The 57,671-nt window shown below is 27.9% G+C and carries 51 protein-coding genes, 4 tRNA genes and 1 pseudogene (2 of these 56 cut by a window edge); 12 read left to right on the top strand and 44 right to left on the bottom strand.

The features are described 5' to 3' along the window. The 18 genes from NMG77_RS01450 to rplM all read right to left on the bottom strand — a co-directional run. Positions 1–7: transfer RNA gene (locus NMG77_RS01450), tRNA-Ala, on the bottom strand; it reaches 69 nt to the left of the window's first position. A gap of 5 nt (positions 8–12) precedes the next feature. Continuing rightward, positions 13–89, bottom strand: a tRNA-Ile gene (locus tag NMG77_RS01445). 32 nt (positions 90–121) lie between these two features. Next, the gene (locus NMG77_RS01440; protein WP_255045996.1) at positions 122–982 is read right to left on the bottom strand and encodes a hypothetical protein; all 861 of its coding nucleotides are present in this window, start codon (positions 980–982) and stop codon (positions 122–124) included. Beyond that, positions 976–1,899 carry a phosphatidylglycerol lysyltransferase domain-containing protein gene (locus NMG77_RS01435; protein ID WP_255045995.1) on the bottom strand — a complete coding sequence of 308 codons (924 nt, stop codon included), beginning with the start codon at positions 1,897–1,899 and terminating at the stop codon, positions 976–978. The genes NMG77_RS01440 and NMG77_RS01435 overlap by 7 nt, the downstream gene beginning before the upstream one ends. Continuing rightward, positions 1,899–2,291 (bottom strand): F0F1 ATP synthase subunit epsilon, encoded by a 393-nt coding sequence (locus NMG77_RS01430; RefSeq protein WP_255045994.1) that lies wholly within the window; start codon positions 2,289–2,291, stop codon positions 1,899–1,901. The genes NMG77_RS01435 and NMG77_RS01430 overlap by 1 nt, the downstream gene beginning before the upstream one ends. After that, on the bottom strand, positions 2,291–3,697 hold the full coding sequence (gene atpD, locus NMG77_RS01425; protein ID WP_255034921.1) for a F0F1 ATP synthase subunit beta: 1,407 nt from the start codon (positions 3,695–3,697) through the stop codon (positions 2,291–2,293). The genes NMG77_RS01430 and atpD overlap by 1 nt, the downstream gene beginning before the upstream one ends. A gap of 3 nt (positions 3,698–3,700) precedes the next feature. After that, positions 3,701–4,576 carry an ATP synthase F1 subunit gamma gene (atpG, locus tag NMG77_RS01420; protein ID WP_255045993.1) on the bottom strand — a complete coding sequence of 292 codons (876 nt, stop codon included), beginning with the start codon at positions 4,574–4,576 and terminating at the stop codon, positions 3,701–3,703. Positions 4,577–4,580: 4 nt separating this feature from the next. Next, on the bottom strand, positions 4,581–6,134 hold the full coding sequence (atpA, locus tag NMG77_RS01415) for a F0F1 ATP synthase subunit alpha (RefSeq protein ID WP_255034919.1): 1,554 nt from the start codon (positions 6,132–6,134) through the stop codon (positions 4,581–4,583). A 3-nt stretch (positions 6,135–6,137) separates the two neighbouring features. Further along, positions 6,138–6,683, bottom strand: a complete 546-nt coding sequence (gene atpH / locus NMG77_RS01410) for an ATP synthase F1 subunit delta (protein ID WP_255034918.1) — start codon at positions 6,681–6,683, stop codon at positions 6,138–6,140. Positions 6,684–6,687: 4 nt separating this feature from the next. Continuing rightward, positions 6,688–7,284, bottom strand: coding sequence for a F0F1 ATP synthase subunit B (locus NMG77_RS01405; RefSeq protein WP_255034917.1), 597 nt, complete (start codon positions 7,282–7,284; stop codon positions 6,688–6,690). Between the two features lie 2 nt (positions 7,285–7,286). Further along, on the bottom strand, positions 7,287–7,574 hold the full coding sequence (locus NMG77_RS01400; RefSeq protein WP_255034916.1) for an ATP synthase subunit c family protein: 288 nt from the start codon (positions 7,572–7,574) through the stop codon (positions 7,287–7,289). Between the two features lie 89 nt (positions 7,575–7,663). Beyond that, on the bottom strand, positions 7,664–8,545 hold the full coding sequence (locus tag NMG77_RS01395; protein ID WP_255034915.1) for a F0F1 ATP synthase subunit A: 882 nt from the start codon (positions 8,543–8,545) through the stop codon (positions 7,664–7,666). Then, positions 8,508–9,017, bottom strand: coding sequence for an MG406 family protein (locus NMG77_RS01390; protein WP_255034914.1), 510 nt, complete (start codon positions 9,015–9,017; stop codon positions 8,508–8,510). The genes NMG77_RS01395 and NMG77_RS01390 overlap by 38 nt, the downstream gene beginning before the upstream one ends. Before the next feature lie 208 nt (positions 9,018–9,225). Beyond that, a complete protein-coding gene (locus tag NMG77_RS01385) occupies positions 9,226–11,397 on the bottom strand; it encodes an MIP family Ig-specific serine endopeptidase (protein ID WP_255045991.1) in 2,172 nt (723 codons plus the stop codon). Between the two features lie 117 nt (positions 11,398–11,514). Next, positions 11,515–12,138: a uracil phosphoribosyltransferase gene (upp, locus tag NMG77_RS01380; protein WP_255034912.1), complete on the bottom strand. Its 624-nt coding sequence runs from the start codon at positions 12,136–12,138 to the stop codon at positions 11,515–11,517. Between the two features lie 22 nt (positions 12,139–12,160). Then, positions 12,161–13,240, bottom strand: a complete 1,080-nt coding sequence (gene ispG / locus NMG77_RS01375) for a flavodoxin-dependent (E)-4-hydroxy-3-methylbut-2-enyl-diphosphate synthase (RefSeq protein WP_255034911.1) — start codon at positions 13,238–13,240, stop codon at positions 12,161–12,163. Between the two features lie 53 nt (positions 13,241–13,293). Further along, positions 13,294–13,686 carry a 30S ribosomal protein S9 gene (gene rpsI / locus NMG77_RS01370; RefSeq protein ID WP_255034910.1) on the bottom strand — a complete coding sequence of 131 codons (393 nt, stop codon included), beginning with the start codon at positions 13,684–13,686 and terminating at the stop codon, positions 13,294–13,296. Beyond that, entirely contained in the window at positions 13,686–14,129 is a 444-nt protein-coding gene (gene rplM, locus NMG77_RS01365) for a 50S ribosomal protein L13 (RefSeq protein WP_255034909.1), read from the bottom strand. Before rplM ends, rpsI begins: the two co-directional genes overlap by 1 nt. Positions 14,130–14,313: 184 nt before the next feature. Between rplM and glyA the strand changes: the two genes are divergently transcribed. From glyA to NMG77_RS01340, 5 genes are all read left to right on the top strand, one after another. Further along, positions 14,314–15,543, top strand: a complete 1,230-nt coding sequence (glyA, locus tag NMG77_RS01360; RefSeq protein WP_255045989.1) for a serine hydroxymethyltransferase — start codon at positions 14,314–14,316, stop codon at positions 15,541–15,543. A gap of 191 nt (positions 15,544–15,734) precedes the next feature. Beyond that, a complete protein-coding gene (gene tyrS, locus NMG77_RS01355) occupies positions 15,735–16,979 on the top strand; it encodes a tyrosine--tRNA ligase (protein ID WP_255045988.1) in 1,245 nt (414 codons plus the stop codon). 21 nt (positions 16,980–17,000) lie between these two features. Then, on the top strand, positions 17,001–18,326 hold the full coding sequence (gene ffh, locus NMG77_RS01350; protein WP_272456824.1) for a signal recognition particle protein: 1,326 nt from the start codon (positions 17,001–17,003) through the stop codon (positions 18,324–18,326). A gap of 77 nt (positions 18,327–18,403) precedes the next feature. Then, the gene (locus NMG77_RS01345; RefSeq protein WP_255045985.1) at positions 18,404–18,841 is read left to right on the top strand and encodes an Ohr family peroxiredoxin; all 438 of its coding nucleotides are present in this window, start codon (positions 18,404–18,406) and stop codon (positions 18,839–18,841) included. Between the two features lie 123 nt (positions 18,842–18,964). Then, the gene (locus tag NMG77_RS01340; RefSeq protein ID WP_255045984.1) at positions 18,965–20,326 is read left to right on the top strand and encodes a Sapep family Mn(2+)-dependent dipeptidase; all 1,362 of its coding nucleotides are present in this window, start codon (positions 18,965–18,967) and stop codon (positions 20,324–20,326) included. An 8-nt stretch (positions 20,327–20,334) separates the two neighbouring features. Here the strand turns inward: NMG77_RS01340 and NMG77_RS01335 are convergent. The 8 genes and pseudogenes from NMG77_RS01335 to sufC all read right to left on the bottom strand — a co-directional run. Then, positions 20,335–20,502: pseudogene (locus tag NMG77_RS01335) on the bottom strand (DnaJ domain-containing protein); the annotation flags it as partial. Between the two features lie 836 nt (positions 20,503–21,338). Further along, complete coding sequence (locus tag NMG77_RS01330) at positions 21,339–22,328, bottom strand: NAD(P)H-dependent glycerol-3-phosphate dehydrogenase (protein ID WP_255045983.1); 990 nt, start codon at positions 22,326–22,328, stop codon at positions 21,339–21,341. A 50-nt stretch (positions 22,329–22,378) separates the two neighbouring features. After that, a complete protein-coding gene (locus NMG77_RS01325) occupies positions 22,379–23,479 on the bottom strand; it encodes a DnaJ domain-containing protein (RefSeq protein ID WP_255045982.1) in 1,101 nt (366 codons plus the stop codon). A 44-nt stretch (positions 23,480–23,523) separates the two neighbouring features. After that, complete coding sequence (gene sufB / locus NMG77_RS01320; RefSeq protein ID WP_255045981.1) at positions 23,524–24,924, bottom strand: Fe-S cluster assembly protein SufB; 1,401 nt, start codon at positions 24,922–24,924, stop codon at positions 23,524–23,526. 4 nt (positions 24,925–24,928) lie between these two features. After that, positions 24,929–25,363, bottom strand: coding sequence for an iron-sulfur cluster assembly scaffold protein (locus NMG77_RS01315; protein WP_255034900.1), 435 nt, complete (start codon positions 25,361–25,363; stop codon positions 24,929–24,931). Continuing rightward, positions 25,350–26,546: an aminotransferase class V-fold PLP-dependent enzyme gene (locus tag NMG77_RS01310; RefSeq protein WP_255045980.1), complete on the bottom strand. Its 1,197-nt coding sequence runs from the start codon at positions 26,544–26,546 to the stop codon at positions 25,350–25,352. The genes NMG77_RS01315 and NMG77_RS01310 overlap by 14 nt, the downstream gene beginning before the upstream one ends. Continuing rightward, positions 26,527–27,165 (bottom strand): SufD family Fe-S cluster assembly protein, encoded by a 639-nt coding sequence (locus NMG77_RS01305; RefSeq protein ID WP_255045979.1) that lies wholly within the window; start codon positions 27,163–27,165, stop codon positions 26,527–26,529. Before NMG77_RS01305 ends, NMG77_RS01310 begins: the two co-directional genes overlap by 20 nt. 6 nt (positions 27,166–27,171) lie before the next feature. Further along, positions 27,172–27,975: a Fe-S cluster assembly ATPase SufC gene (gene sufC / locus NMG77_RS01300; protein WP_255034897.1), complete on the bottom strand. Its 804-nt coding sequence runs from the start codon at positions 27,973–27,975 to the stop codon at positions 27,172–27,174. Between the two features lie 2,069 nt (positions 27,976–30,044). Here sufC and NMG77_RS01295 point away from each other — a divergent pair. After that, complete coding sequence (locus NMG77_RS01295; RefSeq protein WP_255045978.1) at positions 30,045–30,737, top strand: type II toxin-antitoxin system antitoxin SocA domain-containing protein; 693 nt, start codon at positions 30,045–30,047, stop codon at positions 30,735–30,737. A 678-nt stretch (positions 30,738–31,415) separates the two neighbouring features. Here NMG77_RS01295 and NMG77_RS01290 read toward each other — a convergent pair. The 5 genes from NMG77_RS01290 to NMG77_RS01270 all read right to left on the bottom strand — a co-directional run bounded on the left by NMG77_RS01290 (position 31,416) and on the right by NMG77_RS01270 (position 38,974). Next, positions 31,416–36,791, bottom strand: a complete 5,376-nt coding sequence (locus tag NMG77_RS01290) for a hypothetical protein (RefSeq protein ID WP_255045977.1) — start codon at positions 36,789–36,791, stop codon at positions 31,416–31,418. Positions 36,792–36,880: 89 nt separating this feature from the next. After that, positions 36,881–37,204, bottom strand: coding sequence for an InlB B-repeat-containing protein (locus tag NMG77_RS01285; RefSeq protein WP_255045975.1), 324 nt, complete (start codon positions 37,202–37,204; stop codon positions 36,881–36,883). Beyond that, positions 37,176–37,352 (bottom strand): hypothetical protein, encoded by a 177-nt coding sequence (locus tag NMG77_RS01280; protein ID WP_255045973.1) that lies wholly within the window; start codon positions 37,350–37,352, stop codon positions 37,176–37,178. Before NMG77_RS01280 ends, NMG77_RS01285 begins: the two co-directional genes overlap by 29 nt. A gap of 253 nt (positions 37,353–37,605) precedes the next feature. Next, positions 37,606–38,316, bottom strand: a complete 711-nt coding sequence (locus tag NMG77_RS01275; RefSeq protein WP_255045972.1) for a YgjP family zinc-dependent metalloprotease — start codon at positions 38,314–38,316, stop codon at positions 37,606–37,608. Positions 38,317–38,416: 100 nt separating this feature from the next. Continuing rightward, positions 38,417–38,974 carry an inorganic diphosphatase gene (locus tag NMG77_RS01270; protein WP_255034891.1) on the bottom strand — a complete coding sequence of 186 codons (558 nt, stop codon included), beginning with the start codon at positions 38,972–38,974 and terminating at the stop codon, positions 38,417–38,419. 82 nt (positions 38,975–39,056) lie between these two features. Here NMG77_RS01270 and NMG77_RS03890 point away from each other — a divergent pair, with 82 nt between their 5' ends. Next, complete coding sequence (locus NMG77_RS03890) at positions 39,057–39,743, top strand: MPN527 family putative ECF transporter permease subunit (RefSeq protein ID WP_369127947.1); 687 nt, start codon at positions 39,057–39,059, stop codon at positions 39,741–39,743. A gap of 117 nt (positions 39,744–39,860) precedes the next feature. Here NMG77_RS03890 and NMG77_RS01265 read toward each other — a convergent pair. The 3 genes from NMG77_RS01265 to NMG77_RS01255 form a co-directional block, all read right to left on the bottom strand. Beyond that, a tRNA-Leu gene (locus NMG77_RS01265) sits at positions 39,861–39,946 on the bottom strand. Positions 39,947–40,190: 244 nt separating this feature from the next. Beyond that, positions 40,191–40,276 (bottom strand) — tRNA-Leu (locus NMG77_RS01260). Between the two features lie 70 nt (positions 40,277–40,346). Then, on the bottom strand, positions 40,347–43,232 hold the full coding sequence (locus tag NMG77_RS01255) for an arsenic metallochaperone ArsD family protein (protein WP_255045971.1): 2,886 nt from the start codon (positions 43,230–43,232) through the stop codon (positions 40,347–40,349). Between the two features lie 158 nt (positions 43,233–43,390). On the opposite strand from NMG77_RS01255, the gene NMG77_RS01250 reads away from it, so the two are divergent. From NMG77_RS01250 to NMG77_RS01230, 5 genes are read left to right on the top strand one after another with little or no spacing between them, the layout of a single operon-like run. Continuing rightward, positions 43,391–44,287 carry an HAD-IIB family hydrolase gene (locus NMG77_RS01250; protein WP_255034889.1) on the top strand — a complete coding sequence of 299 codons (897 nt, stop codon included), beginning with the start codon at positions 43,391–43,393 and terminating at the stop codon, positions 44,285–44,287. A 7-nt stretch (positions 44,288–44,294) separates the two neighbouring features. Continuing rightward, positions 44,295–44,993 carry a PHP domain-containing protein gene (locus tag NMG77_RS01245; protein ID WP_255034888.1) on the top strand — a complete coding sequence of 233 codons (699 nt, stop codon included), beginning with the start codon at positions 44,295–44,297 and terminating at the stop codon, positions 44,991–44,993. Positions 44,994–45,017: 24 nt separating this feature from the next. Beyond that, positions 45,018–46,694 carry an ATP-binding protein gene (locus tag NMG77_RS01240; RefSeq protein ID WP_255034887.1) on the top strand — a complete coding sequence of 559 codons (1,677 nt, stop codon included), beginning with the start codon at positions 45,018–45,020 and terminating at the stop codon, positions 46,692–46,694. Beyond that, the gene (locus tag NMG77_RS01235; protein WP_255034886.1) at positions 46,687–47,028 is read left to right on the top strand and encodes a hypothetical protein; all 342 of its coding nucleotides are present in this window, start codon (positions 46,687–46,689) and stop codon (positions 47,026–47,028) included. Before NMG77_RS01240 ends, NMG77_RS01235 begins: the two co-directional genes overlap by 8 nt. Continuing rightward, on the top strand, positions 47,021–47,515 hold the full coding sequence (locus NMG77_RS01230; RefSeq protein ID WP_255034885.1) for an NAD(P)H-dependent oxidoreductase: 495 nt from the start codon (positions 47,021–47,023) through the stop codon (positions 47,513–47,515). The genes NMG77_RS01235 and NMG77_RS01230 overlap by 8 nt, the downstream gene beginning before the upstream one ends. Before the next feature lie 119 nt (positions 47,516–47,634). On the opposite strand, the gene NMG77_RS01225 is transcribed toward NMG77_RS01230, so the two are convergent. The 10 genes from NMG77_RS01225 to asnS all read right to left on the bottom strand — a co-directional run. Next, positions 47,635–48,474 (bottom strand): ABC transporter permease subunit, encoded by an 840-nt coding sequence (locus tag NMG77_RS01225; protein ID WP_255045970.1) that lies wholly within the window; start codon positions 48,472–48,474, stop codon positions 47,635–47,637. Then, the gene (locus NMG77_RS01220) at positions 48,461–49,432 is read right to left on the bottom strand and encodes a sugar ABC transporter permease (protein ID WP_255045969.1); all 972 of its coding nucleotides are present in this window, start codon (positions 49,430–49,432) and stop codon (positions 48,461–48,463) included. The genes NMG77_RS01225 and NMG77_RS01220 overlap by 14 nt, the downstream gene beginning before the upstream one ends. Before the next feature lie 2 nt (positions 49,433–49,434). Continuing rightward, positions 49,435–50,583 carry an ABC transporter ATP-binding protein gene (locus NMG77_RS01215; RefSeq protein ID WP_255045968.1) on the bottom strand — a complete coding sequence of 383 codons (1,149 nt, stop codon included), beginning with the start codon at positions 50,581–50,583 and terminating at the stop codon, positions 49,435–49,437. A gap of 30 nt (positions 50,584–50,613) precedes the next feature. Next, positions 50,614–52,431: a P68 family surface lipoprotein gene (locus NMG77_RS01210; protein WP_255045967.1), complete on the bottom strand. Its 1,818-nt coding sequence runs from the start codon at positions 52,429–52,431 to the stop codon at positions 50,614–50,616. 91 nt (positions 52,432–52,522) lie between these two features. Beyond that, the gene (locus tag NMG77_RS01205; protein WP_255045966.1) at positions 52,523–54,079 is read right to left on the bottom strand and encodes an IgG-blocking protein M; all 1,557 of its coding nucleotides are present in this window, start codon (positions 54,077–54,079) and stop codon (positions 52,523–52,525) included. Positions 54,080–54,190: 111 nt separating this feature from the next. Further along, complete coding sequence (locus tag NMG77_RS01200) at positions 54,191–55,258, bottom strand: hypothetical protein (protein WP_255034879.1); 1,068 nt, start codon at positions 55,256–55,258, stop codon at positions 54,191–54,193. Continuing rightward, positions 55,251–55,952, bottom strand: a complete 702-nt coding sequence (locus NMG77_RS01195; RefSeq protein WP_255034878.1) for a 2-C-methyl-D-erythritol 4-phosphate cytidylyltransferase — start codon at positions 55,950–55,952, stop codon at positions 55,251–55,253. Before NMG77_RS01195 ends, NMG77_RS01200 begins: the two co-directional genes overlap by 8 nt. After that, positions 55,936–56,412, bottom strand: coding sequence for a hypothetical protein (locus tag NMG77_RS01190; RefSeq protein WP_255045965.1), 477 nt, complete (start codon positions 56,410–56,412; stop codon positions 55,936–55,938). The genes NMG77_RS01195 and NMG77_RS01190 overlap by 17 nt, the downstream gene beginning before the upstream one ends. Positions 56,413–56,422: 10 nt before the next feature. Beyond that, positions 56,423–57,061, bottom strand: a complete 639-nt coding sequence (pgsA, locus tag NMG77_RS01185) for a CDP-diacylglycerol--glycerol-3-phosphate 3-phosphatidyltransferase (protein ID WP_255034876.1) — start codon at positions 57,059–57,061, stop codon at positions 56,423–56,425. Continuing rightward, positions 57,042–57,671, bottom strand: the final stretch of a protein-coding gene (gene asnS / locus NMG77_RS01180; RefSeq protein ID WP_255045964.1) for an asparagine--tRNA ligase. It continues 741 nt past the right edge of the window; only the last 630 of its 1,371 coding nucleotides appear in the window; the start codon falls outside the window, past its right edge; it ends in the stop codon at positions 57,042–57,044. The genes pgsA and asnS overlap by 20 nt, the downstream gene beginning before the upstream one ends.

Here is a 57,671-nt window from a genome sequence, read left to right as displayed (position 1 = left end):
CGTCCCCAAAAATGGTGGAAGTAAATGGACTTGAACCATCGACCTCACCCTTATCAGGGGTGTGCTCTAACCAGCTGAGCTATACTTCCAGTTCTTGATAACCATATGAATTATAACACATTTAATTTAGCTCGTTAAAAAATATTGCATTTATTTTTAATTTCGACTTATTATATTTTCTTGTTAAGTTGATTTGATTAGTTTTAATAAATGCCTGATTATGTTTAAAATCATTAATTTGATAGTCATTTAAACTTAAGGTAAGAATCGTTGGTATTCTTAAGATAAAATCATTAATTGCATTTTTATCTAAATAAAACGATTGATAAACTTCAAAATCCTTACTTAATTGACAATAACTAGTATCATCATAATAAATAACGTCACCAATTAAAAAATTAAATAATAGGTATTTCTTATATTCTTCTAGTGAATAATCGCTGTAATTATCAATTTTGTTCTTAATAAGATATTGTTTTCTAATCTCATAAAGATCAATAATCTTTTCTTGATTGAGATGATAATTAAATAAATCAATCTTATTAAGATAATCATTCTTTTTAAATTGATTTAATAAAGCAAACTTATGTAAGTTATCCAGTGGATCTAGTTCGAAATTTCGATAAATTTTTCAATTAAAACTTTGAATTAAAACTAAATCATATTTTTGCGCTAATTCATTAAGGAATGGTTCAAAACTTAAATTTAAAACACCCTTACCCCTAAAACGTTCATCACTAACAACACCAAAGACAAGTGCTGCTGTTTTAGTTTCATTATTAATAACAAGTTTTTTATCTAAAACAAAACAGCCATACTTGAAATCTTTTTTGATATCTTTTTCCACATAAATCTTGATTTCTTTACCATAATAAGCATTAATTAAATAGTTCCAAGAAAATTCATTTTCTTCTTTAAATGCTCTTAAATAAAAATATTTATATTGTTCGATTAATTTCTTATCTTTAGTTAGTTCTAGCATAGTTTTACAAGATATCTTTTAATAACAAAAGCTGGTTTATATGAATTTTTTGAAAACGAGATCATTGAATCAATTAAATCGTCTTGACGATCTGTATATTGATCATTAAGATGATGAATTTTAAGAGAATTACTTAAAAGATATTGATATGATCCGCGATAGGTTTCATCACAATGTTCGATAATAATTTCACAACGGTTATTAATCGAATAAGAAACGCTAAAACCAATCATTTCATTTAAATGTGATAATGATGTTAGTTTTAGCGTTTTGTTATTTATTAATTCTTTTATCGCGTAAAAGAATGCTTTTTCTGCATCGTAGTTTCTTTGATTATCTTGTTTGGCTAATCAACTTAAATAAAATTTTTCTAGTTCATTAAAATTAACTTGCTCATTAGTTTTAATGACACAATTTTTAGCGTAGTTTTTAAGAAAGAAGTTTAGGTGATTACGCTTTTTTTGTAAACTATTACCTGCAAAACTAATTAATTTTTTAGTTTCGTATAGGTAATTTGTTGTTGTTTCAAAAACAACTTCTAATTGGTATTTAGTCTTTAATAATTCAAGTTGTTCACTAGTCAGATCATCAATAAAAATCTGTTGATTTTTATCTAGTTGATTAATTTGTTGTTCAATAAGATTTAAAAAATCAAAAGAGCTGCCAATTTTAGTGATTGGTGAGATAATGATCTTTTGAGTGGGATAAAATTTATCTTTTAAGATCTTTCGCATTAAGTTTTTATCTAGATCAACAGTACCAAAAATGATGATCCCATTATCTTTTTTTTGATAATCAAGATCAAGACCATAAAATGATCAAGAATAATAAGTTAAAGCACTATAGAAATGATTAGTATCAAATTGATTAATTTGATCCTGGAAACTATTAATGTTTGATAGATCTAAACGACGCATTATTTTGCTTCTTTTAGTTTTAGTAGTTCGATATCTAAAGCGTGCTGTAAGCGCATTATTTCTTTAGAATCAGTTGTATTTTTCATCTTATTTTCTAATTCTTTTTTGTTCTCAAGAATTTCATCATAAGATAGTTTATCAGCTACAATAAAATCCAAAGCAAAGATTCTAATTAGATCTTTGTTACTATATAGAGTTGCATCATCGATTACAACCGCTTTTTTTGTTTTATCTAAAAAAGTGATGTAGCCAATTGAGTGTTTAATACTAAAGATTGATGGTTCAGTATTTTTCATAAAAGCAGCATAACCATCTGATCCTTTTACAAGGATCATTTCTATATCTTCATCAAATAAAACACCTTTAGGACTTAAAACTTTTAGTTTAACCATTATGATAATGTTTTTGCTTTTTCAATCGCTTCATCAATCGAACCAACATAGAAGAAAGCCTGTTCAGGTAAATCATCATGTTTACCTTCAACAATTTCAGAGAATCCTTTAATTGTTTCACTAATTGGAACGTACTTACCTTTGTTTCCACTGAATTTTTCAGCAACAAAGAATGGTTGTGATAAGAAGTTTCTAATCTTACGAGCTCTTGATACGGTTAGTTTATCTTCTTCAGACAATTCATCAATTCCTAGAATTGCAATGATATCTTGTAATTCTAAGAATTTTTGTAAGATCATCTGAACTTTACGTGCTGTTTGATAATGTTGAATGCCAACAACACTAGGATCAAGTAATCTAGATGTTGATTCAAGTGGATTTACTGCAGGGAAAATTCCTAAAGACGCTATATTTCTATCTAATACAGTTTTAGCATCAAGGTGGGTAAATGTTGTAGAAGGAGCAGGGTCAGTTAAATCATCTGCGGGCACATAGATTGCTTGAACTGATGTAATTGAACCTGATTTAGTTGAAGTAATTCTTTCTTGTAAAGATCCCATTTCTTCAGCTAATGTTGGTTGGTAACCAACAGCTGAAGGCATACGCCCTAATAAAGCAGATACTTCTGAACCAGCTTGAGTAAATCTAAAGATATTATCAATGAATAACAACACATCTTGGTTATTAGCATCTCTGAAATATTCAGCCATTGTTAAACCAGTTAGCGCAACTCTCATTCTAGCACCTGGAGGTTCATTCATTTGACCAAACACTAATGCAGTTTTATCGATAACTCCACCTTCGATCATTTCGTAGTAAAGATCATTACCTTCTCGGGTTCTTTCGCCTACCCCAGCAAATACTGATAAACCACCATGGCCAGTAGCAATATTATGGATTAATTCTTGCACTAATACTGTTTTACCAACACCGGCACCTCCGAATAAACCAATCTTACCACCTTTAGCATAAGGGATTAGTAAATCGATTACTTTAATACCAGTTTCGAAAACTTCTAATTCATTAGACTGATCAGCAAAACTTGGAGCTCTGCGATGAATTGGCATTCTTTTTACAGAGCTTTCTAATGGTTTTTTGTTATCGATCGGTTCTCCGATAACATTAAACATTCTACCTAAAACATCAGTACCTACAGGAACTGAGATTGGTTGATTTGTTGATGTTACTTTAACATTTCTTGCTAATCCTTCGGTTGGACCCATCGCGATACATCTAGCAATGTCATCACCAATTAATTGAGCAACTTCTAAATAAAGTTTTTGTTCAGGTTGATCGATAATCAAGCAATCATAAATATTCGGTAAATCTTCTTGTTTTTCAAAAATAACATCAACAACAGGACCGATTACTTGATAGACTTTACCATAGTTATTTTTTGTACTCATATACTATTTCGCTGCTCCTGCAACAATTTCATTAATTTCTTGCGTAATTTTAGCTTGACGTAGTTGGTTATATAACAACTTATATTTGTTGTAAAGATCATCTGCATTTTTAGCTGCAGTATCCATTGCATTACGCCTGCTAGCATATTCGCAAACTTTTGATTCAATTAAACAACCGTATAAAATAACTTGTAATAATTGTTCTTCTAATGCTGGAATAATCACATCCACACTTGGTTCAAAAGAAATATTTTTAGGGAATTTATCATTAATCGAATCAAGCGTCTTAGCATCAAAAATACTAGGATCTGCTGGCATTAGTTGAATCTTCTTGGCTTGAAAGTTTAAATTATTAATATAGGTAGTATAAATGCAATTAATTGATTCGTACTTATTTTTTTCGTTTAATTCTAAAATTTGTTTTCCTAAAATATAAGACCAATCAAAATCAATTTGCTTATCATTAACACTAAAACTTTGAATAATTCGGTTGTCTAAATTTCTTGTTTTTAGATAAGAATTTAATTTGTTGCCAATTAAAATTACTTGATCATTTTTTCCAATTTCATTAGCCAACAATTTACCAATATTTGTATTATATGAACCACATAAACCAAGTTGTGTGCTAATTACAATTCAAAGTTTTTTATCAGATTTAGTTGTTTGTTCGCTTTGATTTTTATTAGCTCTCATCTTATTGTAATTGGTGATAATAGCTCCAATTACTTCATAAAATTCTTGATAAAAATCTTTAGTTTTATAAAGAGTTGTTTTAAAACGATTGAGTTTAACAGTTGATAACATCTTCATTGCTTTAGTTATCTTATGCGTTACTGTTATAGACTCCATTCGTCGTTTTAATTCTTGCATCGAAGCCATAAAGTTACTCCAATTCTTTTATATCACCATACAGTGATCCATCATAATCAACTAGTGTTGAAGTATAATGTTTAACAACATCTTTATAGAATGTTTTTAATTCATTTGTAATTGATTCATCAAACGCTTTTGCTTCATCAAGTTTTTTATAAACTGGATTTTCTTGCATTTTATTTAAAACAAATTCTTTAAATTTGATGATGTGATCTGTAGGAATTCATTTAATAAAATGATTTTTAATTCCGAATAAAAGGATTGCTTCACTTGTTTGATCGATCGGTTTAGATTGTGGTTGTTTAAACATTTCCATAACCCGTTTACCGTGTTCTAAAACAATCTTAGTTTCAGCATCTAGATCAGATGAGAATTGTGAAAAAGTATCTAATTCACGATATTGTGCAAGTTCTAATTTTAAACTACCAGATACTTGTTTTATTGATTTTAATTGCGCTGCTGAACCAACCCGAGATACTGATAATCCAACATGGATTGCTGGTCTTTGACCAGAGTTAAATAACGATGTTGTTGTAAATAATTGACCGTCAGTAATCGAAATTACATTAGTAGGAATATATGCTGAAATATCACCTGCTTGTGTTTCAATAATTGGTAAGGCGGTTATTGATCCAGCTCCTAATTCATCACTTAATTTACCGGCACGTTCAAGTAATCTTGAATGTAAATAAAAAATATCACCAGGATAAGCTTCGCGACCAGGAGGTCTTCTTAATAATAAAGATAACGCTCTATATGCTACTGCATGTTTAGAAAGATCATCATAAACAATTAAAACATCTTTACCTTGACGCATTCATTCTTCAGCAATTGTTACACCAGTGAATGGCGCAATGTATGATAATGCTGCTAATTCACTAGCTGTAGCACTTACGATAGTTGTATAACTCATAGCGCCTGTTTCTTCTAATAAACGATTAATTTGAGCTACAGATGAATTCTTTTGACCGATTGCTACATAAATACAATTAACATTTTTACCTTTTTGATTAATAATTGTATCTAATGCGATTGTTGTTTTACCAGTTTGGCGATCGCCGATTATTAATTCTCTTTGACCTTTACCGATTGGTAACATACTATCAATAGCTAAGATTCCAGTTTCGAGTGGTTGATGAACACTTTTACGTTGCATTACTCCATAAGCTGGACGTTCAATTGGTGAGTAACTTACATTTTTTAATTCACCTTTACCATCAATCGGTAATCCAATTGGATTAATTACTCTTCCAAGTAAACCATCACCTACTGGAGCTTGAATTACTTTACCTGTTCTTTTAACAGATGAACCTTCTTTTAGATCAAAGTAATCAGATAACATTACCACCCCAACTGAGTTAGGTTCTAAATTCAAAGCAATACCATAAGCGCCATTTTCAAACTCAACAAGTTCGTTTAACAAAACATCGTCGAGCCCACTAACTCTTACGATTCCATCACCTATGGTAATAATATAACCCTTCTGATCGCTAACAATCTTGTTTACATATTTCTTAATTTGATCTTTAATTAATAAAGAATATTCATTTAAATTAATCGCCATAATCTAATTTCCTTTAGTTAAGGTTTTTAAACGGTTTTTCAATAACTTCAATTTACCATCAATCGTGTGATCAATTAACAGATCGTTTGATTGAATCCTAATTCCAGCAATCAAGCTTGGATCAACTTGATATAAAATGTTAAGTTCTGAATCAAATTTCTTATGAAGTTTTTCAGCAAGTTGCGCTTTTTCAGAATCACTCATTTCTTGAGCAGATATTACTTTAATAAATAAAGTATGGTTTTCTTCTTCGATCATTCTAAAGAATTTTTTAATAATCGTAAGAATGTTAAAAAATTCATGGTTATCAATAACAACTTTTAAAAAGTTAACTATTGTTTCGTTTAGTTTATCTTTAAAAACAATATCAATGATTTCGTGTTTTTGATTTTTTGATAAAACCTTATTATTTAATAATGACATTAAGTCATTATCTTTCTTAACAAGATTAAATACAATCCTTAAATCGTCATAAAATTGCGAGACTTTGTTTTCTTCATGAGCAAGATCGACTAATGCTCTAGCAAATCCAATTATGTTGGTATCCATAATGTTAATCTAGTTCTTTTAGCAATTCTTGAACTAAACGTTCATGATCTTGTTTGTCTACATTTTTTTTGATTAAGGTTGAAGTAGCTTCTAGAGCTATATCAACGATTCGACCTTCCAGTTCTCGCTTTAGAATTGATTCTTGCTTAATTATTTCAGAATGTGCATTTTCAATAATACGGTTAGCTTTTCTTTTAGCATCGCTTTCAACATCAGCTTTAAGACTATATGCTTGATTAGTCGCTAAATTAATTATTTCTCTTGCTTGAATTTCAGCATTTTGTTTTTCTTTTTTCGCATCATCCAATAAAGCCATTGCTTGTTTTTTTAATTCATTAGCACTATTGATTTCAGCTTGAATCATTTCCGTTCTTTTTGTTAAAAGTCTTTTAGTAGGTTTTCATAAGAAGAAAATACCTAAAAGAATAATTATTATTAATGCGATCGAGTGAGCAATAAATACTCAAAAGTTAGGAAAAAATTGATTAACAATTGTACTTGGTTTTAATTCATCAGGAATTGAACAAGATGAAACAATTGTCGAAATAATTAAGAAGTTGAAACTTAGTAATAAAAGTTTCGTCACTCTTTTAGAATGCATAATTATTTTGCTACGAAAATTAAAATAAAAGCAATAATTAAAGCATAGATCGCACTTGATTCTGAAATTGCTGAACCAACAATTCAGAATAAATTTATTTTAGGCATTAATTCAGGATTTCTTGCTGCGGCCATAGCACATAAACCAGCAGTAACACCTTGACCAGCACCTACCCCAGCAGCTGCTGTCATAGCTAAACCAGCTCCAATGTAACCACCTAATTGATTAGTGAAAGTAGCTTTATCTTCTGCGTGGGTAATTAGGTCGTGAATGATTAAAAAAACGTTCATTGTTATTATTTCCTTGTGTTTATAGTAATGAATTCAATATAATATTTTATAAATTTTATTTTTATATCCCTTATCTTTAGTAAAGAATATTATTTAACATTAAGTTTTGTTCTTTCTAGTTTCTCAGCTTGTTTTACTTCTTCATTTTTAATTGGTTGAGATCAGTACGTTAGCATTAATGACACAAATACAAATGCTTGTATGATGGCTATCAAAATATCGAAATAGATATGGAAGAATGGCACAATCAATCCACCAGCAATCGTTCCTAAAATTAAACCAACATTAAATGAATCAGTAGATCCTAAGGTAAAGAAGGTTCGAAATACACTATATAATAAAGCAATAAAGATTGAACCAGCTAAGATATTACCTCATAACCGCAATGATATTGATAATAATGGCGATACTCAGCCAATAATATTCAGCGGATTAGGAAACACTGGAATGCTTTTGTTTTTAATTTTTACATTAACAAAAAACTCACTAAAATAGGCTAATTTTTGGTATTTTAAGCCGATAATTACTGATCCTAAAAACGACATTAAACCTAATGAAAATGTTACAGTTGATGATGAAGTTGGTGCTGCAATCCCACCTACTAGCGATACTAAATTACTTACTGTAATATATAAGAATATCACTATAAATAGCGGTGTGATTTTTCGATTTTTTTCACCTAACAACTCAACAGTTAGATTTTCAAATTGCAAGATTAACAACTGCACAACCAATACATATCCTGTAGGTGGTGTTGTTGGATTAAGTTTCTTAATTTTTGAATAATATACAGCGGTTAATATTGCAATCGTAAATAGCACTAAAAAAATGCTTAGAACATGAGCTGTTGGAACAAATGGAGCTCAGTCTATGTTTTGTGATTCAAGAGGTTTAACGTCCAAGAAGTTGATAATACTTTGTGATGTTTGCTCACTAAAAAGCTTCTTGTAAACTATCTCCTGTGGCAACATTTCTATTTAATTCCTTTAGACGATCTTGTTCTTTTATATCTTTATTAATCAATCAATAGTTCACAATAATATGGATAATTACTGATGTAATCGGTCAAATAATTGCTGGAAAAACATTGAAATATTCAGACTCAATTTTCCAACGATTAGTAATACCGATTATGATAATCGGAATTACATACCAAAGAATTCTTGAACAATGTGTTAATAAACCAAACATAAAAAAACCAAAACTAGTTGATTTAACTTGTTGGGTATTTAGCTTACTTACTAATTTATACAGCAAGTTAGGTAAGACTAATGCGATTATTAAACTAATATTAGAAAAGAATATTGTTAATAAAGAGCTATAGACTCACGCAATACTAATTATGTTCAATGTCGATAATACAGATATGATTATTAAAGCCAATAATGATATTGCATTAAAAGCGATTAAGTTGTATTTAATAGTTTTTTTATCGACAACCATTTTATATTTAGTTCTTTATTTTATAAAAGAACGCTTAAATTATACGCTTAATAAATTAAAAATTTAAATTTGGTTAATTTATTAGATTAAAAACCATAATAATTTAACGATTTCTTGATAGAATAAAAATTTTCATATATGTTTTTTATTAGTTGCAAAGCAATAAAAAAACTCGTGGTTAGTTATTCAACTAATACGAGTTTGTTTTTTATCTTTTAAAAAAGTTTGATAGATCAGATAATGAAGATCCCGATTTACCATTACCAGCTAGCAATCCTAATAAAGCAGCTATATCAGTAGGATTAAGATTCTCAACTCCAGCAGGAAATGTTCCTGGAGGAATGCCGTTTGGTAAATTATTTAATAAACCTGGGAAAGATCCTGTTGGTAATCCACTAGGCACTTCAGGAGCTGGTTTATTGCTATCACCATTGGGCTGACTACTTGGTTCATTTGTAGGTTTAGAGTTCGGCTTGCTAGGTACTGGTTTTGGTGAAGTTTGTTTATCATTTCCATTCATGCCAGAAACAGGTCTAGTAGTTCTAGGCGGGTTTTGATTAGAATTATTATTTCTATCAGGGGTTCTTGATGGATTATTATCTATAGATGGTTTTGAATTTACTGGTTGATTGTTTGGTTGATTTTGTTTTACTGAATCTGGATTTTTACTTGCAGTATTTCTTCAAGCATCAGTATCATTTGCTGATAAATTATTGCTATTTAATTCATTAGCTGCATTATCATTATCATTATTAGGAGTATCTTGATCAGATTCGTAATTACCATCTACCATTTTAGCCAATAATCTAGTGGTAGGTAATTTAAGAGTTTTAACCGAACTGATATATGAACCATAATCACTTTTCATATATTCATTTCCGTAAATTAAATCGTATGGTCTGATTGTATCGTTTTCAAATTGTGTTGGCTTTGTTTGAACACTTACTGTAATATTTCTTGGATTATATAAAGAAGCAACTAAACCAAAATTCGCTTCAGTATTTTGATCAACAGAAACTGTACCAAAATAAATTCCTAAAGCTTTGTTATTAGAAGTTAATGCTAAAGAACCAGATGAGCCAGCTGATAGGTTGGAATCTTTAATTATGTATCCATAACCATATTGCTTGTATTTAATATTACGATAAACTAGCTGGAAATTTTTAGCAATATCAGCGTTATAAATACCACCTCTAATACCACCTGCAACACTTAAATCTGAATGAATCGCAATATTCTTACCAGAAATATCATTTGTATTAGAAGCGTTGATTGTTCATCCAGGTGAACCTTTAGGATCACTGCTAACAGGAAACTTGCGACCATTAGATAAATCAACAGAATACTTAGTATATTGTGGAGTTGATGATCATGAACTGTAGTAAGGATAACCACCTAAATAAACATTTAGTTTAGAAAGATCAGAATTAACACTTGTGTAGTCATTACGATCAAAAAAACCTGTACTGTAATTACCTTCAGGAGTTTCTACACTTTCATTAGTTAATTCATCATTACGCCTATTTGGTGAAGCTGGTTGAGAAAAGTCAGAATTCCCTTTCCAAATTTTTTTAGCAGTATCCATCGCTTTTACAATTCAACGTTCGTATAATTTACGTTCGTCATTGTATTTATAGATTTTTCTTCCATCAGCACTTTTTTCTCAAGAAAGATTTAATGTTATAGAAATAACAGCGAAATCGATATATTCTCTAATCCCTGGAGTTTCTTCTTTAATAGTAGAAATCCAATCAGGTGATTCTTTATAGAATTCAGTAGCCGTATATACAGTTTTAGGTAAAGAGCTTAATGGGGCGTAAGTTAATGTTTTAGCATCATGTTTATTTTTAACCGCTAAATCTTCATCCCATTTACCTAAGTTGAAATATAATGTTTGATCAACACCTGATAGCGGTTGTCTATTCCCGTATCAAGACGGTCTGTAATGTTTGTTATCATTAGGATTTAATAGAGCTTCAGCAACATGTAAATTTGTTGCAAAATACCCAGTTCATTTAGCGTTTGGATCGTTCTCATCCACTGGATTACTTTGTCAGTCAAATAATCATCCTGTACCAAATACTCTGTAAGCACGACTACGTTCAACACCAGTAGTTTCAGGGCTAGATTTTTGTCTAGAAGGATTGTATCCACCTGAGTTGTTAAATTCCAAACTAAAAGTGATGTCGTATATTTTCTTATAATCACCAACAGGTAATGTTGCACTTAGATTCTTATTAGTAGTTTTATCATTAACAGAACCAGACCCATATACGTCATTAAATATATCAAATAACGCACATGAAGAAACAGTTGTTGATAAAGCTGTTAATCCCGCTAATAGAAACGGTCATTTTATGATTTTTTTATTAAAAGCCATTATATTTGGATGATGAAGAGCCTTTTTATAATAAATCTATAAACAAATCAATGAAGTATCTATAATCTCTAAATCGATAATAACTAATAATAACATATTATTATAAAGTTTACCAGATTACTTAGTACCAAAAATTCGGTCACCAGCATCCCCAAGTCCAGGGTAGATGTAGTTATGATCATTTAGTTTTTCATCTAAACAAGCTAAATATACATCAACATCTGGATGTTCATTATTTAGAACTTTCAATCCTTCAGGAGCACCTAATAATCCCATATATTTAATAGATTTAGGTTTAATTTTTTTAATCATTTCAATTGCTTTAACAACTGAAGCGCCTGTTGCTAGCATCGGATCTAAAACAATAACATGCGCATCACTCATTGTTGCAGGAAATTTTGAATAATATTCAACAGGTTTAAATGTTTTTTCATCACGATATAAACCGATATGGCCTACTCTTGCGGTAGGAATAATGTTATGAACACCATCAACCATTCCAAGGCCAGCTCTTAGAATAGGAACAATCACAAAGTTGTGTTTAAGTTTTTTAGCTTGTGTTTTAGTTAAAGGAGTTTCTACAGTAATCTCTTCAAGTTCATAATCCTTACCAACTTCATACATCATTAATGTTGTAATTTCTGTTAGTAGTTGTTTGAAAAAATAGTAATCCGTATTAACATCTCTCATTTTTGATAATTTATCTGAAATTAACGGATGATTAAAAATAAAGTTTTTCATATTTGTTACTCTCTTTTAATTATTATTTATTATTTCTATTCTTAAATAAATCATATTCTTCTAAAATCATTTTTTTTAATTCATCAACTAAATATTCTTGTTTCACAGATTTTATTACGATTCCTTTTTTAAAAATGATTCCTTCTTCCTTACCACCAGCAATACCAATATCAGCTTCTTTAGCTTCACCTGGGCCATTAACTGAACAACCTAAAATTGATACTTTTAAGGGAAAATTTAAATCTTTTACAAATTTTTCAACCTCGTTTACAACTTTGAATAAGTCAAAGTTTAATCTCCCACAAGTTGGACAAGCAACAACATCAACTAGATTATCATACAAACCGAGTGAATTAAGCATTTTTTTGGCTACTTTGATTTCATCAACTGGATTTGTTGATAAAGAAATTCTAATCGTATCACCAATACCTTTTAATAATAAGGGAGTTAAACCTGCCACTGATTTAATCGTACCATTAATTAAAGTACCAGCTTCAGTTATCCCTAAATGCATTGGATAATTAAATTTTTTAGCACCTAATTCGTACACTTCCATACTTAGCATAGCGCTTGATGTTTTTAATGAAATCACGATATCATCAAAATCAAATCGCTTTAGCATACGAACATATCTTTGAGCTGCTATAATCATTGCTTTAGCGCTAACTCCGTATTCTCTCATCAAATCCGAAGGAATTGAACCAGAGTTAACACCAACTCGAATCGGTACATTATGTTGCTTTGCTAAAACACAAATCTCTTTTAACTTTTCTTTAGATTTAATGTTTCCTGGGTTTAATCTGATTTTTTTGCAACCAGATTTAATCGCAGCTATCGCATAATCTGGGTTGAAGTGAATATCAGCAATGATTGGACAAGGAGATTTTTCAACAACTTTTCTAATCGCTTTTTTATCAGCATCGTCAAACACAGCTATTCTAACTAGATCAGCCCCTTCTTTAACCAAATCATTAATTTCTTTTAAACTTTTTGAAACATTTTTAGTTTTAGCGATAGTCATTGATTGCAAGACAATTTTATCTTGCCCGCCGATCTGAACATTACCTACAAAAACTTTCTTAGTTTTGCTTCGAGTATACATAAAAAAATGCTTACATATAAAAATAAAACCCCATATAAAGGGATTTTATTATCTTAACGTTTAGTAAATTGAGGAGCTCTTCTCGCACCATAAAGACCGAATTTTTTACGTTCTTTAACACGAGCATCACGAGTTACTAGTTTGTGTTGTTTTAATTGTTTTTTAAGATCAGGATTCATGCTAACTAAAGCTCTTGCAATCCCTAAACGAATAGCACCAGCTTGTCCAGTAAATCCACCACCAGAAACTACAACATTGATATCGTATAATTCAGATGTTTTAGTAAGTTCTAATGGTTGACGCATATCTTGAATAACGATCTTATTAGGAAAATATTCTTCTGCTTTTCTATTGTTAATAATTAATTTTCCAGAACCTGGAGTTAATTTAACTATAGCAGTTGAAGATTTTCTTCTACCTAATCCTTTAAAAGTCGTAGTAGCCATTATTTACTCCAATCTAATGTTGTAGGTTGTTGAGCATCGTGCTCATGCTTACCATCTTTGTAAATTTTTAATTTACGAAGCATATCCTTAGCTAAACGGTTCTTAGGAAGCATTTTTCTAATTGCATCATAAACTAATTGGTCAGAATAGTGTTCAACCATTTCACGACCTGTACGTGATTTAATTCCACCCATGTAGTTTGAGTGACGGTATCACTTTTCACCATCTAATTTGTTACCAGTCAAAACAACTTTATCACTATTTAATATGATTAAATAATCACCACAATCAACATTAGGAGTGAAATCAGGTTTGTTTTTACCTCTTAGCAAGTTAGCAGCCTTAACTGCTAATCTCCCTAACACTAAACCTGAAGCATCTACCAAATATCACTTACGGTTTTTTGTTGCAACAACTGGCTTTTGCATTGTTGTTTTTTGCATTATTAATTACCTTTTAATATTTAAAAAAAATAAACCTTTGTTTTGAGGTCCCATTGTAAAATATAGTTTAGAAGCCACTAAACTACATAAAGCATAATAATTTTATCACAAATATTCTTTATTTATGAATAAACAATTCTTTATTTATAATAAACAATGTTATTAAATATGCAGGTTGTAAATTATGGATATTATTAATCTTATAAATAAGGAATTACAAAGACAAAAAGACCACATTGAATTGATTGCTTCAGAAAACTATGTTTCTAAAAACGTATTAAAAGCTACTGGATCAATTCTAACTAATAAGTATGCAGAAGGTACACCTAATAAAAGATATTATGGTGGATGTGAATTTGTAGATCAAATTGAATCACTTGCAATCGAAAAGTTAAAAAAATTATTTGGCGCAAAGCATGCTAACGTTCAACCACATTCAGGATCAACAGCTAATTCTGCTGCTTATTTAGCATTATTAAAACCAGGCGATAAGGTGCTTGCTATGGGTCTTAATGATGGCGGTCATTTGACTCACGGTTCTAAAGTAAATTTTTCCGGAAAAATATACGATTTTTATCACTATAATGTGGATAAAAATACGCATTTATTAGATTACGATGAAATATTAAAAAAAGCGCTAGAAATTAAACCAAAATTAATTGTTTGTGGAGCATCTAATTATTCACGTTTTATTGATTTTAAAAAATTTAAAGAAATCGCAGATCAAGTAGGTGCTTACTTAATGGCTGATGTTGCTCATATTGCCGGTTTAATTGTCACAGGTTATCATCAAAATCCGATTCCTTATTGCGATATCGTTACAAGTACAACTCATAAAACTTTAAGAGGACCTAGAGGAGGAGTTATCTTAACCAATAAAGAAGAGTTAATTAAGAAAATTGACAGCGCTGTATTCCCCGGTGAATTAGGTGGACCTTTAGTGCATGTAATTGCTGCTAAAGCAATTGCTTTTGAAGAAGCATTACAACCTGAATTTAAAACATATATTAAGAATGTAATTGATAATAATAAAGCCTTTTGTGATGCTTTTATTAAAAAAGGTTACAAGATAATAGCTAACGGAACAGATAATCATTTATTTACTATTGACCTATTCTCTAAATTTAATTTAACTGGTGATTTAGTAGAAAATTGATTATATGAAGCAGGAATCGTAGTTAATAAAAACACGATTCCATATGATAGCAACAAACCTACTAATCCAAGTGGTATTAGATTAGGAACAGCTGCTATGACTACAAGAAACTTAGATCAAAATGATTTTATTCAAATATCTGATTGAATTGATCAAATCATTAAATCTAAAGGAAATAAAGACATTATTAATAAAATTAAAAAAGAAGTTAAAAAACTACTAGATAAACATCCAATTTACGAAGATTTATCATATTAAAATTAACTTATAGAGTTAATTAAAAAAGTACTAAAACTTTAATAAATCCATTTTTATTAAAAATAAAAATTATCGATAAAATCGAACAAAAACATAAAAATAAATTGCAAAGTTTTTGAATTATTTTAAGAGATAATAATCATCTTTTTTATCGATTAATACAAAACACAATTTAATTAATAATCAAATCTATGGACTTCATCGCAGAATTAAAAAAACGAAATATAATAAAACAAATTTCTAATGAAGAAAAACTTAAATTAGCATTAGAACACGAAAAGGGGGTTTATGTTGGTTTTGATCCAAGTGGTCAATCTCTCCATTTAGGAAACTTAATACCGATCATTACTCTTAAATACTTTAAAAAAATTGGATTTAAAACTTACGCCATTTTAGGTGGTGCTACTGGTTTAATTGGTGATCCTAGCGGCAAAGCTTCTGAAAGAAAAATTCAAGATTCTCAAGTAATTGCTGATAATGCTAAGAAAATTCAAGCTCAATTAGAACGTTATACAAACGCAACAATTATTAATAATATCGAATTCTATAAGAATATGAATTTTTTAAGTTTTCTTAGAGATGTAGGGAAATTAATTAATGTTTCATATTTATTAGATAAAGAGTTTATTAGATCAAGAATTGAAAACGGGATTTCATATGCAGAATTTTCTTACAACCTAATTCAAGGTAACGACTTCTTGCATCTATTTGAAAAATACGATGTTCAAGTTCAATGTGGCGGATCAGATCAGTGAGGTAACATAACTACCGGAATTGATCTAATCAAGAAAAAGTATGATGAAGAGCAAACTAAATATCTTTGCGGTTTAACTTTTAATTTATTACTAAATTCTAATGGTAACAAATTCGGTAAATCTGAAAAAGGTGCGCTATATTTAGATGAAAATCTAACTCATCCTTACGAAATTTGACAATACATTTACAACCAAGATGATGAGTTTATTGTTGATTTAATTTACCGATACGCTCTAGAAGAATCACTTGAAAAAATCGAAGAAATCATCAAAGCTCATAAGGAAGATAAAAAAGCAAGAATTGGTCAAAGATATTTAGCTGATTACTTAATTAAATTAATTCATTCTCAAGAACATTTAGATAATGTTTACAAAATGAACAGAGCTTTATTTGAAAACAAAATCAAGGAATTATCTGATCAAGAAAAACTCGTGGTTTTTGCTAACTTTGATAAAGTTGAACTTGATCTTAACCAATCCTATAAAATAATCGATTTATTGTTACAAGCTAAAGTAGCTGATTCTAAACGAATTCTGAGAGAATTAATATCTCAAGGATCAATTCAAATTGATGATATTAAGGTTGATAATCCAGAAACCGTTTATACACCTAGTAAGGATAAAAAACTAACTGTTATTAAAAAAGGTAAAAAAAATTACTTTGTAGTAATTTGAAAATAATAATCAAATATGTTTAAATCAATGATTTCATCTATTGTCGCTAAATCTTTAAAGAAGCGATTAATAGCTCAAACAATAAAAGAAGAAGACCTAACAGAAGTCTTACGCGAGATCCGCATTGCACTATTAGATGCTGACGTTAATATTAACGTTGTTAAGACATTCATCAAATCAATTAAAGAAAAAACAATAGGACAATCAATTGATAAATCAACTGATGTTCAAGCTTATTTTTTAAAAATTATTAAAGATGAATTAGTTAATATCTTAGGTAAATCTAATCAACCATTAAGCATTGATAAGAAATTATCAAAGATTATGATGGTAGGTCTTCAAGGGGCTGGTAAAACTACTACTGTAGCTAAGTTAGCTAAATATATAAACAAACAAAAACAAAAGAATAGCTTATTAGTTGGATTAGACGTTTATCGTCCTGCCGCTATTGATCAATTAAATACTTTAGCCAATCAGATCAGCATGCCTTTTTATAATGAAGGTTTAAGTGATCCAGTTAAGACTGCTAAGAATTCGATTGATGTTGCTAAAGAAAAAAATTGTGACGTTATCATTTATGATACTGCTGGACGATTACAAACTAATGTTGAACTAATGAACGAATTAGTTAATATTCGTAATGCCGTTGATCCTGATGAAATTATCTTAGTAGTTGATGGATTATCTGGTCAAGAAATTATAAATATTGCTACTGAATTTAATAATTATTTAAAGCTAAGCGGGATTATTATTACCAAACTTGATAGTGACGCTAGAGCTGGTGCTGCTTTATCATTAACATCAATTCTTAATGTACCTATTAAGTTCTCAACTAGTGGCGAAAAATTAGATGCGATCGAATTATTCCATCCTGAAAGAATAGCTGATAGAATCCTTGGTTTTGGTGACGTAATGACTTTAGCTGAAAAAGCTACCGAAGTATTTGATGAAAAATCAACAATGAAAACATTTGAAAAAATGCTTTCAGGTCGTATGGATTTAGAGGATTTATTACAACAAACTCAATCTATATCTAAAATGGGTGGTTTAGGATCAATTATTAAAATGTTACCTGGTTTTGCTAATAAGATCAGCGATGAAAAAGTAGAAGAAGCGACTTCAAAAATAAGAATTTGAAAAATTTTAATGTCATCTATGACATTAAAAGAAAGAAGAAATCCTAAATTAATAATAAGAGAACCTTCAAGAAAAGCTAGAATCGTCAAAGGATCAGGTCGTAAGGTTGAAGAACTTAATAAGTTATTAAAAGACTGGCAAAACGCATCTAGTAAGATGGAAGAAATGGGTCGTATGATTAAATCAAATAAAAACCCTTTTGGATCACTTTTCTAAAGTATGCTTTAAAAAACTTTTTTTATAAGTATGCTTTATAATTTATCTATAAAAATTAATAACAAGGAAATAAAAATATGTTTAACAAGGTATATGAATCAACTGCTAAAGCTAAAGCTGGACGCGAAGGTTTAGTTCAAACAACTGACGGACAACTTTCTTTAAACCTAGGATTCCCTAAAGCTATGGGTGGTACTCACACTGATAGATACAACCCTGAACAATTATTTGCTGCTGGTTACGCTAGTTGTTATTCTCAAGCAGTTTTTGCTGTTGCTGGTAAATTAGGTCTTGATGTTAAAGAAGCTCCAGTTGAAGTAACTGTTGAATTACACAAACAAGATGAACCTATGGCTTTCGAACTTAGAGTTGGCATCTCTTTAACTGTTGATTTAGAAGAATCTAAAGCTAAAGAATTAATGACTATAGCTCACCAAACTTGTCCTTATTCTAAATTAGCTAAACCATCTCAAATTATTTGATTAAGAGTTAATGGTATCGACTTACCTCACTAATTCATTAAAATCATATAGTCTAATTAAACACATCATTTAGCGATGTGTTTTTTTATTTTCTTTTTAAACTTATTTAGTCATTTATGACTAAATTTATATAATTTAATAGTGATAAATAAAACAATGTTCAAAAAATACCCATTAACAGATAAAGAATTAAATTTAATTATTGAGGATATTAAAAATCTTTGCGCAATACCTTCTGTTTCATTTAAATCAAACGACCCTAAACTACCTTATGGAAAAGATCTTGATGATGCTTTAAACTATGTTTTAAATTTAGCTAAATCATTTGACTTTAGAATTTATAAAGATCAAAATAACCGTTATGGTTATTGCGAAATCGGTAATGGCTCTAAATTATTTGGCATCATGTGTCATCTTGATGTGGTATCTGAAGGTTTAGTTGAACAATGAAACACTTCAGCGTTTGAACCGATCATTAAAAACAATAGTATTATTGCTAGAGGAACTCTTGATGACAAAGGACCTAGTATTATCAGTTTATATGTAATGAAATACTTACTTGACCATAATTTAATTGATCCTAATTGAACAATAAGAATAATCTTTGGTCTTAGCGAAGAAACTGATATGGATAGCATGAAGCACTATATCAAAGAACATGGTCAGTTTGATTTCGGATTTACGCCAGATGGTCAATGACCAGTAATAAGCACTGAAAAACTAATCTACGATTTTAGTTTAATTTTCAATTCTGAAAATAAACTAATAATTAATGGAGGAAGTGTAATTAATCAAATTGCTGATTATTGCAAAATCTCAACAAGTGACAATAAAAAATTGATGGATTATCAAGATAATCACAACAAACAATTACTTAACGATGGTGTTGAATATATTGGTGTCGCTTCGCATGGTTCTCAACCAAACAAAGGAATTAATGCGATCGTTAATGCCTTGAAATCATACGGTAAGGTATTTGACGATAATCAGGATTTAATTAAGTATATTAATGATAATTACTTTGATAATCATTACGCTCTAAACACTGCGTTAAAAGGTTTTAATGATTTCTCTGGTGAAGTTACTGCTAACATCGGTACAATCTTTACTAAAGATGATATGATTTATGTTAATACGAATTTAAGAGTACCTGTAACTTATACTACTGATGATGTTAAGAATGGTATTATTAACTATCTAAAAGAAAATAAGATTAATGCTAAATTCGAATTAATAGATACTAAACCAACTAAAAACTTTGATTTGAATTCACCATTATTAAAACTAATGTTAGATTGTTATGAATTTACAACTAATAAAAAAGATCCTCAACCAAAGATAATTGGCGGAGGAACTTATGCTAAATTAGTTGATAACTGCGTAGCTTTTGGTCCAGCAGAAGATTCTGTATTAATGCACGCACCTAATGAATGCATCACGTTTGATGAAATTAAAGTATGTTATGAAGTTTATATCAATGCGATTATCAATTTAATTAAAACATTAAATCAAAACTAAAGCACAAACTCACTCAAAACTTCGTAAGCTTGATTAATCTTTTTAAACATTTCTTCAGCACCTGGATCTTTATTAAGGTCTGGGTGATATTTTTTTGCTAACTTACGATAAGCAGATTTGATCTGATCATTCGAATCGCTACGACTAAGTCCAAGCGTTTTGTAAGCTTCATCAATCTCGCTTTCATTATTATCATCAGCTAAACCACCACCGAAGTCAATGTTTTCTCAATCAACACTTTCATAATCAAAACCGAAATCAACTTTGAACGATTGGGTGTTGTTTTCCATCGCTTTTCTATATCATTCGTTCTCTTCTTGTTGACGACGTTTTTGTTCTTCTTTTTGTCTTCTTTTTTCTTCCTTAGCTTTCCTTTTAGCTTCTTTTTTATCAGCCGTTTTCTTTATAAAGTTCTCAATCTCAACTTCAGCTGTTCTTTCAACTTCTTTAGGATCGATTACACTATCTGAAAATAAGCGTTCTCTTCCATCAGTAAATGATGATACGTGTTGATTATTAATCGGTGTCGCATCATAACTAATAAATGGATCATTATAAATCGAATCATTAAATAAAGGACCTTCATAAGGTTCTGAATTATATGATCCGTTTTTATTCGCATAATCCTGATTTTGATAAAATTCAGGATTATCATAAAATGCTTGAGCGTGTTGTTGGTAAAATTCTTTTTGACGTTCAGGATTAAAACTAGAAGATTCATCACTTGATGATGAACTATATTGATTTTGTTGATTAACTGAATCATTATAGTTTTGATAAAAACTATTGTTTATCTCATTAATCGCTTCATAATCATTAAGATAAATCTCCTTGGTATTAGATAACTTAATATCTTTTATTGCGTTTTGATAATACTCATATAATTCAATCGTTTTATCAGAGATCATCACTGTACTTTCGCTCTCTGCTTTAGATTGTTCGTAATCATCAAAATAAGGAATAACTGCGGTTAAATTAACTTCTAGTTTCTTTTTGTCGTCCATAATAAGTATTAATTAATCAATTTTTTCATCAAAATAGATTCATCCAAATCTTCGTATAATATTTGATAAATCGTTGTAAGTAACTTTAATTCCAAGTTATTAGCTTTAATCAATTCGTACATTGTTTTAGCAGCTACGTAACCTTCTACAGTATTGTTATTTTTAGATAAAGCATTTTTTATCCCATATTTAGCGATTAGATTACCAAAACTAAAGTTTCTTGATTGTGGATTAGTACAAGTTAAAATGAAATCACCAATTCCACTTAATTGATTACAATCTTTAGGATTGTAGTTATCTTTAGCTAAACCTTGGTACATGCTATCCATTTCGTTAAATAGTTTAGTTAAAAAAGCGCATCTTGTGTTAGCTGATTGACTTTGTTCGAAAATAATTCCTGTACCTATCGCACAAACATTTTTAATCGCAGCAAATAGTTGAGCAGATAATTCATTTTGATAAGGAATTAATTCAAAAGTGTCGTTGTTAAATAACTCGCAAACATCTTTGCAAGCATTAATATCGCTTGATACAGCGTTAATTACTGTTGGATGGTTGTTAAATACTTCGATCGCAAATGAAGGACCTAGTAATGAAGTTAATGACAATAGGTTTTTCTCGAATAACTTTCTAATTACATCAGATCAAAATTGCTTAGTATTAGAATCAATCCCTTTTGCTACATTAATTAAATTAATCTTACGATCTTTTAAAACATTAGCAAGTTTATCTAAAACATCTCCAAAGAATTTAGAAGGAATCGCTAATAAAACAAATTCGCAATCACTTACAACTTCTTCTAAATCAGTTGAAGCTAAATCTGGAGCTTTATATAACTTTTTATGACCAAAATATCTAGTATTATAACCATTATTTAGATCTTTGATCTCATCTAAATCAATCCCCCACATTTTTACAGTATGGTTATTTTTTAATAAAACATTTGCTAGAGCAGTGCCTCATGCCCCTGTTCCCAAGATCGCAACTTTTCTTTTCATAAAACCTTATTACCGTTTGATTACTTTATATTAACAATTTATAAAGATTATTACGAATTATTTATTCGATTCATGTATATTTTTTGGTTTTCAATTGCTTTTTTAGTTACATAAGCAGCATAAAAAACACTAAAGAATAATAAGGAAGTTATTATTCACATCATATTAACTTTCTTGAATTCTGGATTCTTAACACTAAAGTCTCATGATAAATACATATTAAAGAAACTTAATAAAGTTGTTATTCCAAATAAAACTGATACGAATGGATATCAAATCGAACTTAGTATTGGATATACATCAGCAAGAACTGAGTTTTTTTGCAAGAAAGTTAAGATTAAACTAATCATAATACAGATTAGCATTAAATAACTTAACCCTAATTGAATATTGGTAGTTCTTTTGATGATACGAAGGCCACCCTTGATTGTTTTAGTGAATAAAGAATCAGGGTCGTGAATTTGCTTATTTTTTTCTTCTTGAGGCTTATCTTCTGTTTCTAATCGTTCTTGTGTTGATTCTTTTTCTGTTTTTTGTTTAGATTGTTTCTCTTCCTTAATTACTGGTGGAGCAACTTTTTTCTTAACGTTTGTTGGTTCTGGGTTTTTAGCCAATCAAACTTCAAAACTCATAACAGAAGGATTAGTCTGTTTTAAATAAAGATTATACCTAGCCCTTTTATTTGGATCGCTTAATACTTCATAAGCCGCTTCAATTTTACGAAGAGTTTCAGCCGAAAAATTATTTCTTGAAAACACACTTGAGTGTTGCAATCTTACCATTTTGTACTGAATTGTAATCTTATCGATTGAATCGGTTTCAGATACATTAAGGATTTGGTAATAATTTTGATTATTACGGCTTACATTAGTACTAGTTGAATTGCGTTGTTGAAAAAAAGATGCAGCAGATGTTGTTGTTTGACGTCTTTGTTTAAGTCGACGATCAAAATCAAATCTAGAAGTTTCAGTTCCTAGAATAGTATATGCTCTATTGATCTCTTTGAATTTAGCTTCAGCATCAGGCGATTTATTAACGTCTGGGTGGTATTCACGTGCTAGACGTCTAAATGCTCTTTTGATATCTTCTTTAGAAGCAGTTTCAGCTACACCTAATACTTCATAATAATTTGGCTCAATAAAAGGTCGCATAAGCTAAATATTAATTAACACTATATCTTATTAATTATAAACTATTAACCTACACTTCCTTCCATATCCATAGTAATTAATCGATTAAGCTCAATCGCATATTCCATTGGAAGTTCTTTGGTGAAAGGTTCAATAAAACCTAACACAATTAAGTTTTCGGCTACTTCTTTAGATATTCCTTTAGACATCATATAGAACAATTGTTCTTCGCTAATATTAGATACTTTAGCTTCATGTTCTAAAGTAGAATACTTATTCTTAATAATCTCAGTTGGTAGAGTGTCAGTTCTGGAGATATTATCCATTAGCAAGGTATCACATTCTACTTTAGAGCTAGAATAATGAGCATTTTTATCAATTTTAACAAAACCACGATAACAAGTATCTCCTCCGTTGAATGAAACTGATTTTGATACTATTCTAGATTTTGTATGTGGAGCTAAATGAATCATTTTAGCTCCTGCGTCTTGAATAATTCCTTTATTCGCTACTGCTATTGAGATGCAATCACTAGAAGCATATTCACCCGCAAGAATTGATGACGGGTACTTCATATTGATTCTTGCTCCAATATTCCCATCAATTCAAGACATCTTAGCATTTTCATAAACAATTGAACGTTTAGTAACTAAGTTTAGAACATTATCAGATCAATTTTGAATCGTTGTATATCGACCAACTGAGTTTTTGTGCAAGAAAACTTCAACAACAGCACAATGTAAGTTATCTTCAGAATATACAGGAGCAGTACATCCTTCAACATAGTGACATTTAGCACCTTCTTCTAGAATGATAATTGTTCTTTCAAATTGACCAACGTTTTTTCCATTGATTCTAAAATAAGCTTGCAGTGGTTTTCTAATCTCAACACCTTTGGGTACATATACAAATGAACCACCAGATCAAAAAGCTGTGTTTAAAGCTGCGAATTTGTTATCATCTGCAGGGACAATTGATCCAAAGTATTTTTTAACTAATTCAGGATATTTTTGAACTGCTGTATCAGTATCAGTAAAAATAACTCCGTTCTCTTCCAATTCTTTAGCGATATTGTTATATACAGCTTGAGAATCATATTGAGTTGATACACCATTTAGGAATTTCGCTTCAGCTTCCATAATACCTAATTTTTTAAAAGTATCTTTAATCTTTTTAGGTACGTTTTCTCAATCTGTTTGCGGATTATCAATCGCTTTAGAATACATTATGGCATTATCATAATTAATAAATGATAGATCAGGACCAAAACTAGGATTAGGCATTTTAATAAACTTATCAAATGCATCTAATCTAATTTTTAGCATTCATTCTGGTTCATTTTTTAATTTAGAGATCTTTTTAACTATTTCTCTAGAAATTCCTTTATTAGTTTCAAAGATAGCTGTATCTTTATCATAAAATCCATATTGATATTTTTTATTTAAGATTTTTTTTGAAATAGCCATTGATTTACTCCTTATTTAAATAATCAATTAATGCTTTTGCATTAATTGTTGCACATATTGTTCTATTTGATTGCATGTTAACTGAAGAAAAAACTTCAAATTCTTCGGCTAATATTGCATTTTTTTGATCATTAAAAATGAATTCTAAATAAGCATTTAATAATTCTTTAGCTTCATTAATATTCTTGTTAACTAAATATTTAGATAAACAATCAAAAGTGGTTTGGGAAATAATACAACCACTACCACTAAACTTAAGATCAACTATTACGTTATCTTTAATTAATAGATAAATATCAAATTGATCTGTGCAACTATCTGATTTAGTTTGTATTGTTTGATATTGATCGTTGTTAATAGGTGTTTTTAGGTAATTTATTGGGTTTTGGTAATAATCTATTATTACTTGTCTTCTTATCAATGGGTTAGAATAGTTCATTTAAAACATCCTTTAATTCAAAGTCTTTGATAACTTCAAAGAAATAGTCAATTTCTTCTTTTGTATTATATACCGATAACGAAACTCTAACATAACCATCTTTTTGATAATTCTTTAATAAATGAACACAAGATACACCAGCTCTTGTGACAATCTTCTTAGTTGAAAGATACCAAGCAAGATCCTGTGAATGAATGTTAGGTATCTGAACTAAGAAAATTGGAAAACTACAATCTTTATTGATAAGAATTAGTTTATCTTGTTCTTTAACTTTTTTCTTGAAGTAATTAACTAATTCTTGTTCGTAATCATACCAACCATTTTCATGAATATCATTAATAAAATCTAATGATTTAGATCAAGCATAGATTGATGCGATATTATTAGTTCCAGCTTCGTATTTAAGTGGGTTGTCTTTGAATGAGATTGTTTTATTATTGATATTAAAATCATAATACATATCCCCGCCATATTTAAGTGGTTTTAATGTTTTTTGTAACGCTTTTTTGATGTATCCAATTCCTAAACCAGTTGGCCCAAAAATTTTATGAGCTGAAAAGCATAATCCATCAATATCTTCGGTAATTTCAATCTTTTTATGCGCAGCTAATTGTGTTGCATCAATAAAAACTAAACAATCTTTATTTTTAGTTTTTATTGTTTTTGCATAATTTAGATAATCAACTTCATAACCAAAAACATTTGATAACGCAGAAAAAGAAACAACCTTAGTTTTATTATTAACTTTATCTTTAATTTCATCTAAAGATTTAACTAAAACTAAGTTAAGATTGTTTCTTTTAGCTAATTCTATTCAATTAACTAGATTACTTGCGTGTTCTAATTCATTAACTATGATTTCATCACCAGATTTAAGATAAGAACTTAAACCAAAACTAAATAAATTCAATATTTCTGTAGCCGAACTATTGAAAATTATTTCATTGGCATTAACACCTAAATATTTAGCTGTTTTTTCTCTAGTCTCATTAATTATTACGTTTAATTTATTAGATATATCCGTATCTTTATTATGCGGATTTAGCGATCAATTTTGATAATAATCAGATATTGAATTTATTACGACATCAGGCTTTAGACTTGTTGCTGAATTGTCAAAATAAATTCAATCTTTATTATTTTTTAATCAACTAAATTGCTCTCTAATTAATTGAACTTTCATAATTAACTTTTAAGAATAAATCTTCAATCTGCTTAATTATTTCTTTTCTCTTTTCTTCTTCATCTATTATTCCGATTGTTTTAATGAAGTAACCCATCAAGATTAGTTTGATAGCCTCTGATTTAGGAACACCTTTAGACATTAAATAAAACAAGTGACCTTGATTTAATCTACCCACAGCCATAGCGTGTTTAGCTTTAACATTATTATCATCAATGATCAATTGCGGTTCACCTTTAACAGTTGCATCATCACTTAATAATACACCTCTGATTTCTTGAATCGTATCATTGTGATAGGTGTTGTTTTTTATAACGCTAGTTATTGTTGAAGACACACTCGAAGAATCAGTCGCTACAACATAGTTTTGATAAACGCTTTTTGCGTTGTTTGATAAATGGTTTAATTTAATGTTATATTTCTTATTATTTTCATTGATACCAAATGTAGAAATAATAACTTTTGCCGAAGAATTCTCATTTAAGTCAACATTTATATTTAAATTAGAATGGCTATTATTTATATCCAAAAAATGAATAAAGCTATCGACATTTTTAGGTATCTGATAATTAAATTCCGAACTATTAGAATCGACTAAAACAAAATATTTTTTATCCATAATTCATTATTTACCTAATGGATCGATTAGATCAAAATCTTGATTTTTGTTTTCTTTAAAGTCAATATTGAATTCTTTTCTAATTCAATCATAACCTTCTTTGTCGATTCTTTTAGCTAAACTAGCATCGCCTTGAGTAATTATTGTTCCATTTACAACAACAAATACTTTTGTAGGTTTAATTAATTTAAACATTCTTTCATAGTGAGAAACTATGATTAGTGATTTAGTTTTATCTTTAATTCATTCTTGAAGTTCTTTAGTAATTATTTTTAAAGCATCAACATCTAATCCAGAATCGATTTCATCAAGCATAGCAAAATCTGGATTAATAGTCTTTAAAAGAAGGATTTCATTCTTCTTCTTTTCACCGCCACTAAAACCTTCATTAATAGAACGATTTAAAAGTTCAAAATTCATTTTAAGTTTTTTAGTGTTAGATTGAACTATTTTATAAAACTCCGGTAAATCAATAGGTTTTTCTCTTCTAGCATTTATCGCTGAACGAATAAATTCAACTAATGAAACACCAGGAATTTCTTCAGGAGATTGACTAGCTAAATATAAACCTAATCTAGCTCTTTCATCTACTTCCATTTTGTTAAGAACTTGATCTTTGAAAACAATTTTACCTCTTACTATTTTTGAATCATAATGACCCATAATAGTTTTTAATAAAGTAGATTTTCCATGTCCATTAGGACCCATGATTGCTACAACATCACCCGCTTTAATAGATGCTGTTATATTGGTCAATATTCTTTTTTCACCTATATTAACACTTAAATTGCTTAGTAATAATTCTGACATACACTAAATATTAAAATATTCTATTTTAAATATTTGATTATTACTTAATATAAGCTTGTTTTAGGTAGTTTCAAGAGTTTAATAAATCAATAAAATTTAGGTTATTAAGTCTTAAGTTATATAAATCTATAGATTTTTATTCGTAAAAATCATTTTATTATTTAACTATATTTAACACTTATTTTTCGATAGTATTTAGTTTATATATGAACTAAATAAATATATTAGATAACTAGTTTTAAGTTTGCATGATTAGAAGCAATAATCAAGGATTACCTTTAATATTTTTTTAGATAAGTTGTAACTATGAGTAATAAATAACTTTATAAAAAAAATCAGGACACAATGCGCAATGATAGCTAAATTTATGAAACATTTTAAAGAATTTCTAATCATCAGGAAATACTGGAGAATCTTATACACCTAGATCATTAACCGATTTTATTTTTAAGCAGTAGATCCTAAAACAACTGATTGAATTTCAGATTTTGTATATGAACAGGTGGTTCTTTAATTTCATGTATATAAATGTTTATTACTTAGAATTAAACTAGTTAAAGATCATGGAATGTTTAAAAGAAATTTATTTGGTATAGAGAAAAAACCTTTACCTTATCTTTTAGCTATAACTAGTCTATTGATTCACGATGTTTATTCCCTAAACATAATAAATGGTAATAGTTCATAAGAAAATCTTTAAATTAGGTTGAAGAAGAAAAGTTCAACGCAATCTTAATAAATCCTTTCATCTTATACCGGAACACAACTAATGTATTCTTCTTTAATAAGACTAAAAGAACTAAAGATGATTGAGTTTATCGTTTAGATATGCCTAAAGGTTATAAAAACTTTTTAAAACAAAACTAATGTTATTAGAAAATTAAACTTGGTTGAAGAATGGTCAAATAACAGAGAAGAGGTTACTGACGAAAAGGTTGTAAAGATGAAAAATATAATGTTGAAGAATTAACTGAACTTAACTATAATTAGGATCTTTGTGGTTTCTTGCATAATGAAAAGAAATCATAGAACCTAAAAAAATTAATTAATAAATATCTAAAAGAAAAAATTAGTAAAAAAATTGATGACATTTTATATGAAATTAATAATTTTTTTAACAGAAGAAAAAGATAAAAATAATTACTGGTGATCAACTTAAAAAATCTATTCTTCAATACGCCGTTGAAGGTACATTCCTACTGTAATTAAAATGTACTAACTAGTCATTAAATCACTAAATAAAATTAGATAAGAAAATATAAAATAATTTTGAAAAAACACGGTAAAAAATTAACAAAATTATAGTTTTATTTATGGAAAAATTGTTGGTTTTTTTGAATAATAAATGGACAAAAACATGCGATGATAATAAACTATCATTTATCATTTCTGATAGTTGAGAATGAGTTAAATTAGAACAATTTTAAGTATTTATAGAGAAAATAATATAAACATAAAAAAGCTAAATATAAAGGCCATATAAATGGCTATAACTATATAACGACAAAAGAGCAGGTTTCGATAATTCTATAAACTAAAAAAGGTCGCAAAAATACAATTTAATAACAACTTTAAAATAGCTAATACTAATTCTTCATTATTATGTATTGAATTCGGAAACGCAGGAAGAAAAACAGGTTATTTAACAGAGGATGTTTCCTTGTTAATAAATTAACTTGTTTTAAACCAAAGAAGATAAATAGTAAATATTTATTTTATTACTTATCATCACCTGTAATGAACAATAAATTTCATTCAAAGAAATCAAGTATGATAGGCAGTCTTTCAATAAACTCTATTAAATTAATTTTAATTCCAATTCTCCATTTAAAGAACAAGAAATAATGGTTTTTATAATTCAATCTCCACCAAAAAAGATCAATGTTATTTAAAAAAATATAAGATATTTCAATAATTTTATAGCGTATATTATTTTTAATTTATTAAAAATAATAATTATGTTAATTATTTTGTAAATGATTAATTTAAGAAAGTTTTGATAAATCGGTTATTAATATTCTGATAACTTAAAGTGTTACAAATCTTAATTGATATAATAAATATTTATTATGAGCATTTTCTTTGATACAAATGATTGGCAAAAAGCATTATCTGGTTGATGATTAAAAAGAAATGAATATTCTAGTTTGAAACTAAATAAATTTTTATTTCTGTATGAAGCAACTATTAATAGCTTAGGTGAAAAAACTAATTTTTCTAATTTATTAGGTTTTAAAAATGGTCCAGTATATGAATACATTTGGAACGAATTACAAGATGTAAGAAAGAGAATTGTTAAAATTAAAGATTTTCAAAATGATTGTGAAAATGTATATAATAACCATATAAATGATGTAAATGAAGAGGTTGCGGAGAGAATATCATTTATCGTTAAATCATTAACAGGAAATGAATTATCAGAAATTACTCATGAATTTAATATTCGAAAAAATAAAGAGAAAGAGATATTGAATAATCCATTTTTAAAATTATCAAAAAATGATTTTAATGATAATGACAAAAAACTGATTAAAGAATTATATGATTTGTACCCCTTAGAATTAGTAAAAAAATCAATGATAATTAATTTTAATAAATCTGAATTTTACTTTATTTTTCCTAGAGATAAATACAATGAAATGTTTGTATCTGGAGAACTTCATGATTTAGAAAATAAACTAAAAGAAATTAAATATAACAAGAAAGTTCATAATCCTATTTTTGTTGATATTGACGAAGAAGGGGATATAATTTTTGATTAATTTAAGGATGTAATAACAATAAAAATACCTTATACAGATCTACTTATACAGATCTAAAAAAATGATTTAGCACTTACCTCCCATATCTATATTTGCATCAAAAGAAATATCAATAATCCTTATTTTGTTCAATGTCAAAGAGTTAAACTATATATGAAAAAGTCGAATTACAAGGATATTCAGAATTTTATAGACGAAGAACCAAATATACAAAAAAACCTTCTAAATCTAAAACTAGAATTAACTACGATAAATTATTTTTTACAAAACCATCTAGGTATGATAATGTGTTAAAAACTAATCCTGAAATATCAAATGAATTGTACGAATTAATAATGGATAAGTTGAATAATAATCAGAACGATATTGAAGAAATTCATTTGGATGAAGAAAAATTATGAGAGATTAATAAAAAGATTTACTGCATTGAAAAAAATTAGTACTATTTATACGATAAGACTTATTTATTAACAAGATAAATAAACTAATTTAATCTACGGTTTACTTAATTAATATTATCAACCAATAAACCTTAATATTTCTTCAATAAGTTATAGCATTCTACAACTTTGTAGATTAATTAGGTTCAATAAAACAAAATAATGCAACACATAAAGTGTTGCATTATTTTTTCTTTTTATGAAATACCTCTAAAACTAAAGTATATATTTTTTATAGTTATCTAGTCATTCTTTTCTTTCTTCTACTAAAGAAGTAAGCAATAGCACCAATTATACCTACCGCTCCAACTGTAGGAATTGTAGCAGCTAGAATAGTTGTTAAATTTGATTTATTGTTAGTTTCTGGTTTGTCATCTATAGTTGTATTACCTTTTAATACAAATGAATAACTCTTTTCAACTGCTTTGTTTGTTTCTTCATCTACAATCAAATATTTGATTGTAATTGTTTTATCTTCAGTTGAATCATTAACAATCTCAGTAGGTTCAGTGTATAACGGACTATCAACTGTTGGAGTTTGATCACCAATTGAATAATAAATTTTGTAATTCTTAGGTTTATTAATAAGAATAGTTGCTTTATTAGTATTCTCAGGATCTGGAACAACAACATTTAATTCAACATCTTTTTTAGACTTGTCAAATTGTGGAACTAATCGTTCAGCTGTTACATTTAATGAAACATCGTTTTGATCAATCTTATCATTTAAAATAATATGACCATTAATTGATAAGTTCTTGAATTTTTGACCATCAACTTCTTTGTCGCTAGAAGTTATATTATTTAAATCTCAATTAACTGGAAGATTTATAGAACCTGCTGAATCAGTTCATACTTTAAGCTCATTAGGTAACTTAAGATCACTGTTATTCATATCACAATCAGGTTTAACAACCATGACATCAATTCAACTAATTCCAGTTAATTTTGGTTTATTATTTACAGGACGGTTAGTTGTTTCATTGTTTCTTGATTCATTTGAATCAACTGAATTATCAGAACTATTAGAACTTGTAGAACTATCGGAATTGTTTGAATCTACTGAATTATCATAATTATTAGATCATGAATTATCATTCGAATTTTCATTACTATTAGAGTATGTGTTAGTATATTCTCAGCTATCAGAGTCGTCATCATTTTCATCCACATATCCTTGTGGTTTTTCGCTAGCAGGTTTAATTGTGTAATCTGTAAAACTCTTACTAGAATCTAAAACATATCAAGGTGTTTCTAAATCTTTAGAATCATTAATATATGCTCTTGCTGTATACACCCCTGAACTTTGTTCATTGCCGTTATCAACATATAACCTTAAATCATCAGTACCTACTAGATTATTAGGTCTTGCTTTAACTTTCTTATTATCGTTTTCATAACGAACTTTGTTGTTCTTTCATTCTACACTTAATTCTTTTTTATAAACAATTAAATTATCAAAAAGAACTACTGACTTATTACCGCTTGAAGTATAAACTATTCTTATATATTGACCAGCTCCATCATAACCTTTTTTAAATGCAGTAATTATCTTACCAGCAGTGTTATAAGTTAAAACCGCTTTACCGTCAATTACATCAGCTTCACAAATAAAAGTAGAGTCACGGAACATTCTAACTTTACCATTTGTTGCATTTTGATGAGTCTTATCATTTTTTACTATTACTGATACAGAAACATCTTGACCATAAACAACATGATCATTTTTATGTTCTAAAGAGATTGAATATGTTGCATTTTTATTATCATCTGTAGAATCAGTAGAATAAGTAGCGCTTGTTTCAGGTGATTCATAATATGAATCATTACCTAAGAATTTAGCTTTAAAAACATAATTCGTATCAGGGCTAAGGTTATCAAAATTAGGTGAATCTTGTCAAGAACCGTTATTTACTTTATATTGAACTTTAGTACCGTTAGGACTAGTAATTTGATTTAAGTGAATACTTGTTTTAGAAACAGATGATAATGTTATTCTTAAAAGTTGATTTTGAGTAGCTTTACTTATAGTCGGAGTAATGGTAGCTGATATTACACCAAGTTCTTTATCATGGTTATTAGGCACAAATATAGCTTTATATTGTTTAGAGCCACCTACAGACGGTTTTTCATGTAATGTTGTTAGATCTTGATTGGCATCTCATTGTCATTTTCCTTGAACTATTGATCCATTATTTTTAACTAAACCACCTGATATAAATATATCTTTTAATTCAGTTCCATAAGATGCTGATGCTGTAGGATTCGCTTCAATATTAAGAGTATTAGAACCGCTAGATGGACTAAATAAAGTTACTCTTTTACCTTCACTAACTTTACTATCAAAATATTTGTCATTTCCTCCGTATTTCATATAAACAGTATATTGTTGTCCGGGATTTAAATCAGCAAATAGTGATGAAGGTTGTCATTTAGTTCCATCTAACGAATATAATGTTTCTGTCCCATTTTTACTTAGATAATCATTTACCTTAATACTATTTTTTGTAAAATATTCAATATCTATAAATGCACTACCAATTTGCTTAGCTTTCTGAATATTTACACTAACATCAGTTACTAGATCCTTATAAACACCTGTTTTCTTAGGAATAAAAATAGCCTTGTATGTTTTCTTACTTGAAGGAGTTGGTTTTTCTAAGAAATCTTCAACAACTCATTTTCAGTTACCTTCAACGACGTTATTTTGCGCATCTTTTACTGTGCCATTTGAAGTAATTGCTAAATCTGAAAATGAAACACCGTAATCACTTTTAGCACTTAAACTACCATCGAAATAAAGTTGTTTTAATCCATTCTTATTAACACTTAAAAGTCAATCAGTAGATTGAGTTTTACTACCATCATTTGATACGTATTTAATTGTTAAATTATGATCGCCATAGCCTAAATAACTAGATCGGTCAAATAAGATTTCAGCTTTACCTTCAACATCTAATGGTTGTTCTTTTAAAACATTTCCTTTATATAAGATTTGAATCTTACCAGTAGTTAAAGGAGTATCATTTTGACTAATTTGGAATTTATAAGTATATGATTCACCCATTAAAATTGATTTTTCTTTAGGAGAACCTTCAATAACGATTGCTTGACTATCTTTGTTGATTGTATATGTCTTTTGTCAGTATTCATCCGGAATACCACTAGCTAATCGGTAATATTTTGCTTTTTCACCGCCAATTCCTGCGATGTAAGCAGTGTATTTACCAGCTTTTTGGTTTCTAGCATTATTAACCTTGATAAACACCTTACCTTCGTCATTGTTATAAATAGAACTACTTGTTATTTCAGCTTTAACATATTTACCATCTCCTTCTTTTCGGATTTGATAATCTTGTCAAATAATTTCATTGTTTTCAATGATTGCTGGAGAAAATGTAATATTAATATTTTTTCTAATGATCTTAGCATTATCTTTTCATACTAATTCAAATTCATTATCACCAAGCTTCATATCTAATTTTTGACCAATAGGACTGATAACAAAAACAGCTTCATTATCATCTCAATATGGAGCTATTTCACGTCCTTTAAAAATTAGTTTAACATCTTGATCATTTTGTTTATCGCCATTTTTATATAGACTTATACGATATTGACCGGATGATCCATATGTTATTGCGTTAGTATCATTTTTAACAACAATTTCATAATCATCTTCTCTTGCTTGAATATGACCATCAGTTGTTATTTGGTATTTAGAATTATCGCTTGTAAATAAACTTGGAAGACTAATACTACCAGTAGTAGTTTTATCAACAAAAAGTCCTGTTCCCTGTTTAATATAATGAACACCGATTTTGTTAGAAGCAGTTATTGCAGAAGCGTTGTTTTTATATTTAATCTTTGATATAGCACTATCATCGTTTTTAAACTTTTTGTATTCTAGTGCTATATTACTTGTTGTTTTTCTTGTTTTGTCTTGGTTGTTGCTAATATTTACATTACCAGAAATAGTAATAGAATTTAAAGCATCCTTGATAGCTCCCCCATAAGCATGTTCACCTCGAACACTATTATTAGTAATATTTCCGCCAGCTAATTCGATAAACGCACCATGTCTAAGAGCAGCTATAGCTCCTCCACCTCCGTCTTGGTTACCAACATCATAATTAACACTGTTATTTGATATTTCGCCACCAGCTAAAATAAATTTAGCATTAGCATTAACTGCTACAGCTCCACCAACATAATCAGAACTGTTATTCTTCAATTCACCGGATTTAACTTTAGCAGTTCCTTTTTCAACATAGATAGCACCGCCACGACCATAATTACTAGAAACTGATCGGTTATTATTAATCTTAGCTCCATCTATTAATAAAGAACCACCTTTACTATTCATATAAATAGCACCACCGTTTCTACCGCTATTATTTGAATAAGTACCGTTTTTAATTAGAACTTTATTATTATTCCCAGATATTTCGATAGCACCACTTGATAAAATCATTCCGTTTCCATCAAAGATACCTTCGTTTGAATTGTTACTACTGTTACCAACAAAACTAATGTTGTGATTGTCGCCTTTAACCCTAAATACTGGACCTCCTCTAAATCCCGTAATTTTATGGCCATTGTATAGAATAGTTACATCTTTATTTATTTCAATAGTACTATCAACATTAATGTTGGCAGATAGTTTAATTTTTGTTACACCACTCGATAGAGCTGATTTAATTTGTTCTTGAGAACTTACAGTAGTTTCTTGACTTGAATAACTTTCAGTAGGTTCATTATAAGTAGGTTCAATAATGCTTTTAGTTTTATTTCTAACCATTTCTTCTCAAGAATCATTATTAACCTTTAAGATGGTGAAATTAGCTAAACTATCATATTGGCCAGAACCATTAATAACGGTTGGTTTACCATCTATGTAATAAACTTTTTTGTAATATATCGCTGAATGTCTAAACACATCATTATCATTACTGTTTGTAATATAAACACCATCAACATATCCTTGATCATCAAATGAAGCACCAAATATAGTGAATGCATGATTAGCAAAAGCGATGCCGATAGCTCCACCATTTTCTATAATGTAGTTAATAGAATCATTAAATAATTTTGTATTACTAACAACTGTTTCAGCATAATCATTTACATTTAAATTAAGCGACTTTAAATATGCTCCTGTGTTAGGATATTGATCTTGTCAACCATTAAAAAATCAACTTAACGCTCATATTTGTCTACCACCATAAGGTTTACTATTTTTGAATGTATCCTTCATTTCGCTAAATAAATGAGAATCATAACCTTTTCTACCTCCACTATTTATAAAACCTGTTGGTAAGGTTAAATTGTAATCATCTAAATATTCTCTATTTTGCAACATTCAGTATTCCAACATATTAGAACCTGAAGCCGCTCAACAAAGTGGTAATTCACCTTGGAATACATCATAAAAACCATAGTATGGTTCTCAGTTAATCTCTTTAGTTTCACTTCAAACGTGTGAATCAGCTTCTTCTGGAGGAACTATCCCTCTCGCTCATTTTGTTGAATTCTTGTACTTAGGATTATTTCCGCCTGTATTAAGATCTTTAATTATTCATCTAGCATAAATTGTTGTATCTGTATCAGGCATAGTGAAACTAGCATAATCGATTCACTTTCTTAAACCTTCTTTAGTATCAGCTCATCCATCAAAGAAACGACCATCAAAAAATAAATTACCTATGAACCAGGTAAATTGATTGTTGAACCTGGCTTAACTCAAAGATTTACCAATTCAGAAGAAGCACCAATTGTATTGAATGTTAATTTTTTAGCATCTGTTGATCAAATTGCATATAAAGTAACGTTCCCGTTACCAAAAAATGCGGCCCTATCAACATATCTAGGATTTTCATCACTAGGATTCGTTCCTCATCCTATGAACTTATATCCGTTTCTAGAAAATTTATTTTTAGGAATAGGGTCACGATCTTTTAATAGAACGTTATTCATAACCCCAGTACCACCATTAGCGTTAAATGATCAGATTCTTTCCTGATTCATTTCTAAGTGTAGTGGCTGAATTATTAACTAAATTAGGAGATCAAAATTGATTTTTAATATTACCACTTAATATTGATATTAAAAATGTGCTAGAAAAAACTGTAGTCGATAATAATTTAGTAATAAAACTTTTCTTTATGCTTTTCATATATATATATATATATATTGATTAGTCTAATCTATAAAATATATTCATATTGCAAAAATGAATGAATTATAGTTTTAGTCTATAATCATTCATTCATTAGATCAATCTTTTGATAGTTAATAAGAATGCTAATCTTATGTTATCAAACTATATTATAAATTATTATTTTCATTATGTATATACTTGATCGATATGGAAAATAGATTAATAACAATAATCTACTTATCAAATTCGGAAAATAATTTTTAATATTTTAACTACTCTTCAGTAATTTATTAAGTTCTTTTCAATTAGGTAAATAATGTTCTAGAATCTTGTAGAACTTTTTTGTATGATTAGTTTCGATTAAATGAACCATTTCATGAACCATGACATACAATAAGCATTCAATTGGTTTCTTAATTAATCTTAAACTAATTCAGATTCGTTTTTTATCAACATTACAAGTACCTCATTTAGTTTTCATATTCTTAACTCGGTATTCATTAGCTTTGATATTCATTTTTAGTTCAAGCTCATTAATAATCGGTTTCATTGCTTGTAATAAAAGCTTTCTATACCAATTATTAAAGATTTTTTCTCTTTGCATATGTTTTAGATGTTTATCAGCTTTGAAGATAATCTGATTATCTTCAATAGCTATACTTGGTTTGTGCTTAGAATCAATTAGAACTAACTTATGTGGTTTATTTCAAAGATAAATAATTTCGTTATCTTGATAGGTATTATTATATAGTTTAGCTGTCGCTAACACCTTTTGTTTAGATTTATTAATAAACTCCAGTTTTTTTAATACAAACGAAACAACAAACTGATCCGTACAATTTAAAGGACAACTAACAATAATATCGCCATAAGGAGGTTTGATCTTTAGATAGATATTCTTCATCCCTTTTTTCTTTATGATCTTAATATCATAATTAAGAACTCTTATGATTTTATTATTGCTTGTTAATCTAGCCATATCTTTATTAACTAAATATTGTTATATTACATTTAATTGATTTACATAAAAAATATAAGTCGCAATAAATGCGACTTATAATAATTAATGCTAAATATAACTATTCTTCGTATTTAACTGGGTACATTTTTTTCATCTTAGCGATGAATTCTTCTTTAGGTAGTGATCCGTAGTTCTTCATTAAAGTTACACAATTCTTGTATTCTTGAATTGCTCATTCAACATCTCTGAAACCTTTAACAACAACTTTTTTGTTTTGTAATAGTTTGTAAGTTTCAAAGAATCCTTTGATTTCTTTAAGGTGGTGATTACCTAAATCGTTTAATGTTTTAATGTTTTCAAAACGTTTATCACAAGAAATAACACCTATTAGCTTGTTGTCGGTTTCACCAGCATCAACCATTCCCATTACACCGATAATTCTTACAGGCACAATAGTTCCTGGTTGGAATGCTTGGTTAGCTATCACTAAACAATCTAATTCATCTCCATCTCAGTCTAAAGCTTCTTTGATGAATCCATAGTTATGTGGGTATACTTCAGATCCATATAAAATACGATCTACAGATATTTGACCTGTTTTACGATCGTATTCATATTTAACGTTTGAACCTTTAGGAATCTCGATTGTTACATTCAGTTCTAATAAATTTGACATTATTAATCTAATTAATTTCTATTAATATAATAATACTTTATTATATTTTATATATAAATAAATTTATATTTATAATAACCACGTGCTAATACAAAAGAAAGATAAGAAAAAGAATAATAATTATAGTTTTAACTTTAAATTATCATTTAACGCTAGTATGCTAGCGTTAGCTATTATATTTGCTTATTTTTCATCTTTAATAAAAATCCCTTTTTTTAGTTCACTCTCTTTAACAATTGACATCTCAATTGTTTTTTTATTGCCCGTTATTTATATTAGCTCTTTAATATCTGCGTTAATGTTGTCATTAACGTTATCTCTCGTTCATTTTATATGAAACCCTAGTAATTGGATAGGAATAATATTTTTAACGATTATTAATGTGTTTGTGATTTTAATTTTTTGTTTTTTAAATTGGCTTTTTAATAAAACTAATTTAAAAAACAAAAAAATTAAATGGTTAATTATCTGGATGTTGATTATACCAATATCTATGGTGTTATTTTCAGCTATAAACGGGATACTGATTACTCCATTGTATTGATGGTGGTTTAGAGCTGTTAAAACAATTAATTTTATAGAAATAGCTAATTATTACAATTCAACTAACAATTTAAGGTTCTTTTTATTGTTTATAGATGATTATTGAACCGGAATTTTCGCTTTGTATTCATTCTTTAATTTTGCGAAATTTAGTTTAATCGCTTTTTTTGCTATTCCTTTATTAATTTTCTTTCAACACAATTTATTTACAAAAAATTTATTTTAATGTTTTTTAAGTATTTAGATGATAAATTGTAATTTTTTAGATAAATTTTGCTTATACACAAAAAAAATGGCATCAACCAAGGATGCCAAGTTAGTTAGTTTATTAGTTATTAGTTATTGGTCCCGGAGATGAGACTTGAACTCACATAGGATAGATCCTGTCAGATTTTGAGTCTGATGCGTCTGCCATTCCGCCACTCCGGGTTAAAAACTTAACAATAAAATTATAACATAATTTTCAAAAAATAAAAATAAATTTATATTTTCATCTTTTTTTAAAAGTTAAAGTTTATTCTTGATAATAAGAATTAATTATCTATTAATTTGATAATCAATCATCTAGCATCTTATTTCAATTAATATCTAGATCATTAATTCTATTTTTTATTAATAAAAAATGGCATCAACCAAGGATGCCAAGTTAGTTAGTTTATTAGTTATTAGTTATTGGTCCTGGAGATGAGACTTGAACTCACATAGGATAGATCCTGTCAGATTTTGAGTCTGATGCGTCTGCCATTCCGCCACTCCAGGTTAAAAACTTAACACTATTATTCTAACATAATCATAAAATGTAAAGGTTTTTAGTGTTTTAGTAATTAAATTATTTTCTTTGTTGGCTTTGATAACGATTAGGAGGTATGTTTCTTAGTTGATTCATTAAATTATCAACATAAGCGTTGCTAAATTTAGGGGAATTATAGAAATTTTGATTATTTTTATCATGAACTATTCTTCAAGTAAGAGCATCAATCTTTTTTAACCAATTGATATTAATTCCAAACATACTTGAAATCTCTTCATTTGTCGGATAGCTACCAAAATGTAAAATATCATTATTATCCATAATTACAGGTAACTTGAAATTAGTTTTCTTTAAATGATTTATTAGTTTAGGATTACTCAAGAATATATCCTTATGATCTTTTAAGTTATAACGGTAACAAGCAACACCATTATCAATTAAGTAGCGTTGTAATAGTTGTAGTTTTGTTTTTAACAACCGCATACCTAAATCATCACCTTCTGTTTTAGAAATCACTGAAGATTCAAATAAGTAAACTTTGAGTTTTTCATTAAACTGGCGATGCTGAGCAACATCAATCATCTTCATAAGCTCACCATATTGTTTTTCTATTAACGAACCCTTCTTGCTATCGTTAACAAGATTTTTTTCATAATCATCAATGATTTCTTTGAATGAAGATAACAATTGTTTTTCATTGTGTTTCTTTTTTTCAATTTCAATATAGTCTCGTAAAGAAAAACCATAAAATCTCAAAACAAAGATAATTCCGATTCACACTAACGGAACAAAAAATACGATTGAAGCAATAATAATAAATCTAAATACCCAACTAGGATTAGCTCCAAATCCGTAATAACGATACTTAAAATTTAATCCAGGGATTGGTTCATAATAATTTTTGACTAAAGGATTTTGAACAAGAGCTTGCATTTTAAATGATTGATTCATTAGATCCAAATCTTCTTTTTTAATTAAAAGTAGAAGATTTGGTCTACGATTATTAGTCCCTCGGTTGTATTTTATAAATAAATTAATGTACTGATTCTTAATACGATAATCATCTCCATAAGGAGTAATTATTTTTTGTACATTATAAACAAAAAGATCATCATTACCAGGGTTTAGCAATAACTCACCATTACCAAGATAAGCATCTCTTGCTGATATAGTATTTTGATAATTATTATCGATTATTAATTGATCAGTTGCTTCATCGATCGAAAAATTGAATAACGATAATGCATTAAGATTAGAATTATTAGAATCCAAATACACTAAGATATTTTGAATTCCGTTTAACGAAACTACATTCTTAATCGGGTAGATACCAAAATTAGAATCATTCGAAATTTGTTGAGTTTTATCTAAAATATTTTGATTGATTGATGTTATTGGTCTTGAGATGTATCCACCATTTTTTTTCTCAACAACATACACAAGAGCTACTTTATTATCAACATTCTGCTTCTTTTTAGATCAAAAAATAATAATTGTATTGTTTGCAGTATCATCTCTAATTGAAGCATAATTAGCTGAGCTGATCGAATTAACATAATTATCTCAGTTATATTTATCATTTCCTGAACCAAAATGATTCATTAAAGTTGAAGGTGGTTGAATTACATAATATCTATCGTTTGTATCAAAAACAATCGTAAGATCATTAAATTGCATTGTAAAAGCACCGAAATCAAACCCAAAAGAAAAATTCGATACATTGTTATAAAAATAATTTGAAGTTGAAGATAATTTGGATTTTAGTCTTAATTCTTCTTTATTATTAAATAACTCACCATTGTTATTAAAGTTAAAATCTTCATAACCAGAAACGGTTAAAAACATTGGGTTAAGTTTTTTTAGATTCGTATTCGGACTATCTTCTATAGGTGATACAAATGCGCCTAAAGAATCTAAAACTGTTAAATTTAATCTAAATGTCCCTAATAACTGAAGATCAGTGCTATTACTTCTAACAGGTTTTACATCGTTATCCCCAAAATTTAGAACATTATCATCACCAATAGAAAAACTACCACCAATTTGAATCTGTCCAGTATCTGAGATTACTTTAGCTCCTGCTATCGCACCACGAATCACATAACTAAACCGATCATCTTCAAAAATCGGTAAATTGACAGATTTATTGTTATTATTGTGATTTACTCATCCTCCTATCAAAACAGCATAAGGTCATCCGATAACGCTATTAAGATTCTTATCAATTCTGAAAATACCTAATGATTGAAATCTATCACTTATCATTGGATCTATATTTCCATTACCACCAACAATATAGATATTTTGACGATAAATAACCACATTAGCTAAATTGGATAAGTAGTTATTATAAGAAAAAACAAACTGACCGTTATTTGTTAAACCTACAGTATTTTTTAAAAACTCTGGACTGTTATTTCAAGATGAAGGGATATTACTAATTAATGACTGAGGATCAATAAAAATTTCAGCTTGATAATCAACCCTTTTATTAATATCTCGATCAAGATTTTCTTTTAACTTAGTAATTGAACCAAAACCAGTTGGATCACCATTAGAATAAGCTCTAATAGCAATTTCATCATTATTCTTAGGCGCTGTTAAAACATAAAAAGAACTAGGATCATTAGTATCTTGAATTACTTCAATAACATGGCGACTAACAGAGTTTCTGCTTTCAAAACGATAAATTCATAAAGTGTTATAAAAATAATCTGTGCGATAAATGTCGCTATCATTTTCTCCAGAGATAAAAATATAACCACCATTAGTTAGTTTCAAGCCATTAAAATTGTTATTATGCTCATAACCAGGTTTTTGTGTTGGATCAAATTTTTCAATACTTTTTCTATAAATTGATCCGTTATCATTTATAGTATCTGTAGTGTTGCTAACAGATAATTCTGCTTGATTTTTTAATCGATTTGAGTAAATAAAACCATTATTATTACTAGGTTTTAGCAAACCAAACAGCAATAACAACAGTAAAGATAATAGGAATGTTAGACTGATAAAAATCAGTTTTTTTAGCTTACGTATTAACACTCTATACTATTTTCTTATAATATTTATTTTAAATTTAAAGATTATTGTATTTTAAAATTATAATAACTGCAAAAAATATGAGTTTAATAAATACGAAATTCGTTTATACTGATTTAGACGATACTATCATTACTTCTAAGAAAGAATCTAAGTTCTTATATAAAGGTCAAAGATACAAAGATCTATTCGATGTTCCAGCTGAAGTTGTTGAAGCTTTTCAAAAACTTATTAAAAAAGGAATATACACTGGAATAGCAACTGGTAGAGATTACCGTAAGGTATATCCATTATTAGCTAGCACTGATATGTTTAATTTACCTACGATTACTGACGACGGTGCTTGTGTTTTTATTAACAATAAATGTGTTAAAGCTACATTTATTGATCGTTCAGTAATTAATCGTTTCATAAAATTAGCTAAGAAATTTAAGAACATATCTTATACAATTAATACTCCTTATGGGGTTTATGTTTCTAAGAATAAATCTTGATGAACATTACAAGATGAATTCATTAATGAGAAATATCCTAATGAGATGTTTAAATTAAGATATGTTGATCTGTCTAAAGTAACTAATTTTTACAACGATCAAATCACTGCTATGACAATTAGCACTAAACCAATCGCACTTAAACCATTAACTCAGCGTGAAACTGATTTCTTTATTGATTTAAGTAATTATGGTAATGTTCGCGTTACCAAATACAAACAAGACGTAGTAATTCGTCCAAATGAATCTAAAGCTAGTGGTATTTTCTGAGTAAAGAATAACTTTAATAACAAGATTACTAAAGATAATACAATTTGTTTTGGGGATAATCACAACGATGTAGATATGTTTAAGTGATCGAATTTAAGTGTTGCTGTAAATAATGCTAAAGACGTTTATAAGTCATTTGCAAAATATCTAGCTGATGATTGTCAAAACTTTGGTGTTGCTAAATTTATTAACCAACACTTGCTAGAGGACTAATAAAACAATGTCAAAACAAATTGTTGATCTCCATATTCATAGCCATAATTCAATGTATATAGGAGAAAAACAAGTTCCTAAAACTATTTTTAGCGGTGATAAATACTTATCTACACTAAAAGAAAATAATGTCAGAGCATTTAGTTTTACTGATCATGATACTTTTAGTGATACTTTTTATTTTGAACTGCAAGATTTAATAAGTAAAATCGATGATTATAAGATTTCAATCTTTCCTGGGGTCGAATTTAGAATTAAATCTAAAAATAGAATTAAGGGTGCTGATTGCAACTTTGTTTTTGACAACCAATTATCTAAAGAACGAATTCAAGAACTTTCTAGACTTGTAAGTAAGTTGCAATCTAGAAAACATGGCGCTGATATTAAAACATTAGTTAAGCATTTTAGCAATGCTAACTATGTTTTTTTTATTATCCCAGATGTCGGTAAATCTGGCAGTTGTTCTTATGAGGATTTTCAAGATGTTATTGAATATGTTAAATATGTTGAATGTGATAAGAATAATAGTAATCGCTTATCCAATCTAATTAAACAAGGATTAAATATTGATTACAAGCAAGTATTTTTTAGCGATTGTCATAATATTAATAACTATCATTTGAAGCCTTCAAAAACTTTAATTAACGTAAATGAAAATAAAATTATTGACTTTGAAGATTTAAAAAATCTTCTTTTTATAGAATAAAAACATATATTTATATGAAGGTATATGATTGAACAAAAATACATAAAACAATTGGTATTGAGCAATAGTTCAATAACCCAAACCTTAGAATTTGATAAGGGTGTAAATGTTATTATCGGAACTAAAGGAGGAGGTAAATCTACCTTATTAAAAATCCTTTATGCATTGCATAATAATGTAGCTACTTATGACAAGGAAATTAATGAAATTACCAATCAATTCGGATTCAGTATCAAAAAGTTAGTCTATTCTAACGGCGACACTATTGAGTGATCGAGAGTTAGAAACAAAGAAAAAGATACTGTTAAAAGAGGAGATTTTGTAAAACAAGACGATGATATCAAAACGCAATTTGATATCATCCAAAAATTTAAAAAGGAAAAAAATAAATTCCTATCAAACACCTCTGAGATAGTTGCTAATAATTTAAAACCTTTTTTTGAAAAATATATTGAAGGTATCGATGAAATAGATGATGATTTATCCAAATTAAATAATTTCGCTTTTGGCGACATTTTTAAATTGAATAACGCTAAAAATAGAGTTATTTTAGAACAGTTACAAGATTTTTTAAAAGTTTCAACTAATCAAGAACTTTTAAAAAATAACGAAGTAGCTGCTAAAAAACATGATGAATTATTAAGTATTTTAGATAAATTTAATAATGAGTTAAACCAAAATATTAAGTATTTTGATAGTGATTTTTTTATTGATCAAGAAGGTTATGAAACAGTTGTTAAAGCTCTTGATATAATCCGTGGTATCCACTATAAAAATATTCAAAGTAAGAAATTTGATAACATCAAGTACATAGCATCGCAAAAAGCTTATGAGCATTATCAAAAACTTTTATCTGAATCAGAAGATATTACTAACAGAATAGCATCAGCCCCAAAATTACTGGATGATTATTTTGAAAAGATCGGTAAATCTATCGCTACTAATTTTGCATTTTTTGATGGTTTCAAAAGAGAAAATTTCTACGCAATACCAATTAAAAATAAAACTATCAGCGAAAGCGATCCTGATATTGAATTTGGAATTGATCTTAAGTTTAACATTCATGAAACTAATCAAAATGATGTATTCTTATATGATTTTTTATCTAAATTTTTATATAAACCTAGTGGTAAAGATTCAACTGATAAGGCTGAATGAGTTTCTTATAATATCGGAAAAAACATTAAAAAAAGTATAGATAAAATTTCTGATCAATTAAAAGAAAATTTTACCAAAAATCTATCAGATAATATAACGGTTTTGTTGAATGGTAAGGATTACAAAAAATTGTCATTAGGAACAAGATCTAGTTATGGTGTAAGTAGAGTTATCAGAAATTGTACTTCATCTATCTTATTCTTAGACCAACCTGAAGATAATGTTGATAGTTATACGATTACTAAAACATTAATACCTGAACTTAATAATAATAAGAACATTAACCAAATATTTGTTGTTACCCATAATGCCAATACAGGGGTTTTAACTAATCCATCAACAACTACTGTGTGTTCTTTTACTAATAACGATTTAGCTAATTCTTATCGCCAAACGAGTTTTAGGGATAAAATAGAAATAATCGAAAACGAAATAATTAATACCAATCCTTCAATTCACTATTTAGAAGGCGGTGACAAAGCATTAAATGACAGATATGAAAAATTAATTAAGAATATCAAGGAAGACAGCCAAAATGAATAAATTGTATTTTTATAAAGAAAACGACGATTATATCGTTGAATTAAAAAATGAAGCAGGGAAATCAGTTAATAAATTTATATTTTCTGAAACTAAAGATAAACCTGATTTTCAAAAAGGTTTATTAGAACTAGGTACATACATTCAACCTGAAGTTGCTGAAAGCGATAAATTCAACTTAGAATTAGTAGAATTATCCGATGAGCAAAAAAAGGATAATGTTTTAAAAACATTTTATGATGTATTTGATAAGTTTGTTGTCTCATTTAAGCAACAATATATCGAAACACAAAAAGAAATAAGTAGACGTTTAAAAGAATGAAATAAAGATGAATAAAATAGTTGTTATTTCTTGTTCAAATACCGATATAAAAAAATCAATTAACTATGATTTAGCTAATAAAATAGCTACCATGGGTTCATTTGATTTTATTAACTTGGTAGATTATCAAGTGGATTATTTTTCAAACGACATTATGGATAATGTCCCTGATAAAATCAAAGAACTAAGCGAAAAAATAAATCAATACAATGAATTAATTTTAGTTACACCTGAAATTAATGGTTATTTACCAAGCTTTGCTAAAAATATTTTTGATTGATTATCACTTAATAAGAAGTGATTAACAAATAAAAAAGCTTATGTATTATCAGCTACACCAGGAATGAAGGGCGGCCCTAAAGTAAGAAGATTACTATCCGATTTTTTAGGTTATTTTGGCGCAGAAATTTTTGGATCAGTTGGTTTCAGTGATTACCAATTAAATCAAGACCGTAAAAAGGAGATTCAAGAATTTGTTAACAGCGTTATTTCAAACTCATAATTTTTATAAATTTCAAATTCTTAGATATAAATACCAATTAAAACTTAATCCAAAAGAATGATTAATAAAAAAGACGAGCTAAATTAGCTCGTCTTTTTTATTTTGTTTGTATTAGTTAATTATGAAACCATTTTATACATTCTTTTATTAATTATTCTTGAACATACAAAATATATCGATAATGGGATTAATGTCGAGATAAAAGCACCTGCCGCTCTAACATTAATTAAATCTAACATATCGATCATACCTAATTTAATAAATCATGTACTAATCGTATTAATTGGCATAGAGTCATTATAAACTCTACCAGATAAGATTAATTGTGGTCATAAGAATGAATTTCATCCTTCAATTGTAGTAAAGATAATTAAAAGATAAATTGGTACTTTTAATTTTGGTAAGTAGATATGAAAAAACGCTTGAAAACCGTTAATACGATCAATTCTCATTACATTTTTCTTATTTTCATATTCTTTATTAATAGCGCTATAAAACAACATTAACATAAAGAATGAAAACAGCATTGTTAGACTTAAAACAAAAGCTAATGAGTCATTATTAATTATTCTTGCTTCATTTAATGTTCTGAATAAATAAAGATAAATTGATATTTCGGGAATAAATGAAGTAATCAAGAAAAATATAAATAATATTTTTCTTAAACTTAACGAGACTTTATTCAAGCCAAAAGCAGCTAATAATGTCGATCCTAGTTTTAAGACAATTAGAATTAAAACTGATAAGAATGTTAATAAGAATGAATATCAAAATTCTCTATCAATTAAACCTTTATAGTTTTCATAATGAAATCCATCTGGCAATAAAGAAGCTATATTTTTTAAAATCTGATCGTTAGATGTAAATGAAAGAACGATTAGATAATACAAAGGGAATAGCACTAATAAGATAAGAATAACGATTATTATTGCAAAGACGATATGCTTAAAGATTTTCATTAGTATTACCCACTTTTTTCATCTTAACTCTTAGACCATTAATTAACTTAATTAGGTTTATTTTTTTAACAATCATAAAGATAATTGATATGAATGATAAATATAATATGATGACTACATTAGCAGCTGCAGCTAACGGATAATTTAGTTGCGCTGATGAATTTTCATTAGGATTTATATGATCATAAAGATAACTAGCTAATGTATTCCCTTTAGTTAATCTTAGATTGGTATTAACAATTGCTGAAGGATAAAATAATCCAGCATTAGCAAAGTTGACATATAATATTAATCAAAAAACTGTATTAGCATTTTTTAGATATACATATCAAACCTTGTGTCAAAATTTAATTCGATCAATTTGAATTACTCGATTATATTTTTCTAACGAGCTTGAAAAACTGAAACTAATCATTACAACATTAAAAGGCAATAATCTTCAAATATAGTAAATAAAATAAACGATTAAAATTTTTCTACCTTCATAATCGTTAGTGAATCTAATCTTGGTATCAAACAAGCGATTGAACCCATCATTGTTAGTTCCGAATAGATAAATAAATGAAACTCCGACAGCAAATGCTGATGTAAAGAATTGCGAAAACAAACAAACAACAGTTATGTTTCTAAATATTTTAGAAGAAATCTCACAAAAGATTAGCGATAAAATGAACGCTAATATAATAACAGACGGAGTACCTAAAAATATCAATAAATTTGTATTAAATAACGCATCTTTAAACTCAGTATCGTTAACTAATTCTTTAAAATTTTTTATACCAAAAGAGTAATTAATCATGCTATGTTTAGCATACACTTTAAAAGACTCTATAAATGACAAAATTATCGGTAAAAATGTAAAAAAAACTAAGAGTAAAATAATTGGTATCAATAAAATTAATCCAATTGTATTACTCTTAATTTTATCTTTTCTTTTAGCTATTTTATCTATCAACATAACTACTCCAGAACCATAATATCTTTTTCGTTAAATGATATTTTTATACCATCATTAACATTAAATTCATGCGACTTAACTATTACTTTACTTAACCCTTCAAAAAGATCAGATGAAAATTCAATAACATCTTGAGAACCCATACTTTGGATGTTTTGAATTTTGGTTTGTGATTCTGAATCTTTTTCTATCGTTAATTTATTAGGTCTTATATATTTATTTGTTGAATTAGCTATTTTAATGATTTCAGGAAAACCTACAAATTTTGCTGTAGCTAAGTTAATCGGTGAATTATAAATAATTTTTGGTCGATCAAATTGCGCTATAGTGTTATTGTTAATAAACATAATTCGATCGCTTATCAACATTGCATCGTTTTGATCGTGAGTCACTAAAATCATTGATATTCCATATTCTTTTTGAATTTTTCTTAATCAATCTCTAGAACTTTCTTTTATTTTTGCGTCAAGTGAAGCGAATGGTTCATCTAATAAAATAAGTTTAATATGTTTTATTAATGATTTAGCTATCGCTACGCGTTGCTTTTGACCGCCTGATAAATTAGATGATTTTGTATATAAAACATCAATAATATTCAAACGATTAGCAACATCAATAATTTGCTTTTTTATTGACTTTTTTAACTCTTTAAAAAATTGAAAATATTTTTTATTTTTTTTAAAAAACAGCGTAAAATTTAATAAAAATAAATTTCATTTAAATTTTCTTTTTTGCCTTTTATTATTTATTGATAGTTTTAAAAAATTTTTAAATTCTTTATGTTTTTTTTCATCAATTACTCCTATTTTTAAATAGCAATCTAAATATGTAGAGTAAAATTGATTGTAAGAGTTAATTAATGATAAATAAATATTTTTATAGACACTTATTTCTTCATATAAAATAGAGTTTTGAAAAACAAATCCTAACTCAATATCACTAACTTTATCATAACCGGTAAATTTAATTAAACCTTTTACAGGTTTTATGAATCCAGCTATAGCATTTAATAAAGTAGTTTTGCCGCAACCACTAGGACCTAATATTGAAACTAATTCACCTTCATAAATCTTAGCGCTGATGTTTTTCAAAACATCTTTATTCTTATATGAAACACTCAGATTCTCGATTGTTAGTATCTCTTTTTCCATTTTCACTTATCATTATTGCTTTAATACTAATTATTTATCTAACTCTTTATCAATCAATTCGAATATTTTATCAGGTGTGATTGAATTAGAATTAAATACCGATGTATTTAAAATGTTATCACTAATAAATTTAAACGTCTTTGCTGTTTTAGCATCATTTTTAATATCAACTATAGAAACATTTGTTTTATTGTTATCAAGAAGAACGGCAATTCCGTTTCTTATCGTTAAACCTGATTGCATAAAGTAATAAGAATCTCATTCTTGCGCTTTATTTTTATATAAATCGATTTTTTGTTCATTCGTCAGTTCGGAATAATCAAAACTTTTTTTCAATTCCTTAATTTGATTATTTCTTCTAACGTTTTCTGCTTTTCAGTTACTCTTTAAAGGAACAAAGTATCCACTTCTATCTTCAATAGTTTCAATTATAGGATCGCTAGGATTTATTCAACCAGAATTTTTATATGAATATAAAAATTTAATAAAGTTAATGGTTGCTTTATCGACTTTTTCATCACCTGATGAAATTGGAATTAAATAAGATCCGCCTATTTGGTAAGTATATTTATCTGAATCATCAATTTTAGTTATTTGTGATGTTCAATAAACATCATCTGGTTTAACAAATTTTTGTTCTGCATCTTTAATTATTTCTAGATCTGATTTATTATTTTTATTAGCAATAAAATTATCTATTGAATATTTAGATATTGTTGCTTGGGATATACCTACTGTCGGCCCAATCGCAAATGCAGCATTGCTATTTCTAATATCATTAAAACTAAAATTATCTTTACCGCTATTATTTAATTTAATTGATCTGATATCAAATTTATTTTTTGTTCTAAAAACTTTAATATTATCGTATCAAAATTGAATTGTTTTTTTAGTTATTTCTCTTGTTTGTTCATTCTTAAAATTATCAAAATTTACCGCAAATTCTTTATCATTTTTAGGATTCGCTTTTAAATTTCATAAGAATGTTTCTTCAGAATTACCTAATTTATTTCATAAATGTTTAGTGAATAAATTTCTTTCATAATCAATTTCTAGAATTGAATAATTTGCATCAGGAGTAGCAATTGAAAAATCAATTCCGTTGTATATAATGCTACTAAATTTAAATATTGATTCTAGATTGTCAAAGGTAGAATCATCAATTGTTTTACCTTTAAAAACATCATGAGATTTTGGAGTTAATTTTAATCAAAAACTATCTTCTGGTAACGCAGTTTTAGTGATTAAGTGATTATATATCTTAGATTGTTTAACAACTATTCCGCCACCTGCTTCAAAAATGCTAAATAGTTTTAGCATTACTGGTTTATTAAAATATAAAACATCTAAATCAGTTAAATCGAACGGTAATGCGCTTTGATTTGAATGATTAACACCAACTATTTTTTTAGTAATCTGATTGATTTGTTCAATAAATGGTTGAGACTTAAAGAATTCATCAGAGCTAACATCGAGAATTCTTTGATATTGATTGATTAAACTTGACCCAGAAATACTACCTAAAAACAAATTAGGTACATTATCAGATTTTTGTTTAATTTTATGTGAAATCGTATTAGCTAATTTGAATTCTGAATCAACTTTAGTTATTTCTGAGTTTTGATATACTACTTTTAAAAAATCAGGATTATTCGCGTGATTTTTATTATAAGTTTCCACAAGCGAATGCATTATCCGGTCTAATGGAAATGATTTATTTTGCGCACTCTGAAAAATAATCGTTTTTTTAGGTTCTTGTTCTTTTGATGAAAATGAACAAGAACTAAAAATAATTCCAGACAAACCTATTGAAAATAAAACGCGAGATAGTTTACTTATTAACTTCATAATTGACTATAGAATTATAAAAGAATTCAATAACAGAAGTTAATAATAAGACTTATTTATAGGTAATTACTTAAACCAAAAAACTCCAAGTCTAGTTTTTAATAATTAGGTAAGAAAGTTTTTCTTTAAAGTTTTTTGCTAATTCAATTAAAGAACTATTTTTTAAACGAATTTTAGAAATATCTAAATCCTTAATTTTATGGTTGTTAGCTAAATATTCACCGACAACACGCAAAACAACTTCAGGTAATACTTCTTTTTCAGAAGATACTACTAAGCGCAATTCTCGTTCTTTAGATTCAGTATTTGTTACTGGATTAGTTACCTTTTTAGGTTTCTTATCTTCAATAGACCTATTTGTATTATTATTTTCAATGGTTACATTAACGTTATTTTCTGATCTATTTCAACTATCAGTTTTAAGAATTGAAATCTTATTAGCGTCATTATCACTATATTTAATACTTAAAGCATACACATCAAAGTTTTCGTCTAGATTTTTAACAATGAAGTTGTTGATTGAAGTAATGCCGGTATTACTAAAATCTAATGATGTTATATAACCACCAGAGAATTGCCCTTGAGTATAACGTTCATAAAAACGTCTTACATAAACATCTTGAAAAACACCTAAAGCTTGTTCGTTAGTTAAACTAGTTCCATAAAGATTAATTTCTTGGAACGGTTTAGATAAAGCGGTGTCAAAAATTAAATGCGTATCAGGATTTAGAGCTAAAGGATTGTATTCTGTTAAATAAGGCGTGTATAGTTCTAATTCTTTAATATCATTATTACTTAAATTGAAATCAAATTTACTAAGTAGATTTGATTTTATTGTTAATTTTTTAACTGAACTAGGGAATTCTAGTTGTTTCATTATATTGTTATCAGCATTATCCAAGATAACAAAATCAGGATTATATTTTTTTAGCGTTTCGTTAATAAAGAAACTATTAGCTTGATACAAATTAATGTTCATCGCCATAACTTGAGTTTGACTAGGATTAATTTTTTCAATTAATCTAGAACTAGCTTCATATTTGTAATAAGAAATTTTATTATTAATATTATTGAAATCTGAAGCATTCCAACCTTCGTAACGATTAGAAAATATATCATTATAAGATCTTTCGTTTTTTTGATATATTTGGTTAGAATCTAAGATCGGCATAAACACACGATCGTTGTAATAGTATGGCGATTGATAATGATTGTTATCATCATCAGGATAACCAGAGATAAAATCGCTTGTATGATTAGTTTTTTGCTTAGCGAAAATTTTTATTGGTGCAGGTTTTTTATTATTATCAGTTTGATTATCGTTCTTATCATCTTCGTCGCTTACAAGTGATACAGAACTTTTAATAGATAAATTATTAACAATTGAACTATATAGATTTTTTTGTAATTCAAATTCTAGATTTTCAATTTTAAACTTTGCAATAGTTTGATAACCAATAAGAATATTAGGTCTGGGTAGGTCATTATTATCCAAGATGTTTGACTTACTGTTAGCATTATATGAGTTAGATATCTTCACAGAAGTATAAACAATCCCGCTGATAAGTAAGGAAAGTGTTACTACTGATGAAAAGATCCAAACTAATGTCTTGTTATATTTTCGCAAAGTATATTTTTTGTGTTTCATATATATATATATATATATATATAGTAAATATTAGACGTTCTTAACGTCTTTAATAAATCAAACTTTCTAGAATTTTTACAATTTATCTTGTCTTCTTAATTATATCACTATTTAATCATTAAAATCATCTGAATGGTTAATTAAAAAACTCTTGGTAGAATCACTAAAATCAAAAGTGTTTAGATCATTAACAATATTACTAGTATTATCTATTGTTGTTGTATTGTTTAACTTAAAATCTTCAATACCTATTGTTGGCGAGTTAATCATCGAATCATAACTAGTAGTATTGTTTCTTGGTTGGTAATCAAAATCTAAACTATCGTTATTAGCAATATCACTCAGTTCTTTAGTTATCGTTTCATAGTTATTGATCTGTTGATCAATATCAAACATTCTTCGTCTTAATGAATCAATTTCGCTATGCAAACTGCTACTTGATCCTAAATTATTATTCGAATTTATCGAAAAATCGGAATTATCAAAAGCTTTGTTATAACTTTCATTACCATCATAAGAATTTCAAGGTGAAGAATAGCCCAAGAATTGATTATCATATTTATTATTTTGATAACTATAACGATCTTGTTTATATTCTGGTGAATATTTTGTCGCAAATTCATCATTATCAAAATCATACTTTGATTGATAACGATTCATTTCACCTAAACTTGAAAACCTTTGATCTATTGAAGGATATTCTTCTTTTGAAATATTGTTAACGTAGTTATTACTGCCAACAAAATCATCTTGATAATTTTTTTGGTAATCCTGTTTTTTAGATGATGTTGAATCCTTTGTTAAAAGACTAATTACATGTTTTTTAACAAAAGCTTCATATCACGCTGATTGATTTTTGTTTGCTTGATATACTACTTTATCATTAACTATAAATCCAATGTTATCAATTAATGGTTTCTTTTGTTTTCAAATATTCGTAATAAAACTAACATCATCATACAAAGATTCTTCTTTAAGAATAATATAAAACCTATCAACATATGCGTTGATATTATCAATTTCATAAGAACAATTGATTGCTAACTCAAACATTTGTTTGTAATTAGTTACATAGCACATTCCGATTGTTTCGTTATTTTCAATTTTAATAATGTTGTAACGAAACAATTTCTTATTATCGATTGCTAAATCAAAATTGGTTTTGTAAAGGTTATTCATTTTCTTTGTATTTTATTAATGCTTCAAAACGCTTTAAGTCATCTAGTGTAGTTATCTTGAAACAATCAATATTAGCCCTTATCAAATGGGGTTTTATACCCTTTAATTTTAATAAAAAATGAGTTAAATCTAAATAATCTTCATTGATATTAGTTAAATCTTTTATATTTCTTAATCAAGTCCCTTGGGGAGTATAGATCATTTTAGTCTTATTTCGATCAAGAAGATTCTTGAATTGATTATTTTCATCAATCGAGATAACTGTTGAAGAAATGTCATAATATAGAGTAACAACTTCGGATTTATCTAATTCATTGATACAATCGATTAAACATTCCTTATTAATATTGGCTCTAGCACTGTCATGAATAATAAGCTTTGTGTCGCCATCGTACTTATCTTTTATTTTATTTATAGCGTTAATAAAAGATGCATGCCGATTGATTGTTGATCCTTGAATAACATTAACTTCTTTTTGATTAATATGTTTAGCTTGGATTTGTTCTAAATATTCTCGATTAACAACTAAATATATCTCATTAAATAATTTAGATGATAAAAAAAGATCGAGACTGTATTCATAGATCATTTTATTATCAACTAAATAAAACTGTTTTAGTTGTTTAGTTAAATTCAATCTTCTAGAAGAACCGCTAGCTAAAATAACGCCAACTGTTTTATTTTTTTGTTTCATTAATCAAGATTATTTCTTCCATCAATTTACTTAATAGGATCATGCTTACTGGATGGATATAGTTATCTGATTCGTATTTTGATAAATCAATTGTATGTTGTATTGTTTTATCTTTAATAATAAAACTAAAGATTAACTCCTTAGTTTTATGTTGATCAAAATGTACAAAGTTAATCAGAACATCAGATTTAAAATATCTATTAGCGATTTGAGATATGTAATCATGTTCATTAATTGACCAGATTTGGTCATTGTTAATTGGTTGGTATTTATTTAATTTAATGAAATTATTAATGCTATTAGAATTTTTAAAAATCATTGAACCATTAAACAACTTATCTAGTTTATTAGAAACTAATAAAGCGTTAGCGATTATTCCGTTGCTATGCGATTCAATTATGGCTATTGTTCAATTATTTTTAATTAAGGCATTAACTATTATATCTTTGTAATCAATCATTTTAATCGCTTTATTTTGTGTTTATATTAATCGTTTTAAATTTCTTAAAGATTTGATAAGAATAAATTCCGCCAGATAATACTGATAAGAAAGTAGCTAAATAATAACCTATATTAAAAACCTGATCAACAATAGTATTTGTTGAAGAAAACTGTCCACGAATAAAGAATGTAACAATGATTGCTAACATCTGAACTGTTGTTTTTAATTTACCAAAAATATTAGCTGGCACAACAATATTTTTAGTCGAAACAAACATTCTTAGACCATCAATGTAGGTATCTCTAAGGATTAGGATAATTACTAAATAAAAATTAACAACACCAATATAAGCAAAGTAAATTAGTACGCTGTTTACCAATAGTTTATCCGCTATCGGATCAAATACTTTCCCAAATGTTGATACTAATTTATATTTTCTTGCTAAATATCCATCTAAAAAATCAGATATTGACGCAACTACAAATAAGATCCCAATAATCAAGAAATAAAGGTTTATTCTTAGAGTATCTAAAGATGCAAAATCAATCTGATAAACGGTATTTTTATCAGATTGACTAAAATAAAATAATACTAAAATTGGGATTAGTAAAAAAATTCTTAAAGCAGTTAAAAAATTAGGGATGTTTCTAAAAATCAAGTTGCCCATGGAAACGAGGGAAAGGAATTGCGTCACGAATGTTGTCACAACCTGTAACATACATTAATAGACGATCAAACCCTAAACCAAAACCAGCTGAACGGTAGTAACCGTATTTTCTTAGATCTAAATATCATTGCAAGTTATTAAATTCTGGATCTAGATCTAATTCTAAACAACGACTTAATAATTTGTTGTAGCTGTCTTCACGTTGAGAACCACCACAGATTTCACCGATGCCTGGAGCTAGTAAATCAGTAGCAGCAACAGTTAAATTATCATCGTTTTGTTTCATGTAGAAAGCTTTGATTGCTTTTGGATAGTTAACAATGAATACAGGCGCTTTATAAACTTTTTCGCAGATGTATCTTTCATGTTCAGTTTTAAGATCCATTCCAAATTCGATATCTTTAACTTCAAAATTAACACCTTCAGCCACAGCTTTTTTAAGAATTTCGATTGCTTGACGATATTCAACTCTAGCAAATTCGTTATTAACCACATTATTTAATTTTTCAATTAAACCTGGTTCTAGATTTTCATTACATCATTCTAGTTCTGGTCTAGCATATTCAAATAAATAATAAATTGCATGCTTAATGCATTGTTCCATAAGGAT

Origin of the sequence: Mycoplasma bradburyae, from assembly GCF_024339025.1 — a bacterium.
GTDB lineage: Bacteria > Bacillota_I > Bacilli_A > Mycoplasmatales > Mycoplasmoidaceae > Mycoplasmoides > Mycoplasmoides bradburyae.
Note: the sequence above shows the minus strand (reverse complement) of the source record. Positions and strands in the feature narration are given on the sequence as shown.